Annotated in this window: 56 protein-coding genes, 2 tRNA genes and 2 riboswitches; of the genes, 53 read left to right on the top strand and 5 right to left on the bottom strand. The window is 28.3% G+C overall.

Annotation, left to right across the window (positions count from 1 at the left end):
- Positions 1-69: 69 nt before the first annotated feature.
- From Q0V09_RS00275 to Q0V09_RS00355, 17 genes are all read left to right on the top strand, one after another.
- Positions 70-145: transfer RNA gene (locus tag Q0V09_RS00275), tRNA-Lys, on the top strand.
- A gap of 7 nt (positions 146-152) precedes the next feature.
- Positions 153-235 (top strand) — tRNA-Leu (locus Q0V09_RS00280).
- A gap of 69 nt (positions 236-304) precedes the next feature.
- Positions 305-1,039: a tRNA pseudouridine(38-40) synthase TruA gene (truA, locus tag Q0V09_RS00285; protein WP_297406865.1), complete on the top strand. Its 735-nt coding sequence runs from the start codon at positions 305-307 to the stop codon at positions 1,037-1,039.
- Between the two features lie 17 nt (positions 1,040-1,056).
- Positions 1,057-1,506 (top strand): N-acetyltransferase, encoded by a 450-nt coding sequence (locus Q0V09_RS00290; protein WP_297406863.1) that lies wholly within the window; start codon positions 1,057-1,059, stop codon positions 1,504-1,506.
- A gap of 87 nt (positions 1,507-1,593) precedes the next feature.
- Positions 1,594-2,004, top strand: coding sequence for a Fur family transcriptional regulator (locus Q0V09_RS00295; protein ID WP_297406861.1), 411 nt, complete (start codon positions 1,594-1,596; stop codon positions 2,002-2,004).
- 31 nt (positions 2,005-2,035) lie between these two features.
- Positions 2,036-2,407, top strand: coding sequence for a desulfoferrodoxin family protein (locus Q0V09_RS00300; RefSeq protein ID WP_297406859.1), 372 nt, complete (start codon positions 2,036-2,038; stop codon positions 2,405-2,407).
- A gap of 22 nt (positions 2,408-2,429) precedes the next feature.
- Complete coding sequence (locus tag Q0V09_RS00305) at positions 2,430-2,600, top strand: rubredoxin (protein ID WP_367172260.1); 171 nt, start codon at positions 2,430-2,432, stop codon at positions 2,598-2,600.
- Positions 2,601-2,687: 87 nt separating this feature from the next.
- Positions 2,688-3,461: an MBL fold metallo-hydrolase gene (locus Q0V09_RS00310; protein ID WP_297406856.1), complete on the top strand. Its 774-nt coding sequence runs from the start codon at positions 2,688-2,690 to the stop codon at positions 3,459-3,461.
- Positions 3,462-3,469: 8 nt separating this feature from the next.
- Positions 3,470-4,048 (top strand): uracil-DNA glycosylase family protein, encoded by a 579-nt coding sequence (locus Q0V09_RS00315; RefSeq protein WP_297406854.1) that lies wholly within the window; start codon positions 3,470-3,472, stop codon positions 4,046-4,048.
- Between the two features lies 1 nt (position 4,049).
- Entirely contained in the window at positions 4,050-5,096 is a 1,047-nt protein-coding gene (locus Q0V09_RS00320; RefSeq protein ID WP_297406852.1) for a glycosyltransferase family 9 protein, read from the top strand.
- Positions 5,097-5,175: 79 nt separating this feature from the next.
- On the top strand, positions 5,176-5,922 hold the full coding sequence (locus Q0V09_RS00325) for a YebC/PmpR family DNA-binding transcriptional regulator (protein ID WP_297486683.1): 747 nt from the start codon (positions 5,176-5,178) through the stop codon (positions 5,920-5,922).
- A riboswitch (purine riboswitch) is annotated at positions 5,913-6,013 on the top strand. Its footprint overlaps the gene before it by 10 nt.
- Positions 6,014-6,099: 86 nt before the next feature.
- Positions 6,100-7,428: a solute carrier family 23 protein gene (locus Q0V09_RS00330; protein WP_297486687.1), complete on the top strand. Its 1,329-nt coding sequence runs from the start codon at positions 6,100-6,102 to the stop codon at positions 7,426-7,428.
- A gap of 73 nt (positions 7,429-7,501) precedes the next feature.
- Positions 7,502-9,553: an ATP-dependent DNA helicase RecG gene (gene recG, locus Q0V09_RS00335; protein ID WP_297486691.1), complete on the top strand. Its 2,052-nt coding sequence runs from the start codon at positions 7,502-7,504 to the stop codon at positions 9,551-9,553.
- Positions 9,554-9,606: 53 nt separating this feature from the next.
- Positions 9,607-11,316 (top strand): proline--tRNA ligase, encoded by a 1,710-nt coding sequence (locus Q0V09_RS00340; protein ID WP_297405804.1) that lies wholly within the window; start codon positions 9,607-9,609, stop codon positions 11,314-11,316.
- 111 nt (positions 11,317-11,427) lie between these two features.
- On the top strand, positions 11,428-12,816 hold the full coding sequence (locus Q0V09_RS00345) for a hypothetical protein (RefSeq protein WP_297405806.1): 1,389 nt from the start codon (positions 11,428-11,430) through the stop codon (positions 12,814-12,816).
- A gap of 54 nt (positions 12,817-12,870) precedes the next feature.
- Positions 12,871-13,197, top strand: coding sequence for a hypothetical protein (locus Q0V09_RS00350; protein WP_297405808.1), 327 nt, complete (start codon positions 12,871-12,873; stop codon positions 13,195-13,197).
- A gap of 19 nt (positions 13,198-13,216) precedes the next feature.
- Positions 13,217-13,996, top strand: a complete 780-nt coding sequence (locus Q0V09_RS00355) for a family 1 encapsulin nanocompartment shell protein (RefSeq protein ID WP_297486694.1) — start codon at positions 13,217-13,219, stop codon at positions 13,994-13,996.
- Between the two features lie 36 nt (positions 13,997-14,032).
- Here the strand turns inward: Q0V09_RS00355 and Q0V09_RS00360 are convergent, their stop codons facing one another.
- Both Q0V09_RS00360 and Q0V09_RS00365 read right to left on the bottom strand, forming a co-directional pair.
- Positions 14,033-14,740: a hypothetical protein gene (locus Q0V09_RS00360; RefSeq protein WP_297405811.1), complete on the bottom strand. Its 708-nt coding sequence runs from the start codon at positions 14,738-14,740 to the stop codon at positions 14,033-14,035.
- A gap of 213 nt (positions 14,741-14,953) precedes the next feature.
- Positions 14,954-15,637 carry a hypothetical protein gene (locus Q0V09_RS00365; protein WP_297405813.1) on the bottom strand — a complete coding sequence of 228 codons (684 nt, stop codon included), beginning with the start codon at positions 15,635-15,637 and terminating at the stop codon, positions 14,954-14,956.
- A gap of 185 nt (positions 15,638-15,822) precedes the next feature.
- On the opposite strand from Q0V09_RS00365, the gene thiD reads away from it, so the two are divergent.
- From thiD to Q0V09_RS00545, 36 genes are all read left to right on the top strand, one after another.
- On the top strand, positions 15,823-16,626 hold the full coding sequence (thiD, locus tag Q0V09_RS00370) for a bifunctional hydroxymethylpyrimidine kinase/phosphomethylpyrimidine kinase (RefSeq protein WP_297405814.1): 804 nt from the start codon (positions 15,823-15,825) through the stop codon (positions 16,624-16,626).
- 23 nt (positions 16,627-16,649) lie between these two features.
- Positions 16,650-17,600 carry an RluA family pseudouridine synthase gene (locus tag Q0V09_RS00375; RefSeq protein ID WP_297405815.1) on the top strand — a complete coding sequence of 317 codons (951 nt, stop codon included), beginning with the start codon at positions 16,650-16,652 and terminating at the stop codon, positions 17,598-17,600.
- Between the two features lie 62 nt (positions 17,601-17,662).
- Positions 17,663-18,253, top strand: coding sequence for a ribonuclease HII (locus Q0V09_RS00380; protein ID WP_297405817.1), 591 nt, complete (start codon positions 17,663-17,665; stop codon positions 18,251-18,253).
- Positions 18,254-18,256: 3 nt separating this feature from the next.
- The gene (locus Q0V09_RS00385) at positions 18,257-18,616 is read left to right on the top strand and encodes a YraN family protein (protein WP_297405819.1); all 360 of its coding nucleotides are present in this window, start codon (positions 18,257-18,259) and stop codon (positions 18,614-18,616) included.
- Positions 18,600-18,845 carry a hypothetical protein gene (locus tag Q0V09_RS00390; protein WP_297405827.1) on the top strand — a complete coding sequence of 82 codons (246 nt, stop codon included), beginning with the start codon at positions 18,600-18,602 and terminating at the stop codon, positions 18,843-18,845. The genes Q0V09_RS00385 and Q0V09_RS00390 overlap by 17 nt, the downstream gene beginning before the upstream one ends.
- Complete coding sequence (locus Q0V09_RS00395; protein ID WP_297486697.1) at positions 18,811-19,467, top strand: ComF family protein; 657 nt, start codon at positions 18,811-18,813, stop codon at positions 19,465-19,467. The genes Q0V09_RS00390 and Q0V09_RS00395 overlap by 35 nt, the downstream gene beginning before the upstream one ends.
- On the top strand, positions 19,448-20,035 hold the full coding sequence (locus tag Q0V09_RS00400; protein WP_297405823.1) for a hypothetical protein: 588 nt from the start codon (positions 19,448-19,450) through the stop codon (positions 20,033-20,035). Before Q0V09_RS00395 ends, Q0V09_RS00400 begins: the two co-directional genes overlap by 20 nt.
- A gap of 104 nt (positions 20,036-20,139) precedes the next feature.
- Positions 20,140-20,892 (top strand): triose-phosphate isomerase, encoded by a 753-nt coding sequence (gene tpiA, locus Q0V09_RS00405; RefSeq protein WP_297405825.1) that lies wholly within the window; start codon positions 20,140-20,142, stop codon positions 20,890-20,892.
- An 18-nt stretch (positions 20,893-20,910) separates the two neighbouring features.
- Complete coding sequence (gene gpmI, locus Q0V09_RS00410; protein WP_297486700.1) at positions 20,911-22,431, top strand: 2,3-bisphosphoglycerate-independent phosphoglycerate mutase; 1,521 nt, start codon at positions 20,911-20,913, stop codon at positions 22,429-22,431.
- Positions 22,432-22,483: 52 nt separating this feature from the next.
- A riboswitch (Lysine riboswitch) is annotated at positions 22,484-22,661 on the top strand.
- A gap of 100 nt (positions 22,662-22,761) precedes the next feature.
- Positions 22,762-24,219: a Na+/H+ antiporter NhaC family protein gene (locus tag Q0V09_RS00415; protein ID WP_297486702.1), complete on the top strand. Its 1,458-nt coding sequence runs from the start codon at positions 22,762-22,764 to the stop codon at positions 24,217-24,219.
- A gap of 105 nt (positions 24,220-24,324) precedes the next feature.
- Positions 24,325-25,344, top strand: a complete 1,020-nt coding sequence (locus Q0V09_RS00420; RefSeq protein ID WP_297404494.1) for a polysaccharide deacetylase family protein — start codon at positions 24,325-24,327, stop codon at positions 25,342-25,344.
- A gap of 16 nt (positions 25,345-25,360) precedes the next feature.
- Positions 25,361-26,122 carry a glycosyltransferase family 2 protein gene (locus tag Q0V09_RS00425; RefSeq protein ID WP_297486704.1) on the top strand — a complete coding sequence of 254 codons (762 nt, stop codon included), beginning with the start codon at positions 25,361-25,363 and terminating at the stop codon, positions 26,120-26,122.
- Positions 26,123-26,183: 61 nt separating this feature from the next.
- A complete protein-coding gene (locus Q0V09_RS00430; RefSeq protein WP_297404490.1) occupies positions 26,184-26,789 on the top strand; it encodes an ATP-binding cassette domain-containing protein in 606 nt (201 codons plus the stop codon).
- On the top strand, positions 26,783-27,565 hold the full coding sequence (locus Q0V09_RS00435; RefSeq protein ID WP_297404488.1) for an ABC transporter permease: 783 nt from the start codon (positions 26,783-26,785) through the stop codon (positions 27,563-27,565). The genes Q0V09_RS00430 and Q0V09_RS00435 overlap by 7 nt, the downstream gene beginning before the upstream one ends.
- Before the next feature lie 76 nt (positions 27,566-27,641).
- Complete coding sequence (gene ychF, locus Q0V09_RS00440; RefSeq protein WP_297404487.1) at positions 27,642-28,736, top strand: redox-regulated ATPase YchF; 1,095 nt, start codon at positions 27,642-27,644, stop codon at positions 28,734-28,736.
- A gap of 92 nt (positions 28,737-28,828) precedes the next feature.
- Positions 28,829-29,311 carry a DUF177 domain-containing protein gene (locus tag Q0V09_RS00445; protein ID WP_297404485.1) on the top strand — a complete coding sequence of 161 codons (483 nt, stop codon included), beginning with the start codon at positions 28,829-28,831 and terminating at the stop codon, positions 29,309-29,311.
- Between the two features lie 36 nt (positions 29,312-29,347).
- Positions 29,348-29,533 (top strand): 50S ribosomal protein L32, encoded by a 186-nt coding sequence (gene rpmF / locus Q0V09_RS00450; RefSeq protein ID WP_297404484.1) that lies wholly within the window; start codon positions 29,348-29,350, stop codon positions 29,531-29,533.
- A 105-nt stretch (positions 29,534-29,638) separates the two neighbouring features.
- Positions 29,639-30,634, top strand: coding sequence for a phosphate acyltransferase PlsX (plsX, locus tag Q0V09_RS00455; RefSeq protein WP_297404482.1), 996 nt, complete (start codon positions 29,639-29,641; stop codon positions 30,632-30,634).
- 10 nt (positions 30,635-30,644) lie between these two features.
- Positions 30,645-31,637: a beta-ketoacyl-ACP synthase III gene (locus tag Q0V09_RS00460; protein WP_297404481.1), complete on the top strand. Its 993-nt coding sequence runs from the start codon at positions 30,645-30,647 to the stop codon at positions 31,635-31,637.
- Between the two features lie 75 nt (positions 31,638-31,712).
- Positions 31,713-32,618 (top strand): ACP S-malonyltransferase, encoded by a 906-nt coding sequence (gene fabD / locus Q0V09_RS00465; protein ID WP_297404479.1) that lies wholly within the window; start codon positions 31,713-31,715, stop codon positions 32,616-32,618.
- Positions 32,619-32,700: 82 nt separating this feature from the next.
- The gene (gene acpP, locus Q0V09_RS00470; RefSeq protein ID WP_297404477.1) at positions 32,701-32,928 is read left to right on the top strand and encodes an acyl carrier protein; all 228 of its coding nucleotides are present in this window, start codon (positions 32,701-32,703) and stop codon (positions 32,926-32,928) included.
- 72 nt (positions 32,929-33,000) lie between these two features.
- Positions 33,001-34,239 (top strand): beta-ketoacyl-ACP synthase II, encoded by a 1,239-nt coding sequence (fabF, locus tag Q0V09_RS00475; RefSeq protein ID WP_297404476.1) that lies wholly within the window; start codon positions 33,001-33,003, stop codon positions 34,237-34,239.
- A 15-nt stretch (positions 34,240-34,254) separates the two neighbouring features.
- On the top strand, positions 34,255-34,965 hold the full coding sequence (rnc, locus tag Q0V09_RS00480) for a ribonuclease III (RefSeq protein WP_297404474.1): 711 nt from the start codon (positions 34,255-34,257) through the stop codon (positions 34,963-34,965).
- Positions 34,952-35,998, top strand: a complete 1,047-nt coding sequence (locus Q0V09_RS00485) for an elongator complex protein 3 (protein ID WP_297404473.1) — start codon at positions 34,952-34,954, stop codon at positions 35,996-35,998. Before rnc ends, Q0V09_RS00485 begins: the two co-directional genes overlap by 14 nt.
- Complete coding sequence (locus Q0V09_RS00490; protein ID WP_297404472.1) at positions 35,973-37,439, top strand: Rne/Rng family ribonuclease; 1,467 nt, start codon at positions 35,973-35,975, stop codon at positions 37,437-37,439. The genes Q0V09_RS00485 and Q0V09_RS00490 overlap by 26 nt, the downstream gene beginning before the upstream one ends.
- An 8-nt stretch (positions 37,440-37,447) precedes the next feature.
- The gene (gene coaD, locus Q0V09_RS00495; protein ID WP_297404470.1) at positions 37,448-37,936 is read left to right on the top strand and encodes a pantetheine-phosphate adenylyltransferase; all 489 of its coding nucleotides are present in this window, start codon (positions 37,448-37,450) and stop codon (positions 37,934-37,936) included.
- Entirely contained in the window at positions 37,936-39,315 is a 1,380-nt protein-coding gene (gene radA / locus Q0V09_RS00500) for a DNA repair protein RadA (protein WP_297404469.1), read from the top strand. The genes coaD and radA overlap by 1 nt, the downstream gene beginning before the upstream one ends.
- Positions 39,308-40,369 carry a DNA integrity scanning diadenylate cyclase DisA gene (gene disA, locus Q0V09_RS00505; protein ID WP_297404468.1) on the top strand — a complete coding sequence of 354 codons (1,062 nt, stop codon included), beginning with the start codon at positions 39,308-39,310 and terminating at the stop codon, positions 40,367-40,369. The genes radA and disA overlap by 8 nt, the downstream gene beginning before the upstream one ends.
- A 78-nt stretch (positions 40,370-40,447) precedes the next feature.
- Positions 40,448-42,931, top strand: a complete 2,484-nt coding sequence (locus Q0V09_RS00510; RefSeq protein ID WP_297404466.1) for a heavy metal translocating P-type ATPase — start codon at positions 40,448-40,450, stop codon at positions 42,929-42,931.
- Positions 42,932-42,941: 10 nt separating this feature from the next.
- On the top strand, positions 42,942-43,229 hold the full coding sequence (locus Q0V09_RS00515; RefSeq protein ID WP_297404464.1) for a metal-sensitive transcriptional regulator: 288 nt from the start codon (positions 42,942-42,944) through the stop codon (positions 43,227-43,229).
- Positions 43,230-43,304: 75 nt separating this feature from the next.
- Positions 43,305-44,270, top strand: a complete 966-nt coding sequence (locus Q0V09_RS00520; RefSeq protein ID WP_297404462.1) for a BMP family ABC transporter substrate-binding protein — start codon at positions 43,305-43,307, stop codon at positions 44,268-44,270.
- A 61-nt stretch (positions 44,271-44,331) separates the two neighbouring features.
- A complete protein-coding gene (locus Q0V09_RS00525; protein WP_297404461.1) occupies positions 44,332-45,513 on the top strand; it encodes a phosphopentomutase in 1,182 nt (393 codons plus the stop codon).
- 23 nt (positions 45,514-45,536) lie between these two features.
- Positions 45,537-46,235 (top strand): purine-nucleoside phosphorylase, encoded by a 699-nt coding sequence (deoD, locus tag Q0V09_RS00530; protein ID WP_297486707.1) that lies wholly within the window; start codon positions 45,537-45,539, stop codon positions 46,233-46,235.
- 8 nt (positions 46,236-46,243) lie between these two features.
- Complete coding sequence (gene cdd / locus Q0V09_RS00535) at positions 46,244-46,642, top strand: cytidine deaminase (protein WP_297404457.1); 399 nt, start codon at positions 46,244-46,246, stop codon at positions 46,640-46,642.
- A 104-nt stretch (positions 46,643-46,746) separates the two neighbouring features.
- Complete coding sequence (locus Q0V09_RS00540) at positions 46,747-47,457, top strand: GntR family transcriptional regulator (protein WP_297404455.1); 711 nt, start codon at positions 46,747-46,749, stop codon at positions 47,455-47,457.
- Between the two features lie 147 nt (positions 47,458-47,604).
- A complete protein-coding gene (locus tag Q0V09_RS00545) occupies positions 47,605-49,023 on the top strand; it encodes an aspartate ammonia-lyase (protein WP_297404453.1) in 1,419 nt (472 codons plus the stop codon).
- 36 nt (positions 49,024-49,059) lie between these two features.
- On the opposite strand, the gene bioD is transcribed toward Q0V09_RS00545, so the two are convergent.
- From bioD to Q0V09_RS00560, 3 genes are read right to left on the bottom strand one after another with little or no spacing between them, the layout of a single operon-like run.
- Positions 49,060-49,731 (bottom strand): dethiobiotin synthase, encoded by a 672-nt coding sequence (gene bioD, locus Q0V09_RS00550; protein ID WP_297404452.1) that lies wholly within the window; start codon positions 49,729-49,731, stop codon positions 49,060-49,062.
- On the bottom strand, positions 49,721-50,701 hold the full coding sequence (gene bioB / locus Q0V09_RS00555) for a biotin synthase BioB (RefSeq protein WP_297404449.1): 981 nt from the start codon (positions 50,699-50,701) through the stop codon (positions 49,721-49,723). The genes bioD and bioB overlap by 11 nt, the downstream gene beginning before the upstream one ends.
- Before the next feature lie 27 nt (positions 50,702-50,728).
- On the bottom strand, positions 50,729-51,553 hold the full coding sequence (locus tag Q0V09_RS00560) for a mechanosensitive ion channel domain-containing protein (RefSeq protein WP_297404448.1): 825 nt from the start codon (positions 51,551-51,553) through the stop codon (positions 50,729-50,731).
- Positions 51,554-51,744: the final 191 nt, after the last annotated feature.

Consider the following 51,744-nt stretch of genomic DNA (forward strand, 5'->3'; position numbering starts at 1 on the left):
GCGAGTTTGTGGTACTCGTTGTCGCGGGTTCGAGCCCCGTTGATCACCCCAATTATTTTTATAAAATGTGCGTCATTAGCTCAGATGGTAGAGCACACGACTTTTAATCGTGTTGTCACTGGTTCGAGCCCAGTATGACGCACCATTATTTTGCGAGGGTGGCGGAATTGGCAGACGCACCAGACTTAGGATCTGGCGTTTCGACGTGAGGGTTCAAGTCCCTCTTCTCGCACCACATTGAATGTTAAGTCTTGATGAATATCAAGGCTTTTTTTTATTATATAAAATAAAAAAGGGGAATTAAATGAAAAGAAATATAAAATTAACCTATAGTTATGATGGAAGTGATTTTTATGGATTTCAAAGACAAATAAACTGTAGAACAGTTCAAGGTGAAATTGAAAAAATTTTAAAAATTATTTTTAAAGAAAATATAAATTTAGTATCAGCAGGAAGAACAGATAGAGGTGTTCATGGAAAGATTCAGGTTTCTAATTTTCAAATTGAAAGTACCATTCCTGCAGAAAAAGTAAAAATAATTTTAAATAATCAATTGCCGAGAGACATATATATATTAAAAACAGAGGATACAGATTTGGATTTTCATGCAAGATTTTCAGCAACGTATAGATCTTATGAATATTTTATAAGTGAAGAATTTACTCCTTTTAAATCTAGATATGTAACTTTTGTAGATTACAAATTAGATGTAGAAAAATTAAATATAATAGGGAAAAAATTAGAAGGGATACATGATTTTGCTAATTTTAGATTATCTGATTGTGCTAGTAGAACAACAATAAGAGAAATTTATAAAATTGAATTTACTAAAGAAAATGATGGATTAATAAAATTATATGTAAAAGCTAATGCTTTTTTAAAGTCTCAAATAAGAATAATTGTAGGTTCAATTTTGGCTGAATATACAAATAAAGTTAAAGAAAATTACATAGAGGATATGTTAAATAATCCTAGTATAAATTATAAAAAAATAGTTGCAGAACCTTATGGTTTGCATTTAAGTGAAATAGGTTATTGAAAAGGGGGGCATAAAATATGGAATTTATTGAAGTGAAACCAAGTGATATTGATTTGATAGATAAAATATATAATAATGAAATAGAAAGCTTTGGCATTATGGGTGGAGCAGATATGTGGATGATAATGAGTTTTATAAGATATGGAAAATTATATCTTCTTATGAACGGAGATGAACTTCTAACAGTTGCTCAATATCAAAAAATTATGGGAGAGGAAAGTGTTTTTCTTTACGGATTTTCAACAACACCTAAAAATAGAAATAAGGGATATGGAAAAGAATTATTACAGAAAGTTCATATAGAATTAAAAAAATTAGGAATAAAAAAAATATGTTTAACAGTTGATCCCAACAATGAAATAGCTATAAAAATGTATAAACATTTAGGATATTTAATTAAGGAATTTCAAGAAAATGAATATGGAAAAGGGATACATAGATTTTTAATGGCAAAAGTATTAAGTTAAATTCTTGACAAAAATACTAAAAAGGTGTATATTTAAAATAAAAATATAATGATTACAAAGATGTAATTATTAAAAAAGGAGACTATCATGTATATAGAAAATATAGGTAATCACTTAAAAATGCATGAAATAAAACCCTCATATCAAAGAATGAAAATTTTTGAATATTTATTAGATAATAAAACTCATCCAACAGTAGATGAGATATATAAGGCGTTGTCACCAGAGATACCTACATTATCAAAAACAACCGTTTATAATACTTTGAATCTTTTTATGGAAAAAAAGATAGCAAGAGTAATAATAATAGAAGAAAATGAAACAAGATATGATGTAGATATGGGTGAACATGCACATTTTAAATGTGAAAGTTGTAAGAAAGTTTTTGATATACCTTTTCAAATAGAAAATTTAGATATAGAAGGTTTGAAAGATTTTAAGATAAATGAATATCATATTTATTTTAAAGGAATTTGTCCAACATGCTTGAATAAATGATATAAATTAACAGAAAATTTAGGAGGCTCTCATGAAAAAATTTGATATTTTAAAAGTTAAAGATTATCCAGTAATACTAGAAGCGTTAATAGTTGATGATGAAAATGTAGTATTAGAAGGAGTAGAGCATTTACAAGAAAAGAGAGAAGATGCTACAGTTGAAAAACATGTTCCTTTTATAGAAGAAAAAGAGGATGGATATTTAGTAAAAGTAGGGAAAGAAGTAGCACATCCAATGCTAGAAAATCATTATATTCAGATGATAGAAATATGCATTGATGATTTTTTATATAGAAAATATTTAAAACCTGGAGAAGCTCCTGAAGCTTATTTTAGAGTGCCAAAAGGTGGAAGTATTTGTGCTAGGGAATATTGTAATATTCATGGATTGTGGAGTAACTAAAATAATATAAAGGAGGTTTTTAATGTCAGCTAAACCAATGAGATGTGTAATATGTGATTATGTTTATGACGAGAAATTAGGAGATCCAGATAATGGGGTAGCTCCAGGAACGCCTTGGGAACAAGTACCAGAAGATTGGGTTTGCCCTTTATGTTTTGTAGGAAAAGATCAATTTGAAGAAATAGATGTTTAAAAAGATAAATGAACCTCTTAGTTATTTGGCTAAGAGGTTTTTTTATGATATAATATAACACAGAAATTTCAAGGAAAGGGAAATATAATGAAGTTGGCTATATTAGGAAGCGGTAGTAGAGGAAACTCAATATTCGTTGAGACAGATTCTGAAAAAATTCTAATTGATGTGGGATTTAGTGGGAAAAAAGTAGAGGAACAATTACTAAAAATTGGAGAAAAAATCAATGAAATAAAAGCTATTCTTATAACGCATGAACATGGAGACCATATTTTAGGTGCTGGAATAATTTCTAGGAAATATAAAATACCTATTTATATAACAAAAGAAAGTTATGAAGTAGGAATATTAAAATTAGGTAAAATAAATAAAGAATATATTCATTTTATAGAGAAAGATTTTTGGATAGGAGATACAGGTATATATCCCTTTGATGTAATGCATGATGCTGAAAGAACAATAGGATTTAGAATAGAAGAAAGTACTGGTTCTAAAGCTTGTATAGCTACAGATATAGGTTATGTTGATAATGTAGTAAGAGAAGCTTTTAAAGAGGTGGATGTCATGGTTATTGAAAGTAATTATGATTATACTAAATTAATGGAGTGTTCATATCCTTGGGAATTAAAATCTAGAGTAAAAAGTAGAACAGGGCATTTATCAAATATAGATGCAGCTAGATTTATTGTAGAAAATTATCATTCTCAATTAAAAAAAGTTTATTTAGTACATATGAGTAAAGATAGCAATAATCCGAAAATAGCTTTAGATACAGTAAGAGAAGAACTTGAAAAAAATAAAGTTGAGATTCCTATAGAAATAGCATATCAAGATATATGCACTGATTTATTGGAATTTTAGGAGGAAAAATGGATAAAATAAGTAGTTTATTAGAGGAGTTAAAATTTCAAGTTGGAACAACTGATGAATTTAGAGAAAGTAAAGAAAAAATAATCTTAGGAACTGGAAATTTTAAAGGAAAAGTACTTTTCATTGGAGATGATTCTTCTTTATATGAAGATGAGGATTTTAAAGTTTTAGTTGGATCAAGTGGAGAATTTTTAATAAAACTTTGTGATATAGTTGGGTTATTACCAGAAGAGTATTACATTACAACTCTTTCTAAATCAAAAAAAAAGTTTAGAGAGTTAGAGGAAAGAGACAAAAGAGAATTAAAAGAGTGTTTACATATGCAAATTGCACTAATGAATCCTAAAGTAGTAGTTGCTCTAGGACAAGATATTTCTGAAGTTCTTCAAGAAAAAGATATAAAATTCTTAAAAGAAAGAGGAGAGATAATAGATTGGAAAGGGGATATTAAATTAATTTTAACTTATGATGCAAATTTTGCCAAGAAATCTAGGGATGATGGGGGAAAAAGATCAAAAGTTGCTGTTGATTTTTGGGGGGACTTAAAGAATATAAAAAATTTAGTCCAGGAGAGTTAAAATGAAAATTTTAGTTGTGAGATTTAAACAGATTGGAGATGCTCTATTATCATCAGTTATTTGTAAAAGTTTAAAAGAAACTTATCCAGAAGCAGAAATTGATTTTGTTTTATATGAACATGTAGCATCTTTATTTAAAAATCAAAACTATATAAATAATGTAATAACTATAACAAAAGCAGAGCAGAAAAATCCATTTAAATATTTAAAAAAAGTTTGGAAAGTGACTAGGAAAAATTATGATATAGTAATAGATATAATGTCAACTCCCAAAAGTGAATTATTTACATTACTTTCTAAAAAATCTAAATATAGAATAGGACGATATAAAAAAAACAGAGGATATACATATACACATAGTATTCAAGAACCTTCACGTGAATATGATAAAGCTGAAAAATTTTTAAAAATGTTGGATCCATTAATTAATGATGGTATTAATGTTAAATTAATAGAAAATTATTCTTTGGCATTTGAAAAGAGTGAAATTGATATTATTAGAAAAAAAATGCTAGAAGCAGGAACTGATTTTAATAAAATATTAATTCCTTTAGCTATTAATTCAAGAAGAGTGAATAAAGTTTATCCGATTGATTTGATGGAAGAGTTAGCTGTTAATTTATTAAAAAGTTATGATTGCCAAATAATACTATATTATTCTCCAGAAGAGAAAGAATTTGCTAAAGAATTTCATAAAAAATTAAAAAATGATAAAAGGGTTATATCAGAAATAAAAACAGATTCTATAAGAGAACTAGGTGCTTTATTGTCTCTTTGTGATATATTCGTAGGAAATGAAGGAGGCCCTAGACATTTAGCTCAAGGAGTAGATATCGTTAGTTTTTCTATTTTTAGTCCAGGATCAAATAAAAGAGATTGGTTATCTAAAAACACACCAAGACACGAAGGAATAGAACCTAAAGATATAAAATGTAAAAATTATGATGAATTATCATATGAAGATAAATATAGATTAATCACCCCAAGTATGATTTTAGAAAAAATAGCAGAAAAAATGAAATTAATAAGTAAATATAAGGGAAAATAAAAGTAAAAAATCCATATGTTGAAAATTTTTTTTTATTGTGCTAAAATTTAATAAAATGAGAATTAAAAGGAGGAAGTTCGTGTCAGGACATAGTAAATGGTCAAATATTAAGCATAGAAAAGGTGCACAAGATGCTAAGAGAGCAAAAGTCTTTACAAGATTAGGAAAAGAGTTAACAATTGCAGCCAAGGAAGCAGGAGGAGACCCTAACTTCAATCCAAGATTAAGATTAGCAATAGATAAAGCTAAAGCAGCAAATATGCCTAAAGATAACTTAGAAAGAGCTATAAAAAAAGGTACTGGAGAACTTGAAGGTGTAGATTATATGGAGATCAGATATGAAGGTTATGGTCCAGAGGGAACAGCATTCATAGTTGAGGTTATTACAGATAATAAAAATAGATCAGCTTCAGAAGTAAGAGCAGCTTTTTCAAGAAACAATGGAAATTTAGGAACTGATGGAGCAGTTGCTTGGATGTTCCAAAGAAAAGGTGAAATAATTGTTCTAGCAGAAGGAATTGATGCAGAGGAGTTTATGATGGCTGCACTTGAAGTAGGGGCAGATGATGTTATAGAAGAAGATGGAGAGTTTACTGTATTAACAGAGCAATCTCAATGTAATTTAGTAGCAGAAGAATTAAAAAAATTAGGATATAAAGTGGAAGAATCAGAAGTATCAATGATTCCAGATAATAAAGTGTCAATAACAGATTTAGAAACAGCTAAAAAAGTAATGGATTTATATGATGTTTTGGATGATTTAGATGATGTTAATGATGTATATTCAAATTTTGATATATCAGAAGAGTTATTAGAGCAAATTTAATAAGAAATACTCATATATTTTGGAGATATGGTCCAATAGTTTCTACGTCTTTTCCGTAAATAAAGACGCTATGGGTAGAACATGATTTTTAACGTACAATGATATAGTGTGTTATTAAAGCATAGATTCTATCCATGAATCTGTGCTTTTTTTATTATAAATTTTTAGGGGGAATAAATGAAAAGAAATGAATCACCGTATGATTTAGATGGAATACCAAAATTAAAAGTGGCAGTACCACTAGGATTACAGCACATTATGGCTATGTTCATGGGGAATATAACACCAATAATAATAGTAGCAAATATATTTGGATTTTCTCAAGATATTAAAATTAATTTAATTCAAAGTACAATTTTAGTAGCGGGGTTGAATACTTTAGTTCAAGTTTATAGAGTTGGAGTAATGGGAGCCAGACTTCCAGTTGTTGTAGGTACTAATTTTTCATTTGCTCCAGTGGCAATATCAATAGCTGGAAAATTTGGATATGAAGGAGTTTTAGGAGCTTCTCTAATTGGGGGAATATTCGAAGTATTTTTGGGATTTCATATGAAAACTATTAGAAGATTTTTTCCACCAATAGTTACAGGAACAGTTGTATTAGCTATTGGATTGTATTTATTACCTGTTGGAATAAATAGTTTTGCAGGTGGATTTGGAGCTAAGGATTTTGCTTCTACAGAAAACTTATTGTTGGGATTATTGGTTTTAGCAATAGTAGTTTTTTTTAAAGAATTTACAAAAGGAGTATTTAGCTCAGGAGCGATATTTATAGGAACAATAATAGGAACAATAGTAGCTTTTTTTATGGGAAAAATAGATGTTCAGCCGTTATTAGTAGCAGAGTATTTAAGTATTCCAAAGCCAATGAGTTTTGGGATGACATTTCATATAGAAGCAATAATACCAATGATTTTAATGTTTATAATTTCAGCTATCGAAACAATGGGAGATATGTCTGGAATTACTGTTGGAGGAGCTGGAAGACAATTAAAAGATGATGAATTAAAAGGTGGAATTATAAGTGATGGGGTAGGAAGTGTGCTTGCAGCAGTATTTTCTCTATTACCAACAACATCATTTAGCCAAAATACAGGGATAATTGCAATGACGGGTATAATGAGTAGATTTGTAGTAGGAATAGGGGCAATATTCTTAATAATTAGTGCATTTATTCCAAAAGTAGCAGCAGCTTTTATCTTAGTCCCTCAAAGTGTTATAGGCGGAAGTTTAGTGATGATATTCTCAATGATATCAATAAGTGGAATTAATTTAATAAATCAGGAGCCTTTAGAGGGGAGAAATGCTGTTATTTTAGCTGTATCTTTAGGTTTAGGATATGGAATAGGATTAGTTCCACAAGTAATTACAGCTTTTCCAGAAGAAATAAGATATATTTTTACCGATTCAGGATTTGTTATAGCAGGAACAATTGCTGTAATATTAAATCTTATTTTACCTGAAAAACAAAAAGAGAAAATTAAAGTAAAAGAAAGTTTAGCGTAAAAGTCCAGTTGGACTTTTTTTTTATAATAGGATAAAATGAATAAAAATAAAGTTGCTTAAAAGGAGCGCTGTTATGTATGAAAAAATTTATGAAGAGGCATATTTTAAAAATGAATTATTAGGGCCTAAAAATATTTTTTCTAAAATGGAAAAAAATGGTATAAATAATATATTTGATTTGCTATATTATTTTCCAAAAGGTTATGATAATAGAGGAAATATAAAAAAAATAGGAGAATTAAAAGATGATGAATATGTGGTTTTAAAAGGAATTTTAACAAATGTTTCGTCTTCTCCAACGAGAACAGGAAGGCAAATAGTAAAAGGAACAATAAGTGATGGAACAGGAATAATGGATATAATTTGGTTTCAAAGGCCATATTTAAAGAAAACATTAAAATTAGGAGAAGAATATATTTTTATAGGCACAGTAAAAAAAAATTATATTTTTCAAATAATAAATCCAGAGTTTAGATTAAGTAATGGAAAAAATGTAAAAATGGAAATATTACCAATTTATAGTGTAGTGAAAGAAGTTTCACAGAATCTAATAAAAAAAAATATAAAAGAGATTTTAAATAAAAATTTAGATTTAATTGAAGAAAATATACCTTTAAGTATTTTACAGAAATATAATTTACTAGGAAGGAAAATTGCTTTGAAAAATATACACTATCCATTAAATCCTCAAATATTAGAAAATTGTAAAAAAAGATTTGCGATAGAGGAATTATTAATATTAGAAATGGGGATTTTACAAAAAAAATATGAAGTAGATTTAAAAAATAACAATGCTTATATTTTAGAAGGGAAAAAAAAAATAGTAAGTGAATATATAAAAAAATTAAAATTTTCATTAACAAAAGCACAAAAAAAAGTTATTACTGAAATATATAACTCTTTAAATAATGGAAAGCAAATAAACTATTTAATTCAAGGAGATGTTGGAAGTGGAAAAACAATTGTAGCTATTTTACTTTTAATATATATGGTAGATAATGGATATCAAGGAACTTTAATGGCCCCAACAGAGATATTAGCTACTCAACATTACTTATCAATTTATAAAGAATTAGAAAGTTTAGGAATAAAAGTTGAACTTTTAACAGGTGCTATAAAGGGAAAAAAACGTGATATATTATTAAAAGAATTAGAAGAGGGAAAAATTGATATAATAATAGGTACTCATGCAATAATAGAGGATAATATAAAATTTAAAAAATTAGGATTAATTGTAATTGATGAACAACATAGATTTGGAGTAATTCAAAGAAAAAAACTAAGAGATAAGGGGATGTTATCTAATTTAATTGTAATGAGTGCAACTCCTATTCCTAGGTCATTGGCATTGACAATTTATGGAGATTTAGATGTATTAATAATAGATGAGCTTCCACCTGGACGAAAACCAATAAAAACTAAATGGATTTCAAATAATATTGATAAAGAAAAAATGTATGAGTTTATAAGAAAAAAACTGAAAGAAGGTAGACAAGTTTATTTTGTTGCCTCTTTAATTGAAGAAAGTGAAAAGTTGTTAGCTAAATCTTTAGAGGAAGTATATTTAGAAGTTGAAAAAGAGTTAGGAGAGTTTAAAATAGGAACTATTCATGGTAGAATGAAAAGTAAAGAAAAAGAAGAAGTTATGAATGAATTTTCTTGTGGAGAATTGCAAATATTAATTTCAACATTAGTAATTGAAGTTGGAGTAAATGTTCCTAATGCTTCAATAATGACAATATTTAATGGAGAAAGATTTGGATTATCAACTCTTCATCAATTACGAGGAAGAGTTGGAAGAGGAGAATATAAGTCTTATTGTTTTTTACTTTCTGATACTAAAAATGAAGTATCAATTTCTAGATTAGAAATTTTAGAAAATACAGAGGATGGATTTAAAATAGCTGAAGAGGATTTAAAATTAAGAAAATCAGGAGAGGTATTTGGAATTAAGCAAAGTGGGCTAAGTGACCTTAAATTTGTAGATATTGTTAAGGATATAAAGTTAATAAAATTTGTAAAAGATATTTGTATAGAGTACTTAAAAGAAAATAATGGAGAGATAAAAAATAAAGTTTTAGAAATTGATATTAATGAAAAATTTAACAAAAGTTTGACCAGTTAAAAGATGTTGTGATATTATATAATATAAAAAAACAAATGAAAATCGGAGGAAATATGAGATTAAGTAAATACTACGTAAAGACTCTAAAGGAAACTCCTAAAGAGGCAGAAGTAATAAGTCATAAATTATTACTAAGATCAGGAATGATAAAAAGATTGGCAAGTGGAGTATATACTTACTTACCTTTAGGACTTAAAGCTTTAAAAAAAGTTGAAGCTATAGTTAGAGAAGAGATGGATAGAGCTGGAGCTCAAGAAATATTTATGCCAGTACTTCAACCAGCAGAACTTTGGAAAGAAAGTGGAAGATGGGATACTATGGGTGCAGAAATGATGAGAATTCAAGATAGACATTCGAGAGAATTTGCACTTGGACCAACTCATGAAGAAGTTGTTACAGATATAATAAGAAACGATATATCTTCATATAAAGCTTTACCTTTAAATTTATATCAAATCCAAACTAAATTCAGAGATGAAAGAAGACCAAGATTTGGACTTATGAGAGGAAGAGAGTTCCTTATGACAGATGGATATTCATTCCATGCAAATAGAGAGTCACTAGATGCTGAATTTGAAAATATGAGAGAAGCTTATACTAAAGTATTTGAAAGATGTGGACTAAAGTTTAGAGTTGTAGAGGCAGATTCAGGAGCTATTGGAGGAAGTGGATCTCAAGAGTTTCATGTGTTAGCAGAATCTGGTGAAGATGAGATAATATACTGTAAATCATGTGATTATGCAGCAAATGTTGAAACAGCGACAAGTGAAATTTTCAGTTTAGAAAAAGCAGAAGCAAAGGAATTAAATTTAGTTGATACTCCAAATGTTGCAAAAATTAAAGATGTTGTTGAATACTTAAATGTTCCTGTAGAGCAAACAGTAAAAGCAATGATGTATAAAGATATGGTAACAGATAATATGTATATGGTTTTAATTAGAGGAGATTTTGAAGTAAACGAAATTAAATTAAAAAATATAATAAATACAATAGATGTGGCTTTATTAACAGATTCTGAACTTGAAGAATTAAATTTAATTAAAGGATTTATTGGACCAGTTGGAGCAGATACAGAAAAATTAACAATAATTGCAGACGAAAGTATTGTTGGAATAGTTAATCATACAGCTGGTGGAAATAAGTTAGATACGCACTTTATGAATGTTAATTATGGAAGAGATTATGAAGCTAAAATTGTTGCAGATGTAAGAACGGTTTTAGTTGGAGAAAAATGTTCGAGATGTGGAGGAGAACTTTCAAGTGCTAGAGGAATTGAAAGTGGTCATATTTTCAAATTAGGAGATAAATATTCTAGATCTTTAGGAGCTACATTCTTAGATGTTAATGGTAAAAGTCAAGTTATGGAAATGGGATGTTATGGAATTGGAGTTTCAAGAACTATGGCAGCTTTAATAGAGCAAAATAATGATGAGTTTGGAATAATATGGCCATCATCAATAGCTCCATTTATAGTTGAAGTAATACCAGCTAACATGAAAGCACAAGGACAGGTAGAACTTGCAGAAGAGGTTTATAATCAATTTAAAGATGAAAAAATAGATGTAATGTTAGATGATAGAGATGAAAGAATAGGGTTTAAATTTAAAGATGGAGATTTAATTGGATATCCATTTAAAGTAGTTTGTGGTAAAAAAGCTGAAGAGGGAATAGTTGAGTTAAAAATTAGAAGAACTGGAGAAACATTAGAAGTATCTAAAAACGATGTTGTTTCAACAGTTAAAGAATTAATGAAAAAGTACTAAAATTATAAAATCCTCCTTTTTAATTAAGGGAGGATTTTTAAATATCATTTTATAAAAAAATATGTTACTATTTGGAATATGCAAATATTTATAGAAATTCGGGGGGATAATATGAATACGACAGCAGCAACAATTTTGAAGTTATTATTTCAATCACCTATGACAGATGAGGATATTGGTGAATATATAAAAATAGAAAAAGCAGGCATTTATAAAAATATTTGTTTAATAAATGATCTTTTAGAAAAATATAATTTTAAAAAGATAGAAAAAATACAAAAAGAGTATAAAATGTTATTAACAAGGAATGAAAGAGAAAAATTTTATGATAAAATTGAATTTCTTTCTTTAGATGAAAAAATTGATTATTTATACATAAAATTTTTACATATAGGAATATTGAATTTAGAAGAGGAAAAAAAGATCTTAGATGTATCTCGAAGTACGATAACTCGAACATTTAAAGAAGTAAAAGAGATATTTGATGGAAATGGATCTAAAATTGAGTATTTACACGGAAAAGGTATGAAATTAGTAAAGATATCAGAGTTAGAAAAGAGAGAATTTTGTGTGAAAATAATGAAATTTTTAATGATGGAAGGATTTTATTCAAATCCTTTAAAAAATTTAATAGAAGAGATTACAAGTATTGAAATAGAAGAAAGGTTTAGAAAAATCAATGAAATTTTTAAAAAAAATGAAATTTTATTTAATTTTCCATCTTTCTTTTTTTGTTATGCTTTAGAAATAGGAGCTCATAAATTTGGAAAGTTTAAATTGTTTGAAACTAATTTAGATTTTATTCCTTGTGAGCTAATTGAAAATGAGAATAAATTTTGTTTAGAATATAAAAGTATGTTGAATAATTTAATATATAGATTAAAAATTAAAGAGGATTGGACAGAAAAAGAGACAATATTAAAAGTCGAAAAATTATATAAAAAAATAAAAGAAAAAATAGATATAGATTATATTGATCCTAAAACAAAAGAGATGTTAATATATAATATTTATTTAGGGTTATTTAAAAAAGAAAAAAATATTTTAAAGATTAAAAAAGTTAATATGAAAGAAACAGATCAATTTTTAACAAATGAGATAAATATATTAATAAAAGATTTAGACATTGAATTATATCGATCAGATATGTTAATACTTACACAAATTATAAAAAAAATAATAATAGAAAATAAACTTAAAAAAATTAATGTTTTGATTTTAATAAATGAATTAACAATTAATCATTATTTTAAGCTTCTTCATGATTTGAAAAAAAGATATCCTACAGCAAACTTAAAAATTGATGCTTTTTATTTTTATAAATTAAATGGAATACAAAACTTTACAGATTATCATTTAGTTATTGGAGAAGATGAACTAGAGATACAAAATTATAAAAAAACTAATATAAATTTATTTTCGTTAAATGAGATTCAAGATGTTATAGATAATTATGCAATAGAAAAAACTTTTTATAATTTTAAAAGGAAAAATAAGTGATGTTTTCTATATAAATAGAGATAACTATTTTATAATAGGAGGTGTCTTTTATATATGTTAAAAGGATTAAGTGAAAGTGCAATAGATTTAAATTTTGCAATTGAAAGTTTAAAAGAAGAAATTATAGCGGTTAATGACTATAATCAAAGAGCAGAAATAGTAAGTGATCCAGAATTGAAAGAGATTTTAATGCATCATAGAAATGAAGAGATGGAACATACAGCAATGTTAATTGAGTGGATTAGAAGAAATAATGGAACTTTTGGAAAAGAGATTCAAGAATATCTTTTTATAAAAGAAGGAATTGTTTCTAAAGAAGAGGAAAATATTCATGAAGAAAAAATAAGTTCAATATCTTTAAATATAGGATCATTAAAATAAGGATAAAGGAGGATGGATTATGGATTTTTTAAAGAGAGAATTAGCTCCTATAAGTAATAAAGCTTGGATGGAAATAGAAAAACGAGCTAAAGATGTTTTGAGTACTCAATTGACTGCTAGGAGATTTGTAAAAGTTACAAATGTTTCTTGTGAAAATAGTGGTGGAATAACTACTGGAAGAATAAAGATAGAAAAAAATGAAGATAAAGAGTTTGGAATATATAAAATTCAACCATTTGTTGAAAATAGAGTAAATTTTACTTTAGATAGATGGGAATTAGATAATGTGGATAGAGGTGCTAAAGATATAAATTTTGATACATTAGACATGGCTTTAAAAGAAGCTGCAAAATTTGAAGAAAAATCAATTTACTATGGACTTGAAAAAGCTTGTATTGTAGGAATTTTAAATAAAGAGTTATTAGAGTTTGGAAAAACAGAGGCAGAAACATTAAAAAGTGTTATGTATGGAATTTCTAAAATTAAAAATCAAAGTTTTTCATCAGGACCATATGCGTTAGTAGTTGGATTAGAAAAATATATTTATTTAAACACAATTAATCCAAATGATTCACTTTTAAAAAAAATAGAAAGAGTGCTTGGAACACCAGTAATTATATCTCATAATATAACAGAAGGAGTTTTATTACCATATAATAAGGATGATATAGAGCTAGTACTAGCAAAAGATTTCTCTATTGGTTATACAGAGCATTCAAGCAAAGAGGTTAAACTTTTTATAACAGAAACTTTTACATTTAGAAGTTTAGATCCAATTTCAATAGTTTGTTATAAATAAAAAAGGAAAGGGACATCCCTTTCCTTAATTTTTTTATTACATATCGAAGTTGTAACCAACTGATAAAGTTACAGCATCGTAGTTATTACTATGTTTTTGTCCTTCAGCTTTAACTTTAGCATAAGTAGTACCATACATTAAGTCAACGTTAACGTTGTTGTATTGCATACCTGCACCAGCAGCCCAATAAGCACCATCATCAATAGTAGTATTTATTTTTGGATTACTTATATCTTTTGCATCAAAGTTAAATGAGTAACCTGCATTAGCTTTAATATATGGTGTAAATGGTAAGTCAAAATTAGTAACATTATATTTAGCCGTTAAATATAATGGCATTGATTTGTACTCAGCACCTTGAGTATTTTTAACTCCTTCACCTTTTCTTTTAGCATGATCTTGATATGCTAAACCAAGTCCTAAATCTATATTATTATAAGTTTTATATCCTTCAATAGCAAATTGGTATCCTAAGTCTTTAGTATCACTATTCAATAAAGAAGAGCTACTATATTTAGACCAAACATCTCCTCCAACTCTAACGTTAATGTAACCTGGAGTTCTTTCAGCAACTACTGGAGCAACTACTGGAGTAACAACAGCAACAACTTCCTCTACAACTGCAGTTGGTTCAGCAACAACCTCTTTAGAACTAGTTGTAACTGGTTGAGCTATAATTTCTTTTGCTTGAGCAACACTTGCAATTGCAAATAGCGAACAAGCTAATAATGCTAATTTTTTCATTTTATTCCCTCCTCAAGTAAATAAATTCTGCAAAAACCAGAATTTTGTAAGATTACTTTTGGCCGTTTACCGGTCATTGACCTATGATACTACTAATTCAGAACAAAAGTCAAGAGGTAAAGTTAAAAACTGTTATAAAATGGTTTTTTGGTCATCTTTAATGTAATGAAATAAAGGAGAGAGCCACATTAAGACTCTCCCCATTTTTTATTTTTACCAAATATTAAATTTATAACCTAAAGAAAAAGTAACTCTTTGATAATCATTATTAAATTTTTCTTTTCCGTTAGAATCGGTAACATCCATTTCAGCATAATTGATTCCATATAAAATATCTGCTGTAAAATTATCATATTCTAAACCTATTCCAGCAGCCCAATAAGCGCCGTCATCAATACTTGAATTAAAACCTTTAACATCATCTTCATCAAAATTAAACGAGTATCCAGCATTAGCTTTTAAATATGGAACAAAAGGCATATTCCAGTAATTTAAATCATATTTTGCTGTAGCATAAATAGGGAATGATTTATATTCTCCTCCATCTCGGTCTCTTTTGGCATGATCTTGATATGCCATTCCTAAACCAATGTCAAAATATTTCCAATGTCTCATTGCTTCAATAGCAATTTCATAACCAGATTCATCGGCATCTTTTTCTAAACGATAACCATTTCCAGAGTGTCTATCATATTCAGACCAAAAATCCCAACCAAATTTTAGATTAATATATCCTAGTGGCATATCAGGAACCATAACTATAGGAACAATTTCCTCTACCATTGCTGGTTCATTCATCATCTCTTTAGACATAGTTGGCTCAGTTATCATTTCTTTAGCGTATGAAATACTTGTAACAGCAACTAATGAAAAAAGTACTAGTGCTAACTTTTTCATAAATTAAACCTCCTTAAATAAATTATAAAGTATTAAGATAAAATTATCTCAATGTTTTAATATACCTATGTTTTTTTATCTTTCTTTTTTTAAGAAAATAAAAGATTTTTTTGTATTTTGTAATAGAAATTAAGATATGGTATACTTTTAGTAAAGTAAATCTAAAGAAAATGGAAGGGGTAAAAATGAAAAAAATATTAACTATAGCTGGATCAGATTCTTGTGGAGGAGCGGGGATACAAGCAGATTTAAAGGCTATGTCAGCCAATGGAACTTATGGAATGAGTGTTATAACAGCAATAACTGCTCAAAACTCAATGGGAGTATTTGGAGCTCAAGAAGTATCTGATGATATAATAAAGAAACAAATAGAAGTGATTTATGAAGATATAGATGTAGATGCAGTAAAAGTGGGTATGTTATCAAGTAGTAATATAATGAATATTGTTAAAGAAAATTTATTGAAATATAATGCTAAAAATATTGTAATTGATCCAGTAATGATATCTAAAAGTGGATTTTCATTATTAAAAGAGGAAGCTATTGAAACAATGAAAAAATTTATAAGTATTGGAGATTTAGTAACTCCCAATATACCAGAGGCTGAAGTGTTAACAAATATGAAAATAAAAACAGAAGCTGATATGATAGAAGCTGGAAAAAGAATAATTCAAATGGGTGCTAAGAATGTACTGGTAAAAGGTGGACATAGAGAGGATAACTGTACGGATATTTTAGTAAAAAGTACAGGTGAAATTTTAAGTTTTAAAGGTGAAAGATTTAATACAAAAAATACACATGGAACAGGATGTACACTATCATCAACAATAGCATCATATTTAGGGAAAGGTTATTCTATAGATGAATCAGTTAAGATTGGAAAAGAGTATATAACAAAAGCAATAGAAAATTCATTTTCAATAGGAAGTGGAGTAGGACCTGTTGGACATTTTGTAGAAATATATAAAAAAAGCAATACAAAGTATTAAATATAAGTTAAGAAAGGAAAAGAATGGAAAAATATAAGGAAATAATAGAAGTACAAGTTCAAGGAGAAGATAAAGGAAAAAGAGTAGATTTTTTTCTATCTGAATATTTAGAAAATACTACGAGAAGTTATATTCAGAAATTAATTGATGAAAAAAATATTGTAATAGATGGAAAAGAAAAAATCAAAAGTGGAAATAAACTAAAAGGTATAGAAAAAATCTTAGTAAGAATACCACAAGATGAAATGTTAGAAATATTACCAGAAGATATTAAAATAGATATTGTTTATGAGGATAAAGATATGGTTGTAATAAATAAAGATCCAGGAGTAATAGTGCATCCTGCTCAAGGATATTATACAGGGACTTTAGTTAATGCAGTTTTATATCATATAAAAGATTTATCAAATATAAATGGAGTAATAAGACCTGGAATTGTTCATAGATTAGATAAAGATACTAGTGGATTGATAATAATAGCTAAAAATAATATATCTCATGTTAAATTGACAGAGATGTTTAAAGATAAAACAATAGAAAAAAGATATGTTTGTATATGTAAGGGAAATTTTAAAAAAGAAATTGGAAGAGTTGAAACTTTAATTGGAAGAGATTCAAAAGATAGAAAAAAAATGGCAGTGGTAACAGAAAATGGAAAAAAAGCAATAAGTAATTATAAGGTTCTTGATAGTGTTAATAACTTTTCTTTAGTAGAAGTGGGAATTGAAACAGGAAGAACTCATCAAATTAGAGTTCATATGAAAAGTTTAAATCATCCTATTGTTGGAGATTCAGTTTATGGAAGTCCTACAGATATAGCTAAAAGACAGATGTTACACTCATATTTTTTAGAGTTTATTCATCCAATAACAAATGAAAAAATAAAGATTCTAGGTGCATTAAAGGATGATTTTTTAAGCGTTTTAAATAAATTAAAACTAAATAAAGAAACAATTTTAGAGTTAAATAAATAAAAGGAAATGATTGGAAAAAATATAACAATAGAAGGTGAATTAAAATAGAAAAGAAAAATATAATGTTGCTTTTTGATTTAGAAAATAAAAATTCTATAGGAGTTGATGAAGCGGGGAGAGGACCTTTAGCTGGACCAGTAGTAGCAGCTTCAGCAAAACTTATTTGTTACGATGAGAGATTATCAAAGATAAATGATTCTAAAAAATTGTCAGAAAAAATGAGAGAAGAACTTTTTGATGTTATTTTATCTAATTTTAATATTGGAGTTGGAATAGCAACAGTAGAAGAAATAGATGAAAAAAATATTTTAAATGCAACTTTTTTAGCTATGAGAAGATCTATAGAAGATCTATCTGAAGATACTAAGTTTGAAAAAGTATTAGTTGATGGTAATCATAAAATTAGAGAGTATGAATTTGATCAAGAAGCTATTATAAAAGGTGATGGAAAAAGTTTAAATATAGCAGCAGCATCAATTATAGCAAAGGTAACTAGAGATAGAATAATGAAGATATTAGATAAAGAATATCCTGGTTATGGACTTGAAAAACATAAAGGTTATGGAACAAAGTATCATAGAGAAATGTTAATAGAAAAAGGACCTACTAAAATTCACAGAAAAAGTTTTTTAAAGAAAATTTTAGGAGAGTAATATATGAATACAAGAAGCAAGGGTTATTTATACGAAAGAAAAGCTAAGGAGTACCTTGAGAGTCTGAAAATAAAAATAATTGAAACAAATTATTATGGATATAAAGGTGAGATAGATTTGATAGGTTATGATTTGGATACCCTTGTTTTTTTTGAAGTTAAATATAGAAAAAACAAAAATTTTGGTTTGCCACAAGAAGCAATTAATCTAATAAAAAAGAAAAAGATATATTTTACAGCAAAGGATTATATAACAAAAAGAAAATTATATGATAAACAAATTAGATTTGATGCAATACTTTTTATTGGAGATGAAATTCAGTGGCTTAAAAATATTATATGGGGTGATGAACTTGGAATATAAATGCTTGAAATGTGGCAGTGATAAATATATAGTAAAAACTGCAATTATACCAGAAAAAAGCCCAGGCCTAAAAATAGAGATAGGAACATATTATATAAAAACTTGTGTTGAGTGTGGATATACAGAGTTTTATTCTGCGAAAATAGTTGACAAGGATTTTGAAAAAGAAAAAAAAGAAAAAAAAGGAAGTAGGTTTGCTAAAAAAACTTCTAAAGAAGTTCCTGTTTGATAATACTTGTTCATTATGTTATTGTGAAATGACAGAAGAAAACTACATATGCAAGAGGTGTAGAGAAAAACTTAAAAAGATGGGTGAACTTAAAAAAATAGAAAATTTATATTATTTATATTATTATTCAGATATAAATAAAATTATTTATGATTTAAAATTTTTTAATAGAAAAAATATATCTAGAGATTTGAAAGAAATTATAGAAGTTAATTTAAATAAAATAATAAAAAAAGAGAATATAGATGGCGTAATTATTATTCCATCAAGTAATAAAAGAAAAAGAGAACGTGGTTATAATCAAGTTGAAGAACTTTTAAAAGGTATAAATTGTAATATAATAATTTCATTTAGATATAAAAATACAAAACAGATGTATAGAATTGTAGAAATAGAAAAAAGAAAAGAAAATGTAAAAGGAATTTTTAAAATAAATGATAATATAGAAGGAAAAAATATTTTAATATTTGATGATATAGTAACTACAGGATCTACAATGAATGAGATGAAGAAAATTTTAGAAGAAATGGGAACTAATAAAATAATTTACTTTTCATTGAGCGTAGTGAAAGGGTACTTAAAAAAAATAGGAATGAGTGATGATGGAGATATATATAAATAATAAAAAAAGAGATTTAGGTATAAAAAATGGAAAATTAACAACTATACTGGAAAAAATACAAAAATTATTACAATTAGAAAGTAAAATAATAACAGAGCTAAGTATAAATGGAAATGTAGTAAAAGAGGAAGATATACCATTTTTAAAAAAAGTACAGTTGATAGAGATAAAAAGTAAGACAAATAGAGAGGTAATAATAGAGTCGCTATATTATTTTGATAGATATATTCAAGATTTTTTTGAAATGCTAGAAAGCGTAGAAGATGAAATAGAGGGATTTAGGATTTATGATGCAGTTGCTTTTGTTGAATGGAGCTTAGGACTTGTATTGTCAATAAAAGATCATACAAATATCTCTTTGATATATTCAGACTATGATTCTTATGTTGAAGATTATAAAAATAGTGCTGAAAATTTTTTAGAAGCTTTTAAAAAAGAAGATTATGAAAATGCTGTAGGAATACTTGATATGGAAATAGTAGATTTAATTGAAAACTTTGAAATAAATAGCAAAGATTATTTAAATGAAATTATTTTAGAAGAGAGTAGAAAGAATTTTATTAATTAGAGAAAAAAATACTCAAATTTGGATGAAAATATAGACGTAGAGAACCTTGTTAAAAGTTAAAATAATATGTTATTATTAAAGAAAAGATTTTAGGAGGAAGTATTATGAGAAAAACTATAATTGCAGGAAATTGGAAGATGAATAAAACTGTAGAAGAAACTAAATCTATGCTGATCGAATTAAAAAAATTAATGACAGGAAAAGAAAGTGTAGAAGTTGTAATAGGTGCACCATTTACATCATTAGAATCTGCAGTAAAAGCAGTAGAGGGATCAAGAATTTCAATAGCAGCTCAAAATATGTATCCAAAATCATCAGGAGCATATACTGGAGAAATTTCACCAGAAATGTTAAAAGACTTAGGTGTAGAGTATGTTATATTAGGACACTCAGAAAGAAGAGAATATTTTAAAGAAAGTAATGAATTTATAAATGAAAAAGTGAAGTGTGCTTTATCTTATGGATTAACACCAATTTTATGTATTGGAGAGAAATTAGAAGATAGAGAAAATGGAAGAACACTTGAAGTAAATGAAAAACAAGTAAGAGAAGGATTGGCAAATTTAACAAATGAGGAAGCAGTAAAAGTTATTGTTGCATATGAACCTGTATGGGCAATAGGAACTGGGAAAACAGCAACACCTGAAATGGCTCAAGAAACTCATAAAGAAATAAGAGAAGTTTTAAAAGCGATGTTTGGTGATACTTCAGAAGAGATTACAATTCAGTATGGTGGGTCAATGAATGCAAAAAATGCAAAAGAGTTACTTGCGATGAATGATATAGATGGTGGATTAGTAGGAGGAGCTTCTTTAGAAGCTGGGTCATTTATTGAGATAATAAAAGCAGGATTATAGAAGTTAAGGAGGAAGAAGATGGCAAAAAAACCTTTAATGTTAATGATATTGGATGGTTGGGGATGTAATCCTAATAAAGATGAGAAAAATGCAATAAAAGAAGCTCATCCAGAAAATTTTATAAGACTTTATAATAAATATCCACATACATTTTTAAAAGCATCAGGAGAAGCTGTTGGTCTTCCAGATGGACAGATGGGTAATTCAGAAGTTGGGCATTTGAATTTAGGAGCAGGAAGAGTTATTTATCAACCATTAGTTGAGATTTCAAAAGAGATAAGAGATGGAGAATTTTTTGAAAAAGAAGAAATAATCAGTGCTTTTAATTATGCTAAAGAAAATGATAAAAAAATTCACTTTATTGGATTAACATCGAATGGTGGAGTTCATTCTCATATAACGCATCTTTATGGACTTTTAGAAATGGCAAAGAAAAAAGATCTTTCTAAAGTAAGCGTACATACATTTATGGATGGAAGAGATACTGCTCCAGATTCAGGAGTTAAATTTATAAAAGAATTAGAAGAAAAAATATTAGAGATAGGAGTTGGTAAAATAGCTTCTATGTCTGGAAGATATTATGCTATGGACAGAGATAATAACTGGGATCGTATTGAAAAAGCTTATAATGCTATAGTTGGTATTGATGAAGTAGTATCAGAGACTCCAATTGAAACTCTAGAAAAATCATATGCAGAAAAAATAACAGACGAATTTGTTTTACCTGTTTTATTTGATAAAGAGGGAGCTATATCAGAAGGAGATGTAGTTATAAATTTCAATTTTAGACCAGATAGAGCTAGAGAGATAACAAGAGCTTTGAATGATAAAGAATTTTCAGGATTTAAAAGAAAATACTTAAATTTACAATACTATTGTATGAGACAGTATGATTCAACTATAGATGCTTTTACTATATATCATGATAGAGAAATAGTAAATACTTTAGGAGAAGTGATCTCTAAAAATGGATTAACTCAACTAAGAACAGCAGAAACAGAAAAATATGCTCATGTAACTTTTTTCTTTAACGGAGGAAAAGAAAGTGAATTTAAAGGAGAGGGAAGAAAATTAATAGCTTCACCAAAAGTAGCTACATATGATTTACAACCTGAAATGTCAGCTCCAGAATTAACAAAGGCAGTTTTAGAAATTTTAGAAAAAAATGAATATGATGTGATGGTTATGAACTATGCAAATCCAGATATGGTAGGTCATACAGGAGTATTTTCAGCAGCTATGCAAGCTATAAAAGTTGTAGATGAAAATATGGCTAAAGTAGTTAATAAAATATTAGAATTAGATGGAACTATATTAATAACTGCAGATCATGGAAATGCTGAAAAAATGGAAGATCCAAAAACTCATAATGCTTTCACAGCTCATACAACATACGAAGTTCCTATGATTTATGTATCTAATCATTTTAAAGGGGAATTAAATTTAGGAAAACTTGCAGATATTGCTCCAACTATGTTAGATATTTTAAATATAAAGAAACCAAAAGAGATGAATGGTGAGTCTTTAATAAAAAAATAAGTTGACATAAAAAATAAAAGATGTTAGTATAAACAAAGTTTCTAAAAATAATATTTTAGGTAGAGGTTGCAGATGACAACAGTAATTTAAGGGAGTTCACAGACAAAGAACTTAAATGAAAGGGGATTTTGCCGAAATAAAAAATAGGTTGAAGTTTTTTATTGGGTGTATAAATAATATTTATACAACTGTCATTAAAAAGGGATTTTTAATGTTGAGCTATCCAAAGTTTGTAATATACTTACAGATTAGCTACCGTATCATCATAATACGGTAGCTTTTATTTTGCCTAAAATTATGGAACTAAAAAATTGGGAGGTTTTAGGGAAAATGAATGGGATTTTAGAATTATTAAAGTTAAGTCCAGTAGGAGTGTTAGCAACACTTATGTTTTTTGGATACGATGCACTGATTGCAGCACCACTTGCAACAGTATATGCAGCATTAGTTGCTGTAATTGTAGAGAGAAGAAGTATGAATGAACTTATGGATGCAGTAATAACAAATGCAAGAGAGATGCAAGTGGCTTTTTATATACTTATGGTTGCTTATGCAATGGCTGAGGTATTTATGTCTACAGGAGTTGGAGCATCAATTATAAATTTAGCCTTAAATGTAGGATTAACAGGAAGATCAGTTGCAGTAGTAGGAGTAATTGTAACTTCTGTTTTATCAATAGCAACAGGAACAAGTTGGGGAACTTTTGCCGCATGTGCTCCAATATTCTTATGGCTTAATCATATAGTTGGAGGGAATATATCTTTAACTGTAGGAGCTATTGCTGGAGGAGCTTGTTTTGGAGATAATATTGGATTAATTTCAGATACAACAATAGTTAGTTCTGGAATTCAAAGAGTGGAAGTTATTAAAAGAATTAGACATCAAGGATTCTGGTCAGGATTAGTTTTAATACTTGGAATAATTGCTTTTTATATAGCGGGAATAGTTATGGATCTTCCAACAACATCAGGACATGCAGCAGCAGCAATTGCTCAAATACCAGATAATGTCTGGAAAGTTTTAGCTGAAAAAAGAGAATCAGCAGTTATTTTATTAAATCAAGTTAAAACTGGTGTTCCAACATACATGATAGTTCCTTTAATTCTTGTATTAATTTGTGCGATTAGAGGAATGACAACATTACTATGTTTATTTGTAGGTATTTTTTCAGCATATTTACTTGGAACTTTTGCAGGAACAATAACAGATACAAAAACATTTTTAAATATGATAATGTCTGGATTTGCCGGAGCAGGATCATGGGTTATAGTTATGATGATGTGGATTGCAGCATTTGGTGGAATAATGAAACTTATGGATGCCTTTAGACCTCTATCAAATTTAATTATAAAGATATCTAAAAATGTAAGACAATTAATGTTTTATAATGGAGTATTGTCTATATTAGGAAATGCTGGTCTTGCAGATGAAATGGCACAAATTGTAACTATAGGACCAATTATAAAAGAGATAGTTGATAAAAATGTAGAAGGTTCACCAGAAGATATGGAGAAGTTAAGACTTAGAAATGCTACGTTTAGTGATGCACTTGGAGTTTTCGGATCACAACTTATACCTTGGCATGTATATATTGGATTTTATCTAGGAATTATTCAAGCAGTATATCCGTTATATACATTTACTGCAGGTAACATTATAAAATATAATTTTTTAGCAATGATTGCAGTATCTACAATATTACTAGCAACTTTAACAGGATTAGATAGATTTATTCCGAAGTTTGGATTACCGAGTGAACCTCAAGTTAAATTAAAAAACAAAAAATAAATTGAGACTCTATAGGAAACTATAGAGTTTTTTATTTAACTTTTGACAATTTAAATAAATTATATTATAACTAAGAGAATGAAAAAATAAAAAAAGGAGGTAAAAATGATAACAATTTCACTTATTTTAATAATAATTGCAATAATAATAACAGAAAAAAGGGGAATTCCTTGGTTTTTGTATCATCATATAGGAGAAAATGGAGTTTCAAAAGAATGGTTTGAAGAACATTTGAAAATTATAGATAGATTAAAGATGAAGACACTTAGAAATAGAGATGTTAAAACTAGTTTAGAAGAAAAAGGTAAATTAGATAAAAATAGTATCTTATTAACATTTGATGATGGATATTATAACAATTATAAATATGCACATCCACTATTAAAAAAATATAATATGAAAGCAACAATATATTTAAACACAGCTTACATGGAAGATGAAAAAAATAGAAAGTTTGAATATTTAAGTTGGAAAGAGATTGAAGAGATGTCAGAAAGTGGTGTTTGGGATATACAATTACACTCACATAGACATATGCCAATTTTTGTGAATATTAATTTAGAAAGAGTAGTAGAAGAAAAAGATTTGTTAGATAGAGATATTCAATATTTATATTCTGGAAAAGCAAAAATAGGATATCCAATTTTAGGTAAAAGAGGGGAATATTCATCAAAAGGGATAATAGTTACAGAACATGCAGCAGAAAAATTTAAAAATTTTTATGATAACTTAAATTTAGAATATTCAGAAAAAATAAAAGAGTGTCAAAAATATATAGATACCAGTTTAAAAGATTGGTTTAAATATGAAGATGATACAATGGCAGAAAGAAGAATATCAATGGATTTAGATGAAAATATAAGAAAAATAAAAGAACATTGCAGAATAACTCCTACATTTTTTTGCTGGCCATGGGGACATAAGAATAAAATGACAGTAGATATTATGAAAAGAAAGGGAATATATGGCTTTGTAACTACAAGAAAAGGAACTAATAGTTTAAAAATAGATGTAGAAAATATAAAAAGAGTAGAGCTTAGAAAATTTACACCACTTAAATTTAAATTAAATGTTCTGGTTACAAGAAATTACTTCTTAGGAAGAGTGTATCAGTTATTATCTTAAAATTTAAGGAGGGAAAATGATATCAGTAGGAATTATAACGTATAATGAAGAATTTAGATTAGGAAGAACATTAGAAGCAGTAAAAGAGTTTGCAGATGAGATAGTTATAGTAGATAGCTTTAGTACAGATAATACAATAGAAATTGCAAGAGAATACGGAGCACGAATATTTCAAAGAGAATGGATAGGATATGGCGATCAAAAAAATTATGTTATAGAAAAGTGTCAAGGAGATTGGATTCTTTTAATTGATGCAGATGAAGTTATTATAAAAGAGTTAAAAGAAGAAATTAAAAATATAACTTATAAAAATGAAAAAACAGTATATGAAATTCCATTTAATAGTGTTTGTTTTGGAAAAAGAATAAGATTTGGAGGTTGGAGTGGAAGCTCTAGAATTAGACTTTTTAAAAAAAATAGTGGAAAGTATTCTTTAGATAAAGTTCATGAAAAATTTATAACGACAGAAAGAATAGGGAAATTGAAAAAAAGAATAGATCATTATACATATGAAGATTATGAAGATTATTTAAACAAATTTAATAGATATACTGGAGAGGGAGCTCAAGTTGCTTTTGAAAAGGGAAAAAAAGCAGGGTTATTCAATATATTATTAAATCCTATTTTTAAATTTATTAGAATGTATATATTTAGGTTGGGGGTATTAGACGGAGTAGAGGGATTGGTTTTAGCAGTGTCTAGTGCAATGTATACAAGTGTAAAATATGTTAAATTAAGAAACTTAACAATGGATTATAATGAATTTAAAAATAGATAGATATAAAGAATAACAGAAAGAGATTAATCTTTCTGTTATTTTTTTAAAAGAAGGAGGGAATATGATAAAAATAGAGAATTTATCTATAAGTTTTGATAATAAAAAAGTAATTGATAACTTGAATTTAACAATAAAAAAAGGAGAAAAAATAATACTTAATTCATCTTCTGGATCTGGTAAAACAAGTTTTTTAAGAGTATTGCAAGGATTTATTTTAAATTATAGTGGAGAAATAAAAATTTGCAATTTGAATTTAAATGAAAAAAATATAAAAGAGATTAGAAGTAATATATCTTATGTAAGTCAAAGAGTAGAGTTACCTCAAGGAAAAGTAAAGGATATTTTAAAAATGATTTTTAATTATTCTGTAAATAGAGGGATAGAAGTAAAAGAATTAGAAAAAAAATTACAAGAGTTTAATTTAGATAAAGAGATTTTAGAAAGAGATACTAAACAAATATCAGGTGGAGAGAGACAGAGAATAGGATTTATTATTTCTTTATATTTAAATAGAGAAATTTGGCTTTTAGATGAGATTACAGCTTCTTTAGATTTTAATATGAAGAAAAAAGTAGAAGAGTATATTTTAAATAGTGATAAAACTATAATTTTAGTATCTCATGATGAGAATTGGGATTTGTCAAAATTTAAAGAGGTGAAATGGTGATAGTAGAAGTAAGCTATCTAAAATTAGTAAGTATATTAATAGGATTTATGCCTATTATATATTTCTTGAAAAAATTCAAGATATATTTAATAAAAGATTTAATTGTTAGTATTATAAGGATGTTTATACAGTTAATAGCTGTTGGAATTTATTTAAAGTATATTTTCAATTATAACAACATTGTTATTAATATTTTATATTTAATTTTTATGATTTCAATAACGGCAATAACATGTGGAAAAAATATTAATTTAAAAAAAAGAGGATCTATTTATATTTTTTTATCAATGGCATTTATAATTAGTATTGTTTTGACAATATTTATAAAAGAGATATTAAATGAAAATCTTAGGAATGCAAGATACTTTGTTCCTATCTCTGGAATGTTATTGGGAAATATGTTAAAAACATCAATTATTTCTTTAAATAATTTTTTTAATTATTTTAAAGAAAATGAAAGTGAATATGAATATCTCATATCTTTAGGAGCTAATAAATATGAGGCTCTGCTTGGAAATGTAAGACAAAGTATACTTCTTAGTATAAAACCAATAATATCATCTGTGGCGACAATGGGACTTGTAAGTTTGCCTGGAATGATGACAGGTCAAATTTTAGGTGGAGCTTCACCTACAACAGCAATAAAATATCAAATAGGAGTGATGTTATTAATCTTAATGAGTGAATTTTATAACGTAATAATTTTACTTTTTTTAAGTATAAAATTATATTTTGATGGCTATGACATGTTAAAAGAAGAGTACTTTAAAGAATAAGAAATAGAATTTATTTACAAATATTTTTATATATGATAAAATTTAAAGTAAAATAAAATTCTAGGAGGAATCTCTAATGATAGGAATAGGAATAGTAGGACTTCCAAATGTAGGAAAGTCAACATTATTTAATGCTATAACAAAAGCAGGAGCAGCAGAAGCAGCTAACTACCCATTTTGTACTATAGAACCAAATGTAGGAATGGTAACAGTTCCAGATTCAAGATTAAATGAATTATCAAAAATAATAAATCCTCAAAGAGTTCAACATGCAACAGTTGAATTTGTTGATATTGCAGGTTTAGTTGAAGGTGCTGCAAAAGGTGAAGGATTAGGAAATAAATTTTTATCAAATATAAGAACAACAGCAGCATTATGTCAAGTTGTGAGATGTTTTGAAGATGAAAATGTAATTCATGTAAGCGGAAGTGTTGATCCAATAAGAGATATTGAAATAATTAATGGAGAACTAGTTTTAGCGGATATGGAAACTGTAGAAAAAGCAATTGAAAAACAGTCAAAATTATTTAAAGCTAAGAATAAAGAAGCTATGGCTATGATGCCAGTTTTAGAAAAATGTAAAGCCCATTTAGATGAATATAATCTATTAAAAACTTTAGTATTAACACCAGAGGAACAAGAAGTAATAAGAGGTTATCAACTACTTACTTTAAAACCGATGATGTTTGCTGCTAATGTTTCTGAAGATGATTTAGCAACTGGAAATGAATATGTTGAAATGGTAAGAAAGTATGCTGAAGATTTAGGTTCAGAAGTAGTAATTGTATCTGCAAAAGTAGAGTCAGAGCTTCAAGAGATGGAAGAAGAAGATAAAGCTGAATTTTTAGAATCTTTAGGAGTAGAAGAGCCAGGATTAAATAGATTAATAAGAGCAGGATTTAAATTACTTGGATTACAAACTTATTTCACAGCAGGAGTAAAAGAAGTAAGAGCATGGACTATAAAAATCGGAGATACAGCACCTAAAGCAGCTGGAGAAATTCATACTGATTTTGAGAGAGGATTTATTAGAGCCAAAGTAGTAGGTTTTGAAGATTTTATTAAATATTCAGGATGGAAAGGCGCACAAGAAGCGGGAGCATTAAGACTTGAAGGAAAAGAGTATATTGTTAAAGATGGAGATTTAATGGAGTTTTTATTTAACGTATAAAATTATTAAAAAAGTTGTTAAGAAAAATTACTTGACAAGCTTTAAAAAAACTAGTAAAATATTGTGGTATTGTAATTATAAGGAGGATAACTTTGATATTAAAAATAAGTCAAATTATTAATGGATCAGAAGTTGCATTTGATTATGTTGAAGAAACTATGGACTCTTTTGATTTACCTGAAGGAATAGTTATTAAAGGTAGAGCTTATGAAGAGGACGGACATTATGTAGTTGAAGGTTCTTATAGAACAGTACTTAAGTTAGAATGTGTTAGATGTTTAGCAGAAATAACGCCTATTATTCAAGGAGAGTTTTCTGGAAGATTTTTAAATCCGAAAGATTATGCTAAATTCATTGATAGCTTAAAACCAGAAGAAGAGTTTGGAGAGCTTCATTTTGAAGAAGCAGTAGCCAATGAAATAAATATATCGGAGCTGGTAAGAGAATATGTAATACTTGATTTGTCAGAATATGAGTCATGTCTTCCAGAATGTAAGGACGCCTCAGAGGTTGAAAAATATTCAAAAGAAGATATAGATCCTAGATGGCAACAATTATTAGAGATAAAAATTTAATTTTTAAAATATGTATGTATTAGGAGGGAAACTAAAATGGCAGTACCTAAGAAGAAAACTTCAAAAGCTAAAAAAAATATGAGAAGATCTCATGATGCATTAAAAGGTTCTACATTAGCAACTTGTGATAAGTGTGGAGCTCCAAGAAGACCACACAGAATTTGTCTTGCATGTGGAGATTACAACGGAAAGCAAGTGTTATCTACAGAAGCAGCAGAGTAATAAGTAATAGCTTATAAAAAAAAGCGGGATAATTAAATCTTGCTTTTTTTTATTTTCTAAAATATGGTATAATAATAAATAATACAAATATTTTAGGGGTGAGTTATGAAAATTGCAGTAGATGCCATGGGTGGAGATTATGCACCCTTAGAAACAGTAAAAGGGGCTATACAGGCACTTGAAGAAATGGAAAATCTTTCTATAATTTTAGTTGGAAAAAAAGAAGAGATTGATATAGAATTAAAAAAATATAATTGTAACATAGAGAGAATATCAATAGTTGATGCAAGAGAAGTTGTTGAAATGGATGATGATCCTATAATAGCTATAAAAGCAAAGAAAGATTCTTCAATGAATAGAATGTTAGAATTAGTTAAAAGTGGTGAAGCAGATGCTTCAGTTTCAGCTGGAAATACGGGAGCACTAATTAGTTCTAGTCAGTTAAAATTAAGAAGAATTAAAGGTGTTTTAAGACCTGCAATAACAACAATATTTCCAGGGAAAAAAAGAGATATTGTCCTTATGGATGTTGGTGCTAATTCTGATTGCAGAGCAGATTTTATAAACCAATTTGCTACAATGGGTAGTGTTTATTATGAAGAGATGTTTTCGATTGAAAAACCTAAAGTTGGTTTATTAAATATAGGTTCTGAAGAGGGAAAAGGAAATGAAATAACAAGGCAGTCTTATGATCTACTTAAAGAAAATAAAAATATAAATTTTATTGGGAATGTTGAAAGTAGAGATATGATGGATGGAGAAGTAGATGTAGTGGTGACGGATGGATTTACAGGAAATATGGTGTTGAAAACTGCTGAAGGAGTTTCTAAATTTGTATTTTCATTATTAAAAGAGGAAATTAATAAAAGTTTTGTAGGAAAGATTGGAGCTTTATTACTAAAACCTATATTTAAAAAAATGAAAAATAAGTTGGATTCATCTGAATATGGAGGAGCTTTATTTTTGGGAATAAATGGAATATCAATAAAAGCCCATGGGAACTCAAGTTCTAAAGGGATAAAAAATGCTATTAAAGTTGCTAACAAATTTGCAGAAGATAAATTTATTGAAAGATTAACAGAGGTTATGCAGCAAGACTAAGGAGGAAGAAATGAAACTTAAAAATGTTGGAATAATAGGATTAGGAACATATGTCCCTGAGAGAATAATGACAAATTTTGATTTTGAAAAAATAATTGAAACATCCGATGAATGGATAAGAAGTAGAACAGGAATAGAGGAAAGAAGATTTGCAAGTGAAGAGCAAGCAACATCTGATTTAGCAGCTGAAGCAGCAAAAAAAGCTATAAAAAAATCTGGAATTTCAGTAGAAGATATAGATATGATTTTACTTGCAACAACAACACCAGACTATCCAATACAGAGTACAGCTTGTGTAGTTCAAGAGTTAATAGGAGCAGTAAATGCAGCAGCTTTAGATGTAAATGCAGCTTGTAGTGGTTTTGTGTATGCATTGACTATGGCTAAAGGTTTAATTTCATCAGGAATGAATAAAAATATATTAGTAATAGGAGCAGAAGTTTTATCTAAGTGTGTAGATATGCAAGATAGAAATACTTGTGTTTTATTCGGTGATGGAGCAGCAGCAGCAGTAGTATCTGAAGTAGAAGAAGGATATGGTATAATCTCGCAATTCTTAGGTGCGGAAGCAGATACAAAAGGATCTTTAAGAACACCTGCAGGAGGAACAAGAAAGCCTTTGAGCCAGGAAGTTTTAGAAGAGAGATCAAATTTCTTACAAATGAAAGGACAAGATGTATTTAAGTTTGCAGTTAAAGCTTTACCAAAGGCTACTATTGAGGCCTTAAATGGAGCAGGCTTAGAAGCTGAAGATATAAACATGGTATTCCCTCATCAAGCTAATAGTAGAATAATTGATTCAGCATCAAAGAGATTAGGAATTTCTATGGATAAGTTTTATTTAAATTTAAATAAATATGGAAATACATCATCAGCTTCAATTGGATTAGCTCTTGGAGAGGCTCTTGAAAAGGGATTAGTAAAAAAAGGAGATATGATTGCTTTAACAGGATTTGGAGCAGGATTAACTTATGCATCGATGATAATAAAATGGTGTTATTAAATAAAAAAATTGACAGAAGAAAAGTAATATGATATATTAAAAAACAGGTGTTATTTTTTAGAAAAAGGAGTGTTTATGAATAAAATTGCTTTTGTATTTCCAGGACAAGGAACTCAATATATTGGAATGGGAAAAGAACTTTATGAAAATAATGAATTAGCTAAAAATGAATTTGATAAAATATTTTCAAGTTTAGATATTGATTTAAAATCAGTTATGTTTGAAGGAACAGAAGAGGAGTTAAAGGATACAAAAAATACTCAACCAGCTATTGTTGCAATGAGCTTAGTTTTAGAAAAGTTATTAAGAGCTAAAGGAATTGTTCCAGATTATGTAGCAGGGCACTCTGTTGGTGAATATGCAGCTATTGGTTCAGCAGGATTCTTATCTATGGAAGATGCAGTAAAGTTAACTTCTTTAAGAGGGAAAGCAATGAGTGAAGTTTCGGCAAAAGTATCAGGATCTATGGCCGCAATTATAGGGATGGAGTCAGATAAAATAGTAGAACTTTTAAAAACTATTTCAGGAATTGTAGAGGCAGTTAATTTTAATGAACCAAAACAAACTGTTATAGCAGGAGAGAAAGAAGCGATAACAAATGCTTGTGTACTGTTAAAAGAAAATGGAGCTAGAAGAGCTATGGAACTTGCGGTTTCAGGACCTTTCCATTCATCATTAATGAAACCGGCAGGAGATATTTTAAAAGAGGAATTAAATAATTTTAATTTTAAAGATTCTGAAATACCACTAATAGGAAACACAACAGCAACTGAAATAAAAACAGTAGATTTATTAAAAGATGAACTATATAATCAAAGTTTTGGACCAGTAAAGTGGGTTGAAACAATTAGAAATCTTAAGAATTTAGGTGTAACAAAAATCTATGAAATTGGTCCTGGAAAAGTATTAAATGGATTAATAAAAAAGATTGATAAAGAAATTGAAGTAATAAATATAGAAAAGCTTGAAGATTTAAATTAAGTAAAGCGATAAAACTTGAAAAAATATATTAAATTTGATAATATATTTATATAAAATACCCAAAATTTAAGGAGGAAAATAAATGTTAGATAAAATAAGAGAAATAGTAGTAGAGCAATTAGGAGTAGATGCAGATCAAGTTACTTTAGAAGCAAATTTCGTAGAGGATTTAGGAGCAGATTCATTAGATACAGTAGAATTAATAATGGCTTTTGAAGAGGAATTTGATGTAGAAATCCCTGATACAGATGCTGAAAAAATCAAAACTGTACAAGATGTAGTAAACTACATTGAGTCAACAAATAAGTAAGATGAATTTAAAGGGGTATGTAAGTACCCCTTTAGTTGTATTTTTTGGAAAAAATTAAAAGAGGTGAAATTTATGAGAAGAGTAGTTGTAACAGGTTTAGGACTTATAACGTCGTTAGGAACGGGAGTAGAAAAATCTTGGGAAGCTATAAAATCAGGAGAGTGTGGAATAAAAGAGATTACATCTTTTGATACAACTGATAGTGCTATTAAAATAGCTGGAGAGGTAACAGATTTCGATCCTACTGAATTTGGAATAGAGAAGAAAGAGATAAAAAAATTAGCTAGAAATACTCAATTTGCAATAGCAGCAACAAAGATGGCTTTAGAGGATTCTGGATTAGTTATTGATGAAAATAATTGCACAAAAGTTGGAACTATTGTATCATCTGGTATTGGTGGAATTGAAATTTTTGAAGATCAACATAAAAATATGTTAGAAAAAGGTGTTAGAAGAATATCACCATTTACAATTCCGGCTATGATTAATAATATGGCTTCGGGAAATGTAGGGATTTATTTTGGTGCAAAAGGACCAAATAAAGCTGTTGTAACAGCTTGTGCTGCTGGAACCCATTCAATAGGAGATGCCTATGAAATGATAAAATCTGGGAGAACAGATGCAATGATAGCTGGAGGAACAGAGGGATGTATTACTAAATTTGCAATTAACTCATTTGCTAATATGAAAGCTTTATCAACAAGAAATGATGAGCCATTAAAAGCATCAAGACCATTTTCAGAAGATAGAGATGGATTTGTAATGGGTGAAGGAGCAGGTATATTAATTTTAGAGGAATTAGAGCAAGCAAAAGCTAGAGGAGCTAAAATTTATGCTGAAGTAGTTGGTTACGGTGAAACTTGTGATGCTTATCATATAACATCACCATCAGAAGGTGGAGAAGGTGCAACAAGAGCTTTTAAAATGGCAATGGAAGAGGGGAATATAAAACCTGAAGAAGTTGGATATATCAATGCTCATGGAACGTCAACACCTGCAAATGATAAAAATGAAACAGCTGCAATAAAAGATGCCTTTGGTGAATCAGCTTATACAATGAATATTTCATCTACAAAAGGAGCAACAGGACATGGTCTTGGAGCTGCTGGAGGAATTGAAGGGGTAATAATATCTTTAGTATTATCAGAAGGAGTTATTCCGCCAACAATTAATTTAGATAAGCAAGATCCAACATTGGATTTAAATTATACACCAAACAAAATGGTAAAAAGAGATGTTGAAGTAGCAATGTCAAGTTCATTGGGATTCGGTGGTCATAACGCTGTAATAGCCATGAGAAAATACAAATAAAAGGGAGAGAGATAAGTGAGAAGATCATTTCTAGAATTAGAAAAAAAAATAGGATATACTTTTAAAAATAAGGACCTATTAAAAAATGCACTTATCCATAGATCTTTTGGAAACGAACATACAAAATATAAAAAAATAAATAATGAAAGACTAGAACTGTTAGGTGACGCAGTTCTAGACTTAATTGTTACAGAACATTTGTATAAAAGTTATCCAAATGCTTTAGAGGGAGACCTTGCAAAGCTAAAGGCTATGGTAGTAAGTGAACCAGTACTTGCAAAAATATCAAGAGCGTTAGAGTTCGGAGAATATTTAATGTTAAGTAAAGGAGAGGAATTAACTGGTGGAAGAGGGCGTAACTCTATATTAGGAGATGTTTTTGAAGCTATTTTAGGTGCAGTTTATTTAGATTCAGATTTTATAGCAGTAAAAGAGATTGCAATGGTACATTTAAGATATTCAATAGAACATATTAATGAAAATGAAGAAATTTTGGATTTTAAAACAATTTTACAAGAGTATAGTCAAAAAGAATATAAGATTATTCCAATTTATGAAGTTGTAAATGAAGATGGTCCAGATCATCTAAAGATATTTGAAGTATCTGTTAAAATAAAAGATGAATTATTGGGAATTGGGAAAGGAAAAAATAAAAAAAGTGCAGAACAAGCAGCAGCGAAAGATATTTGTAAAAGATTAGGAGTAAAGCTTTATGAAACACTATAATATTCCAATATTTATAAGTCATTTTGGATGTCCAAATGACTGTGTATTTTGTAATCAAAAAAAAATAAATGGCAGAGAAACAGATGTAAGTCTTGAGGATGTTGAAAACATAATCGAAACATACTTAAAAACTCTTCCAAAAAAATCCAAGAAAGAAGTGGCTTTTTTTGGTGGAACTTTTACAGGAATTTCTTTTGATTTACAAAAAAAATACTTGGAAGTTGTGAACAAATATATTAAATTAAATTTAATTGATGGAATAAGATTATCAACAAGACCAGATTATATTGATAAAAAAATTATAGATTTACTGGTAGAGTTTAATGTAACAACAGTGGAATTAGGAGTGCAATCTTTAGATGAAAATGTATTAAAGCAAAGTCATAGGTTCTATCCTGTAGAAAAAGTATATGAAGCATCTAAAATGATAAAAGATGCTGGAATACAACTGGGAATACAATTAATGCTAGGCCTTCCTGGTTCAACTTGCAAAAGTGATTATAATAGTGCCAAAAAGGTTGTTGAAATAGAACCGGATATAGCTAGAATTTATCCGACACTAATTATAAAAGAAACTGAAATGGCTGAAATGTTTAAAGAGGGTACTTATAGACCATTAACAATAGAAGAGGCTGTAAATAGCTGTAAAAAGATATATTCATTGCTTGAATACAATAATATAAATGTTGTTAGAGTTGGGCTACAACCTACAGAGGAATTAAATGATAGTGAAAATGTGTTAGGTGGACCTTATCATCCAGCTTTTAGAGAGTTAGTTGAAGGAGAAATATATTTTGATTTTTTAACTAGTGATAGATTTAGTAATTCTAATTTAGAAATAGAAGTTAATGAGAAAAATGTTTCTAAAATTATAGGAATGAAAAAAATAAATAAAGATAGATTAGGAAAAAGGTTTAATTTAAAAATAAATAAAAATTTAAATCAAGAGACAATTGTTATTAATGGAAAAATTTATACAAGAAAAGAGGTTCTTAGGGGAGAGATAGATGAACCAAATAATAATAAATGCTAATAAATTTAAAACTAGAGCAGTAATATTAGAAAATAAAAAAGTAATGGAAATTCACATTGAAAGAGAAGGTGAAGGAACATTAAATGGGAATATATATAAGGGAAAAGTAGCTAATGTATTACCTGGAATGGAGTCAGCCTTTGTAAATATAGGACTTGAAAAAAATGGGTTTTTATATGTTAAGGATTTAAGAGAGTTTGAAGAGAAATATTTAACAGGAATTGAAAAAAGTGAAAAACCAATAGAGGATTTGTTAAGAGTAGGAGATGATGTTGTTGTTCAAGTACTGAGTGATCCTCGAGGAAATAAAGGTGCGAGAGTTTCAACACATTATACTATTCCTGGAAAATTTTTAGTTCTTATGCCAAATAATAGTCATATAGCTATTTCAAAGAAGATAAAAGATGAAATAGAAAGAGAAAGACTTGAAAAAATATTTAAAGATATTGTTCCTGAAGGGATGGGAGTTATAATAAGAACTGCTGCTGAAGGGAAAAGTATTTATCACTTTGAAAAAGAGTTAGAGTATTTAACTAAAAGATGGGAAGAAGTAGAGCTGAAAATAAAAAAAGCTAAAATTGGAGAGGTTATTTATAAAGATAATGGAATTATTAGTAAAGTGCTAAGAGACATTATAAATAATGATATTGATGAAATAGTTGTAGATAATGAAGAAGTTTATTGGGAAATTATAGATTATATTAGAGCTTTTAGTGAAGGGAAGTTAAGAACTAAAATAAAGCTATATAAAGATAAAAAAGAGATTTTTGATGAATATGGAATTCAAAAAGAAATAGAAAAATCTTTAGAAGAAACAGTTTGGTTAGAGTGTGGAGGATCAATAGTTATTCAAAAGACAGAAGCTCTTGTTAGTATTGATGTAAATACCGGAAAAAATATAGGTAGTTTGAATTTAGAAGAGACTGTTGTTAAAACTAATGTAGAAGCTGCGGAGGAAATAGCAAGACAATTACGTATAAGAAACTTAAGTGGAATAATAATAATAGATTTTATAGATATGAAAATTGAAGAAGATAAAGAAAAAGTAATTAAAGCTTTAGAAAATGGATTAAGTAAGGATAGAGTTAAAAATAATATTATTCATTTTACAGATTTGGGTTTAATTGAAATGACAAGAAAAAGAACAGGAAAACCATTAAGTTATTATTTTCAAGATGAATGTCCACATTGTAAAGGAACAGGGAAAATAAAAGGAAGACGTGCAATTGTAGAAAGTATAATTAAGGAATTGAAAGAAGTAATAGAAGAAAAAGATATAAGCCATATTAAAATAATAACTAAAAAAAGTGTTAAAGAAAAAATAGAGGAAATATATTTAGACTTTATAAAAAGTCTTTTGGGAAATTACGGGAAAACAATTGAAATATTAGATAATGGCAAAGAGTTAATAAAAGATTATGAAATATTAATGGAAAGATAGGTAGTTATATGAAAATAGCATTATACTCAGGAACTTTTGATCCAATAACAAAGGGACATCAAGAAATTATAAAAAGAGCAAGCAAAATGTGTGAAAAATTAGTTGTTGCAGTTTTAGTTAATAAAAATAAAAAAACTTGGTTTTCACAGGCAGAAAGAAAAGAAATGGTTCAGAGTGTATTGCAAGATATTCCAAATATTGAGATCATAGAGTATGATGGATTATTAGTTGATTACATGGCAAAAATAGATTGTAAATATATTATAAGAGGTTTAAGAGCTGTAGCTGATTATGAATATGAACTAACTCTCGCATATGGAAATTTCGAAATATCTTCAGGAGAAGTAGAAACTGTTTTTATACCATCATCTAAGAAATATTTATATATAAGTTCATCTCTTGTAAGAGAGGTAGCTTCATATGATGGGAAACTTGACAATTATTTAGATGATAGGATAGTGGAAAAAATTAGAGTTAGGTCAAAGGAGCAGAAGTAGTGGCAAAAACTAAAAGTTTTTATATTTGTAGTGAATGTGGTTATAAAACTATTAAATGGCAAGGAAAATGTGATAGTTGTGGAGAATGGGGAACTTTTGAAGAGGAAATAGAAGTGCCGTTATTGTCTACTAAAATAAATAGTAATAATTTAAATTCTAATTCAAAAAGTAAGGTAGTTTCTTTTTCGAATATTCAAATAGAAAAAAACTTTAGATATAAAACAACTATATCTGAATTTGATAGATTATTAGGAGGGGGACTTGTAAAAGGAGAAGTAGTACTTTTAACAGGAAATCCTGGAATTGGAAAATCTACATTATTATTACAAACAGCAAAAGAGTATTCAATATATGGAGAAGTACTATATGTATCTGGAGAGGAATCTCCAGCACAGATAAAATCAAGAGGTGAAAGACTAGGAATAACTTCAGATAATATATATTTAATGTCTGAAACAGATATTCAAAGTATCTATGAATATGTTTTAACTAAGAAACCTAAGATTGTTATTGTAGATTCAATACAAACATTGTATAATTCAGCTATAGATTCTATTCCTGGAACACCTACGCAAATAAGAGAGTGTACCTTAAAAATAGTAGAACTTGCTAAAAAAAATGAAGTGTCATTTTTTATAGTAGGACATATTACAAAGGATGGAAAGGTTGCAGGACCTAAAATGTTAGAACATATGGTCGATGCTGTCTTTCAATTTGAAGGTGAAGAGGGGCTTTTTTATAGAATATTAAGAAGTGAAAAAAATAGATTTGGTTCAACTAATGAATTAGCAGTATTTAGTATGGAAGATAATGGAATACAAGAAGTAAAAAATTCATCTGAATTTTTTTTAAGTGAAAGAGAAGAGAAAAATATAGGGAGTATGGTTGTTCCTGTATTAGAAGGAACTAAAGTTTTTTTACTTGAAATACAAACCTTATTAACAGATTGTGTAATGGGAATACCAAAAAGAATAGTTCAAGGATTTGATAGAAATAGAATTCAAATTCTAATAGCTATAGCAGAAAAAAGAATGAAATTAAGCTTAGGGATGAAAGATTTTTTTATAAATATTCCAGGTGGATTATCTATAAAAGATCCAGCAGCAGACTTAGGTGCACTAATATCTTTAGTTTCTCTTTATAAAAATGTGGCTATAAGTCAAAAAATAGCTGCTGTTGGAGAACTTGGTTTAAGAGGAGAGATTAGAAAAGTATTTTTTATAGAAAAAAGGCTAAGAGAACTTGAAAAACTAGGATTTAAAGGAGTTTATGTTCCAGAAGCTAATAGAAAAGAGATAGAAAAAAATAGTTATAAAATGAAAATAATATATTTAAAAAATTTAGAAGAATTTTTAGAAAGGATAAGTAAAGATGAATAGTCCAGAATTTTTAGAAATCCTTTCTCTTGTGGCTCCTGGGACAAAATTGAGAGAAGGAATACATAATATATTAGATGGTGAAATGGGTGCATTAATTGTAATTGGTAGAGACAGTGAAGTTGAAAAGATAATGGATGGAGGATTTGAAATAAATTGTGAATATACTCCTGAAAAAATATTTGAATTATCAAAAATGGATGGGGCAATAATAGTAGATGAAAGTATAAGTACAATACATTCAGCCAATGTTCATCTTCAACCAAATATGAGATTTTCAACAACAGAGAGTGGGACAAGACATAGAACTGCTCAAAGGGTGGCAAAGCAAGCAGATAAACTAGTGATAGCTATATCTGAGAGAAAAAGAGTAATTACAATTTATAAAGGTGAGATGAAACATAGATTAAGAAGTTCAACAGAACTTATGGCTGAAGCATCTCAAGGATTAAATACTTTAGAACGTTATAGATTCGTTTTAGATAAAGCTCTTGGAAATTTAACTATTTTAGAACTAGATGATCTTGTTACTTTATATGAGGTAACTGTAGTACTTCAAAGGTTTGAAAAAGTAACTAGAATATTTCAAGAGATGAATAATTATATGGTAGAACTTGGTGCTGATGGAAGACTTGTAAAACTTCATTTAAATGACTTAGTTCAAGATATTGAAAGTGAAAAAGAAGATTTCTTAAGAGATTATTGGAATGATACAAATTCTCAATTTGATATAGACGAAATAACAGATAGATTGTCTAAATTAACAGATGATGATTTGAAAGAATTGGAAAAAATATCTTCTGTTTTAGATTATCCTAAGACTTATTCAGCTTTAGGGAATAGAGTAACTCCAAAGGGGTATAGAATTTTAGATAAGATAACAAAATTAACTAAGAGAGATATAGAAAAAATAGTTCAAACTTACGGAAATCTATCAAAAATACAGGAAGCTTCAATAGAAGAGCTTTTAGAGATAAAAGGAATAAGTAAATTTAAAATAAAAGCAATTCAAACAGGATTAAAAAGATTAAAAGTAACCGTTGAATTAGAAAAATAATCTACTCTTAAGGGTAGATTTTTTTGTATTAAAATGTTAGTATACACTATAGGGGCATACCCTATATAGGAGGCGGATATGGAAAAGAAATTTAAAATTGGAAATGTAACGTGTCAAAGTTGTGTTGCTTTAATAGAAAAGGTATTAAGTGGAACAGAGGGAATAGAAGAGTCAAAAGTAAATTTAGCAACAGAAGAGTTAACTGTAAAATTTGATGAAAATAAAATAAGTGAAAAAGAGTTTAAAGAAAAATTGGAAATACTTGGATATAAAGTTGAAGATATGAAGAGCAATCTTAAAGAAGTATTGTTTTCTATATCAGGATTACATTGTCAAAGTTGTGTTGCAAATGTTGAAAAAATAATAGGAAATCTAGATGGTGTAGAAAATATAAGTGTTAATTTAGCAACAGAAAAGGGAAAAGTTGAATACGATTCTAGTAAAATAAAATTATCAGAGATTTTTTTAAGTATTGAACCTTCTGGATTTAAAGGTGAAAGAATAACAGAAGCTGTAATTGACGAAAGAGAAGAAAGAAAAAAAATAGAATTAAAAAGAGAGTTTAATGAATTTTTAACAGCAATAGTTTTCGGAGTGATAATATTTTATATTTCAATGGGAAGTATGATGGGATTACCAATTCCAACATTCATGCATTATGATACAAATCCTAAAACTTTTGCAATTGTTCAACTTATTTTATCAATTCCAGTAATTTATGTTGGAAGAAGATTTTATACTGTGGGATTTCAAAAATTAAAAATGAAATCTCCTAGTATGGATTCTTTAATCGCTTTAGGAACTGGAGCAGCTTTTGCCTATAGTTTATATAGTACTTTTGAAATTTTCCAAGGACATTTAGAGTTTGTTCATAATTTGTACTATGAATCAGGTGTTGTAATAATAGCTTTAATTTCATTGGGAAAATATTTAGAAAAGGTGAGTAAAGGGAAAACCTCTGAAGCTATAAAGAAATTAATGAATTTACAAAGTAAAAGAGCTAATTTGTATAGAGGAACTAAAATAGTAACTGTGGATATAGAGGAAATTGAAAAAGGTGATGTTTTACTAATAAAACCTGGAGAGTCTGTACCAACAGATGGTGAAGTAGTTGATGGAATATCAAATATTGATGAATCTATGTTAACAGGAGAAAGTATTCCAATTAAAAAAATAATTGGATCAAAGGTTTATGGTGCTACAATTAATGGAACAGGTAGTTTAAAAGTAAAAGTTACAGAAACTGGAGAGAATACAACAATTTCTAAAATAATAAAATTAGTGGAGGATGCACAAGGAACAAAAGCACCAATAGCTCATTTAGCTGATGTAATATCAGGATATTTTGTACCTGTGGTAATAGGAATTGCTATTTTAGCAAGTGTATTGTGGTATTTAGTTGGAAAATTTGGAATATATTCATTAGATTCAGAACCAAGTGTATTTGCATTAAAAATATTAATTTCTGTTTTAGTAATTGCCTGTCCTTGTTCTTTAGGACTTGCAACACCAACAGCAATAATGGTTGGAACTGGAAGAGGAGCAGAACTAGGAATTCTTATAAAATCTGGTGAAGCTTTGGAAAAAGCATATAAAGTGGATACTGTAATTTTTGATAAAACAGGGACAATAACAGCAGGAAAACCAACAGTAACAAATATAAAAAGTGTAAAATTACAAGAAGATATTATTATAAAAGTAGTTGCTAGTTTAGAACAAAATTCAGAACATCCTTTAGGAGAAGCAGTTTTAAGAGAGGCAAATATAAGAAAACTTGATTTGTATACTGTGAGAGATTTCACTTCTAAAACAGGAAAGGGAATAGTAGGAGTGCTTGAAAATACACCAGTTGGAGATGTTGAAGTTATTGTAGGAAATAAAAAAATAATGGATGAATACAATATTGATATTAGTAATCATCTAGATGAAAGCATAAAACTTTTTGATGAAGGAAAAACAGTTATTTATTTAGCTACTAAAAAAGGGTATTTAGGTTTAATAGCTATAGCAGATAAAGTAAAAGAAACATCAAAAGAAACTGTAGAAGAGTTGAAAAAAATAGGAATAGATGTAATAATGTTAACAGGTGATAATGAAAGAACTGCAAAAGCTATAGCAAAAGAGGTTGGAATAGAAAAAATTATAGCAGAGGTAAGTCCAAAAGATAAATATCGAAATGTAAAAATGTTACAAGAACAAGGAAAAAAAGTAGCAATGGTAGGAGATGGAATTAATGATTCACCAGCTTTAACACAAGCAGATATAGGGATAGCTGTTGGAGGGGGAGCTGATATAGCTTTAGAAAGTGCAGATATTGTTCTTATGAGTAAAGATGTAAAAGATGTTCCTAAAGCAATTGAACTTAGTAGAGCTACTATGAAAAATATAAAAGAAAATCTATTTTGGGCATTTATTTACAATGGATTAGGAATACCTATTGCAGCAGGAATATTGTATCCAATAACAGGACATCTTTTGAATCCTATGATTGCAGGAGGAGCTATGGCTATGAGTTCGGTATCTGTTGTGACAAATGCATTGAGACTTAAATGGTTCAAATAGAGGAGGAGATATGGAAGAGAAACAAAAATATGAAATGTGTGCAGATAAAAAAAATTTAATTGTGAGAATGAATAGAATAGAGGGACAAATAAGAGGAATAAAAAGAATGATTGAAGAAGAGGAGTATTGTGATGATATTTTAAATCAAATTTCTTCAGCAAAAGCAGCCCTTGATGGAGTTTCAAAGGTAATACTAGAGAATCATTTAAGGAAGTGTGTTGTATCAGGAATAAAAAACAATGATGAGAACAGAGTAATCGATGAATTGATATATACTTTAGGGAAAATGATGAAATAAAAGTACAAAAATACCTTTAATAAAAATACAAATTATGGTATTATTTAGCTAATATAATGTATTTAGGAGGATATAATGAGAAAGATTTTAACTTTTCTAATGTCAATAATGTTAGCAATAGGATTATTTGCAGCAAAACCATTAAAAGTAGGTATTGTTTTGTCAACAGGTGGATTAGGAGATAAATCATTTAATGATTCAGCTTACAGAGGTTTAGAAGAGGCACATAAAGATTTAGGAATTAAATTTAAATATGTTGAACCAGCTTCACCAGCAGAGGATGAAGAGTTTTTAAGAGAGTACGCAGAAGCAGGTTATGATTTAATTATTGCAACAGGATTCCAAATGACACAATCAGCACAAGTTGTTGCAAAGGATTATCCAGATACAAAATTTGTAATGATTGATGATGTTGTAGATTTACCAAATGTAAAGTCTATAAAGTTTAAAGAGGAAGAGGGATCGTTTTTAGTAGGAGCAGTAGCAGGAATGATGACTAAAAACAATGCTGTTGGATTTGTTGGGGGAATGGAAAATCCACTAATTAAAAAGTTTGAAGTAGGATTTGAGCAAGGTGCAGAATATGTTAATCCAAAAGTTAAATTCTATTCTGTATATACAACTGGACCAAATCCATTTAATGACCCAGTTAGAGGAAAAGAAAATGCTATTTCTGAAATAAATCAAGGCGCAGATGTTCTTTATCATGCAGCTGGTGGAACTGGAATGGGTGTAATAGCAGCAGCGAAAGAAAAAGGTGTATATGCTATAGGAGTTGATTCTGATCAAGATGGTGTTGCTCCAGGAACTGTTTTAACTTCAATGCTTAAAAATATAGATGTAGCAGTATATGATACTATAAAATCTGTAGTAGATGGAAATTTCAAACCAGGAGTAGCTGTTTATGGAATTAAAGAGAATGGAGTTGGAACAACAAACTTTGAATATACAAAAGATATAATTGGAAAAGAAAAAATTGCAAAAATCCAAGAGATAAAAAACAAAATTATTTCAGGTGAAATTGTAGTAAAAGATAAATAAAACAAGCATGGGGGCTGATCTTAATATTGATCAGCCTTTTATTGTCTAAAAAGGAGAAAATATGGAAAAAATAGAAAGAGTAACATTAATTGTATTAGATAGTGTTGGAGTTGGAGCCTTACCAGATGCTAAAGAGTTTGGAGATGCAGGAACAAATACAATAGGAAATATAGCCCTTACAACAGGGGGATTAAATTTACCAAATATGGAAAAGATGGGACTTGGAAATATTACTGATATATTAGGTGTAGATAAAGAGGAAAATGCAATTGGAGCTTATGGAAAAGCTGAAGAAAAATCAAAGGGAAAAGATACAACAACAGGACATTGGGAAATAGCCGGTGTTGTTCAAGAAAAAGCTTTTCCAACATATCCTAATGGATTTCCTAAAGAAGTAATAGAAAGATTTGAAAAAGAAACAGGTAGAAAAGTATTGTGTAACCTTCCATATTCAGGAACAGAAGTTTTAGATGTGTATGGAGAGGAACAATTAGAATCTGGAGCTTGGATAGTTTATACTTCAGCAGATCCTGTTTTTCAAATAGCAGCTAATGAAGAAGAAGTTTCTTTGAAAGAGTTATATTTGGCTTGTGAGAAAGCTCTAGAAATTTGTTCAGAAATGGCGCCAGTTGCTAGAGTTATTGCAAGACCATATTTAGGAAGAAAAAAAGGAGAATTTAAAAGAACATCAAATAGACATGACTACTCTGTAAAACCGCCAAAAGAAACAATGTTAGATAGAATAAAAAATAGTGGATTAGATGTTATTGCTGTAGGAAAAACAAGTGATATTTTTGCAGGTGTTGGAATAACTGAGTCAAGAGGAACAAATAAAGATAATTTAGATGGAATTTTAAAAACTATAGAAGAAGTAAAAAAAGATTCAAAAGGAATTATTTTTACAAATTTAGTTGATTTTGATATGATGTATGGACATAGAAGAGATCCTAAGGGATATAAAAATGCTTTGGAGGAGTTCGATTCTTATTTGCCTGAGATTATGGAAAATTTAAAAGAAAATGAAGTTTTAATTTTAACAGCAGATCATGGATGTGATCCAACATATAAAGGTAGTGATCACACAAGGGAATATGTTCCAGTATTAGTATATGGTAAAAATTTAAAAGAAAATGTAAATTTAGGGACAAAAGTTGGATTCTCAACAATGGCAGCTACAATTGAAGATTTATTGTTAGGAAAAACTAATATATCTGGAAGTTTTATAGAAGAGCTAAAAAAATAAAAATAAATACTTAGGAGGCTTAAATGAGCGTACATATTGGTGCAAAAAAAGGTGAAATAGCAGAAACAGTATTATTACCAGGAGATCCATTGAGAGCAAAATGGATAGCAGAAACATTTTTAGAAGATGTAGTTTGTTATAATGAAGTGAGAGGAATGTATGGTTATACAGGAACTTATAAAGGAAAAAAAATATCAGTTCAAGGAACAGGAATGGGAGTTCCATCAATTTCAATATATGTAAATGAATTAATAAGAGAATATGATGTTAAAAATTTAATAAGAGTTGGAACTGCAGGTTCTTATAGAGAAGATATAAAAGTGAGAGATGTAATACTTGCAATGTCAGCTTCAACAACATCAGGAGTAAATAGACTTAGATTTTCAGGAGCAGATTATGCACCAACAGCAAATTTTGATTTATTTATGAAAGCAGCAGAAGTAGCAAAAAATAAAGGCATAAAAGTAAAAGGTGGAACTGTATTAACTTCTGATGAGTTTTATGGTGATAATTTTGAAAGTTATAAAAAATGGGCTGATTTTGGAGTTCTGTGTGTAGAGATGGAAACAGCAGCTTTATATACAATAGCAGCGAAATATAATGTAAAAGCATTAACTATTTTAACAATTTCAGACTCTTTAGTAACAGGTGAAGAAACAACATCTCAAGAGAGACAAACAACATTAAAAGAAATGATAGAAATAGCATTAGAGAGTATATAGGAGAGGATATGAAATTAACAAGAGAAGAGATTTTAAAATATATAGATATGGCAATTGAAGTAAGAGAAAATGCATATACACCATATTCTATGTTTAAAGTAGGAGCAGTTGTAATAGGAGATAATGGAAATGTTGTAAGAGGTGCTAATATAGAAAATGCATCATATGGGTTGTCGAATTGTGCAGAGAGAAGTGCAATATTTTCAGCATTAAGTCAGGGAGTAAAAAAAATTGAAGGGATAGTTGTTGTAGCAGATACAACAGGTCCAGTAAGTCCATGTGGAGCTTGTAGACAGGTTATAAAAGAGTTTGCTACAGATGATATAACAATTGTACTTGCAAATTTAAATAAAGATTATAAAGTTATGACTATGGAAGAGTTATTACCATATGGATTTGAACTTTAAAAAAAGTAGGATTTAGTTTAAACTAAGTCCTTTTTTTTACATTAGTTGACAAATAAACTAGTATATTTTATTATAGTAATATACTGATACATGGAGGATGAATAATGGCAAGAGAAAATAGCAACTCAGCATATGCATATAAAGTTTTAAAAAGAAATATATTTGAATTGAATTTAAAACCAGGAAGTGAGTTAAGTGAAAAATTAATTGGTGAAAAACTAGGAATGAGTAGAACTCCAATTAGAGAAGCTTTAATTTTATTAAAACATGATAAACTTATAGAGAGTATTCCACAAAAAGGAACTTTTGTAACTAAAATAAGTGCTCAAAAAGTATTAGAAGCTAAAGTTTTAAGAGTTGCTCTTGAAACAGCTGCTTTTGAAAGAGCTGTAGAAAGAGTTGATGAAGAGTTTATTGAAGATTTAAGAACAAATATAAAAATGCAAAGAGTATATTGTGATGGAAATAGAAACTATTTAGAGTTTCATAAATTGGATAATGATTTTCATCAAATGATATTTAATAAAGCTGAGATCTCAGGATTGTGGGAATTAGCCATGAATGGAACTGGGCAGTATCAAAGAGTAAGAGTTTTAAATGCTAAAAATAAAGTTAGTGATGTGTCTGTTGTAGAAGAACATGAAGAAATACTTTTAGCCCTTGAGAATAAAGAGATAGATAAGTTAAGAGCAATGCTAGAGCACCATTTAGGAAGAACTTTATTAAAACTAAAAGAACTAGAAGATGAGAATCCAGAGTATTTTGAAAAGATTGAAGAAATACAAAAAGAAGATTTTTTTATAATGTTAAAATAAAACTTGAACTTTAAAAAAAAATAAAGTATACTTATGAACATAAAAGATAAAGTGAACTATAAAAGAACGATTTGTTTGTTTTTAAAAAAATAAAAAGTGAAAATTTATTTTCAAAAAGTATATTATTATTTTTAGGGGGATAGAGAAATGGAAAAATTTAGAATTGAAAGTGATTCAATAGGAAGTTTACAGGTTCCATCAGAAGCATATTATGGAGTACAAACACTAAGAGGAAAAAACAATTTTCATATAACAGGATACACTGTAAATACTGATTTTATAAAAGCTTTAGCCTATGTAAAAAAAGCATCAGCAATAGCTAATTTAGAAGCGGGAGTATTAGAAGAAGATGTAGTGAAAGCTATGGTAACTGCTTCTGAAGAAATTATTTCTGGTAAATTTTTAAATGAATTTATAACAGATGTAATTCAAGGTGGAGCAGGAACATCTATGAATATGAATATAAATGAAGTTATAGCAAATAGAGCTGGAGAATTATTAGGTGGAGAATTAGGGAAGTATGATAAAGTTCATCCAAATGATCATGTAAATTATGGACAATCAACAAATGACGTGATTCCTACAGCAGGAAAATTAGCACTACAAATAATGTCAGAAAGTTTTTTAAAAACTTTAGAAAAATTAAACGCAGTTTTAATAGAGAAAAGTATAGAATTCGATGGCGTTATAAAAATGGGAAGAACTCATTTACAAGATGCAGTACCTATTAGATTAGGTCAAGAATTTAAAGCTTATGCTCAACCAATATCAAGAGATATTAAGAGAATAAGATTAGCTTTAGATGATTTGAAAACTGTAAATATGGGAGCAACAGCAGTTGGAACAGGAATAAATGCAGATACAAAATACGTTGAAGATGTAGTTAGAATATTGTCAGAAGTATCTGGAGTAGAGTTTGTTCAAGCTGAGGATTTAGTGGATGGTACTAGAAACTTAGATAGTTTTGTATGGTTATCGTCAGCATTAAAAGTTACAGCAGTAAACCTGTCTAAAATGGCAAATGATTTAAGATTAATGGCTTCTGGTCCAAAAACAGGATTATATGAGATTAATTTACCACAACAGCAACCAGGATCATCAATAATGCCAGGAAAAGTAAACCCTGTTATTCCAGAAGTAATGAATCAAGTATGTTTTCAAATATTTGGAAATGATCATACAATAACAAAAGCTGCAGAGGCTGGACAGTTAGAATTAAATGTATTTGAACCAGTTTTATTCTTTAACTTATTCCAATCAATTGAAATTTTAAAAAATGGAGTAAATACTTTAATTGAAAATTGTTTAGTTGGAATAACAGCAAATAAAGAAAGATGTCAGCATTTAGTGGATATTAGTGTTGGGACAATAACTGCTTTAAATCCACATATAGGATATAAAAATGCATCAGATATAGCTAAAACTTCAATAAGAACAGGAGTTCCTGTTGTAGAATTAGTTTTAGAAAGAAAATTGTTAACTAAAGAGGAGTTAGATATTATTTTAAATCCTTTTGAAATGACAAAGCCAGGAATTCCAGGAAAACAATTAATGAAAAATAGATAAAAAAATGAGGTTGATCAAAAATGATCAACCCCTTTTTTATATATTTAAGAATTTATTAATATTATTTGTTTCAATAATATCTTGATTATTCTTAATGATAAGATAATTTTCTATTTTACTAGCTTCAAGAACAACACGAATATTATCTTTTTCGTAAAATTCATTAGTATAATTATTAAAGATAATTCCTTGAATAGGAATATTTTTTTCTTTTAAAAATTCAATAGTTAGCATAGTGTGGTTAATAGCACCAACTTTTGAAGAACAAACTAGAATAACAGGAATATCAAGATCCTTTATTAGGTTAAACATATAATATTCGTTTCTTATAATTGGAACATATAATCCACCAGCTGCTTCAACAATGGTAATATCATATATGTTTTTTAAATTAAAAAATTGATTAATAATAACATCCTTTGAAATTGGAATATTTTCTATTTCAGAGGCAAGATGAGGAGATATAGGATTTTCAAATAAAAAGCTAGTCATTTCATCTTTTAAATCTATTTTATTAAAATCACATAAAAACTTAGGATCTAAAGGAACAAATTTATTATTTTCTTTATAGCATCCAGTTTGTAAAGGTTTATAATAACCTATATTTCCAGGAAGTAATGATTTGAATAAAAGAGAAGACACATAAGTTTTTCCAATATCAGTATCAGTTCCTATAACAAAGAAACCTTTAGATTTTTTATTTATCAAGATGAAAACCCTCCTTATTGACCATTTCAATATCAGACGATATCGTACTACCAGTAGTTGTTAAGAAATTTCCTGTAAGAGCTGAATTAATTCCCCCTCTAATACCTTGAATTTCATATTTTCCAAGTTGTAATCTTCCACCAGCATATCTTAAGAAAGAATCATAATTTATAAAACGATAAACAGCAATTGTTTTTATAATTTCTAAAGGAGCTAAAGGAGTATAATTCTCCATAGGAGTTCCTTTTATTGGCATTAAGAAATTTAGTGGAATAGATTTAATATTTAAAGATTTTAATTCAAAAGCCATATCTAATCTATCAATAGAAGATTCTCCTAAACCGAAGATTCCACCGCTACAAACTTCCATTCCAGATTCTTGAGCATATTTAACGGTATCAACTCTATCTTGGAAAGTGTGAGTTGTGCATATTTTATCATAAAAATTTCTAGAAGTTTCTAAATTATGGTGATAAGTTTTAACACCAGAGTCTTTTAAAATTTTAGCTGAAATTTTATTTAATAAACCATGGGAAGCACAAAGATGTATGTTAGAGTTTTTATCAATATATTTATAAATATCAGATAATTCTTGAGAATCTTTAGTAGAAAAAAGACCTCTTCCACTAGTGACTAGGGAAAAACGATTAGCACCTTCTTTTTCTACAGCTATAGCAAGGTTTAAAGCTTCTTCTTTCTCAGTTAAAGGATAAACAGGTGAAGCTGTTTTAAAATGTGCAGATTGAGCGCAGTATCTGCAATCTTCTGGACATTTTCCAGATTTAGCATTCATTATTGTACAAAGGTTAAAAGTATCACCGCAAAAGTGTTTTCTTATTTGATTTGCACAATCAGATAAGAATAAAATATCTTCTTCTTTTGTTATTTCTATTAGTTTTTTTGCGTCAGCATAAGATATTTCTATTCCATTTATAATATTATTTTTAATTTGTGTTATAAAATTTTTCAAAATTTACATCATTCTCCTATACTAAAATTATTTTTGATAAACATCCAATTTGTTATATGGAATTTCAATTCCTTCTTCATCAAATCTCTTTTTAACAATTTCTTGAAAATCAAAGAAGATATCCCAATAATCCTCTTTTTTACTCCAAACTCTAACTGTAAAATCTAGTGAACTTGAATTTTGCTTGCTTAATCTAACAAAAATATCTCTATCATGAAGTACAGCTTTATGATTCATAGCTATTTCAGTTAATATTTCTTTTACTTTATCAATTGAAGTATCATAAGAAACAGAAAAAACAAGATCAACTCTTCTTTCTGAATTTGCACCAGCATTAACAATAACTTCAGCAGAAAGTTTTCCATTAGGAATAATTACTTGTTTATTATCAACAGTAAAAAGAACTGTATATAAAAAAGTAATTCTTTGAACAACACCCTCAACACCACAAGTAATAATGTAATCACCTTTTATAAAATATTGAGATATTAAAATTTGAATTCCACCAGCAAGATCAGATAGACTTCCCTTTAAAGCAAGTCCAATACCGATACCAATCGAACCAAGAAGAGCGAGAAGAGATGTCATCTCAACTCCAATAACTTGAACTACATTTAAAATATAAAAAATTATTATTGCAATATTCATTAAAGAATCTAAAAATTGAACTAATAAATCATCAATTTTTTTTAAAGTTAAAAACTTATTAAATCCTTTAATACATATTCTTCTAACAGGATTAAAAGATATCCAAAGAATAGCTAGAAAAATTAATTTTTTAAAAATTGTTGGTGCAAAAGTCATAAAGGCTTTTAAAAGTTCTTGAATAATACTATGAATAGTTGAATCCATAATAACCTCCTCGTATAATGAAGATATATTAATCTTCATCAATTTATTTGTTATTTTTTACTAAAGTGCTGTGGATTATTATGACCTCCTATGGCTAGTTCAACTAGACTATTTTATTTAGGCTATAACCACAGCTTTATACTAATTTGTTAATTAGTTAGATAACGCTTGACGTTTTATATAAGACGAGG

It is taken from the genome of uncultured Cetobacterium sp., assembly GCF_947039425.1.
Taxonomy (GTDB): Bacteria; Fusobacteriota; Fusobacteriia; order Fusobacteriales; family Fusobacteriaceae; genus Cetobacterium_A.

Bases quoted from the DNA above. Each gene is read 5' to 3' on its own strand.
- Q0V09_RS00355 (WP_297486694.1), top strand. From the start codon at position 13,217: ATGGATTTTTTAAAGAGAGAATTAGCTCCTATAAGTAATAAAGCTTGG.
- Q0V09_RS00490 (WP_297404472.1), top strand. From the start codon at position 35,973: ATGAACCAAATAATAATAAATGCTAATAAATTTAAAACTAGAGCAGTA.
- Q0V09_RS00385 (WP_297405819.1), top strand. From the start codon at position 18,257: ATGAATACAAGAAGCAAGGGTTATTTATACGAAAGAAAAGCTAAGGAG.
- Q0V09_RS00415 (WP_297486702.1), top strand. From the start codon at position 22,762: ATGAATGGGATTTTAGAATTATTAAAGTTAAGTCCAGTAGGAGTGTTA.
- fabD (WP_297404479.1), top strand. From the start codon at position 31,713: ATGAATAAAATTGCTTTTGTATTTCCAGGACAAGGAACTCAATATATT.
- ychF (WP_297404487.1), top strand. From the start codon at position 27,642: ATGATAGGAATAGGAATAGTAGGACTTCCAAATGTAGGAAAGTCAACA.
- Q0V09_RS00290 (WP_297406863.1), top strand. From the start codon at position 1,057: ATGGAATTTATTGAAGTGAAACCAAGTGATATTGATTTGATAGATAAA.
- disA (WP_297404468.1), top strand. From the start codon at position 39,308: ATGAATAGTCCAGAATTTTTAGAAATCCTTTCTCTTGTGGCTCCTGGG.
- Q0V09_RS00460 (WP_297404481.1), top strand. From the start codon at position 30,645: ATGAAACTTAAAAATGTTGGAATAATAGGATTAGGAACATATGTCCCT.
- truA (WP_297406865.1), top strand. From the start codon at position 305: ATGAAAAGAAATATAAAATTAACCTATAGTTATGATGGAAGTGATTTT.
- recG (WP_297486691.1), top strand. From the start codon at position 7,502: ATGTATGAAAAAATTTATGAAGAGGCATATTTTAAAAATGAATTATTA.
- Q0V09_RS00520 (WP_297404462.1), top strand. From the start codon at position 43,305: ATGAGAAAGATTTTAACTTTTCTAATGTCAATAATGTTAGCAATAGGA.
- Q0V09_RS00340 (WP_297405804.1), top strand. From the start codon at position 9,607: ATGAGATTAAGTAAATACTACGTAAAGACTCTAAAGGAAACTCCTAAA.
- cdd (WP_297404457.1), top strand. From the start codon at position 46,244: ATGAAATTAACAAGAGAAGAGATTTTAAAATATATAGATATGGCAATT.
- Q0V09_RS00365 (WP_297405813.1), bottom strand. From the start codon at position 15,637: ATGAAAAAGTTAGCACTAGTACTTTTTTCATTAGTTGCTGTTACAAGT.
- rpmF (WP_297404484.1), top strand. From the start codon at position 29,348: ATGGCAGTACCTAAGAAGAAAACTTCAAAAGCTAAAAAAAATATGAGA.
- Q0V09_RS00560 (WP_297404448.1), bottom strand. From the start codon at position 51,553: ATGGATTCAACTATTCATAGTATTATTCAAGAACTTTTAAAAGCCTTT.
- Q0V09_RS00430 (WP_297404490.1), top strand. From the start codon at position 26,184: ATGATAAAAATAGAGAATTTATCTATAAGTTTTGATAATAAAAAAGTA.
- Q0V09_RS00295 (WP_297406861.1), top strand. From the start codon at position 1,594: ATGTATATAGAAAATATAGGTAATCACTTAAAAATGCATGAAATAAAA.
- Q0V09_RS00435 (WP_297404488.1), top strand. From the start codon at position 26,783: ATGGTGATAGTAGAAGTAAGCTATCTAAAATTAGTAAGTATATTAATA.
- acpP (WP_297404477.1), top strand. From the start codon at position 32,701: ATGTTAGATAAAATAAGAGAAATAGTAGTAGAGCAATTAGGAGTAGAT.
- Q0V09_RS00510 (WP_297404466.1), top strand. From the start codon at position 40,448: ATGGAAAAGAAATTTAAAATTGGAAATGTAACGTGTCAAAGTTGTGTT.
- Q0V09_RS00320 (WP_297406852.1), top strand. From the start codon at position 4,050: ATGAAAATTTTAGTTGTGAGATTTAAACAGATTGGAGATGCTCTATTA.
- Q0V09_RS00400 (WP_297405823.1), top strand. From the start codon at position 19,448: ATGGAGATATATATAAATAATAAAAAAAGAGATTTAGGTATAAAAAAT.
- Q0V09_RS00515 (WP_297404464.1), top strand. From the start codon at position 42,942: ATGGAAGAGAAACAAAAATATGAAATGTGTGCAGATAAAAAAAATTTA.
- Q0V09_RS00310 (WP_297406856.1), top strand. From the start codon at position 2,688: ATGAAGTTGGCTATATTAGGAAGCGGTAGTAGAGGAAACTCAATATTC.
- tpiA (WP_297405825.1), top strand. From the start codon at position 20,140: ATGAGAAAAACTATAATTGCAGGAAATTGGAAGATGAATAAAACTGTA.
- deoD (WP_297486707.1), top strand. From the start codon at position 45,537: ATGAGCGTACATATTGGTGCAAAAAAAGGTGAAATAGCAGAAACAGTA.
- Q0V09_RS00360 (WP_297405811.1), bottom strand. From the start codon at position 14,740: ATGAAAAAATTAGCATTATTAGCTTGTTCGCTATTTGCAATTGCAAGT.
- Q0V09_RS00540 (WP_297404455.1), top strand. From the start codon at position 46,747: ATGGCAAGAGAAAATAGCAACTCAGCATATGCATATAAAGTTTTAAAA.
- plsX (WP_297404482.1), top strand. From the start codon at position 29,639: ATGAAAATTGCAGTAGATGCCATGGGTGGAGATTATGCACCCTTAGAA.
- Q0V09_RS00485 (WP_297404473.1), top strand. From the start codon at position 34,952: ATGAAACACTATAATATTCCAATATTTATAAGTCATTTTGGATGTCCA.
- thiD (WP_297405814.1), top strand. From the start codon at position 15,823: ATGAAAAAAATATTAACTATAGCTGGATCAGATTCTTGTGGAGGAGCG.
- Q0V09_RS00315 (WP_297406854.1), top strand. From the start codon at position 3,470: ATGGATAAAATAAGTAGTTTATTAGAGGAGTTAAAATTTCAAGTTGGA.
- Q0V09_RS00380 (WP_297405817.1), top strand. From the start codon at position 17,663: ATGTTGCTTTTTGATTTAGAAAATAAAAATTCTATAGGAGTTGATGAA.
- Q0V09_RS00350 (WP_297405808.1), top strand. From the start codon at position 12,871: ATGTTAAAAGGATTAAGTGAAAGTGCAATAGATTTAAATTTTGCAATT.
- Q0V09_RS00305 (WP_367172260.1), top strand. From the start codon at position 2,430: ATGTCAGCTAAACCAATGAGATGTGTAATATGTGATTATGTTTATGAC.
- Q0V09_RS00330 (WP_297486687.1), top strand. From the start codon at position 6,100: ATGAAAAGAAATGAATCACCGTATGATTTAGATGGAATACCAAAATTA.
- Q0V09_RS00375 (WP_297405815.1), top strand. From the start codon at position 16,650: ATGGAAAAATATAAGGAAATAATAGAAGTACAAGTTCAAGGAGAAGAT.
- coaD (WP_297404470.1), top strand. From the start codon at position 37,448: ATGAAAATAGCATTATACTCAGGAACTTTTGATCCAATAACAAAGGGA.
- Q0V09_RS00390 (WP_297405827.1), top strand. From the start codon at position 18,600: ATGAACTTGGAATATAAATGCTTGAAATGTGGCAGTGATAAATATATA.
- fabF (WP_297404476.1), top strand. From the start codon at position 33,001: ATGAGAAGAGTAGTTGTAACAGGTTTAGGACTTATAACGTCGTTAGGA.
- Q0V09_RS00300 (WP_297406859.1), top strand. From the start codon at position 2,036: ATGAAAAAATTTGATATTTTAAAAGTTAAAGATTATCCAGTAATACTA.
- gpmI (WP_297486700.1), top strand. From the start codon at position 20,911: ATGGCAAAAAAACCTTTAATGTTAATGATATTGGATGGTTGGGGATGT.
- Q0V09_RS00545 (WP_297404453.1), top strand. From the start codon at position 47,605: ATGGAAAAATTTAGAATTGAAAGTGATTCAATAGGAAGTTTACAGGTT.
- Q0V09_RS00425 (WP_297486704.1), top strand. From the start codon at position 25,361: ATGATATCAGTAGGAATTATAACGTATAATGAAGAATTTAGATTAGGA.
- Q0V09_RS00420 (WP_297404494.1), top strand. From the start codon at position 24,325: ATGATAACAATTTCACTTATTTTAATAATAATTGCAATAATAATAACA.
- Q0V09_RS00345 (WP_297405806.1), top strand. From the start codon at position 11,428: ATGAATACGACAGCAGCAACAATTTTGAAGTTATTATTTCAATCACCT.
- Q0V09_RS00525 (WP_297404461.1), top strand. From the start codon at position 44,332: ATGGAAAAAATAGAAAGAGTAACATTAATTGTATTAGATAGTGTTGGA.